This is a genomic window from Pseudomonas inefficax, assembly GCF_900277125.1.
Taxonomy (GTDB): Bacteria; Pseudomonadota; Gammaproteobacteria; order Pseudomonadales; family Pseudomonadaceae; genus Aquipseudomonas; species Aquipseudomonas inefficax.
Window position 1 is genome coordinate 115,344 of record NZ_OPYN01000207.1, and the last position, 56,273, is coordinate 171,616.

The 56,273-nt window shown below is 62.8% G+C and carries 54 protein-coding genes and 1 tRNA gene (2 of these 55 cut by a window edge); 25 read left to right on the forward strand and 30 right to left on the reverse strand.

Annotation, left to right across the window (positions count from 1 at the left end):
* The 7 genes from JV551A3_RS25530 to cmoB all read left to right on the forward strand — a co-directional run.
* A protein-coding gene (locus JV551A3_RS25530) for a TonB-dependent receptor (protein ID WP_133975030.1) crosses the window boundary here: on the forward strand, positions 1–396 show its final stretch. It extends 1,650 nt beyond the left edge of the window; the window shows 396 of its 2,046 coding nt (coding positions 1,651–2,046); the start codon falls outside the window, past its left edge; the stop codon is at positions 394–396.
* Between the two features lie 300 nt (positions 397–696).
* Positions 697–2,031, forward strand: coding sequence for a carbohydrate porin (locus tag JV551A3_RS25535; protein WP_133975032.1), 1,335 nt, complete (start codon positions 697–699; stop codon positions 2,029–2,031).
* Positions 2,032–2,060: 29 nt separating this feature from the next.
* A complete protein-coding gene (locus JV551A3_RS25540) occupies positions 2,061–4,472 on the forward strand; it encodes a glucose/quinate/shikimate family membrane-bound PQQ-dependent dehydrogenase (protein WP_133975034.1) in 2,412 nt (803 codons plus the stop codon).
* A 217-nt stretch (positions 4,473–4,689) separates the two neighbouring features.
* Positions 4,690–7,110 carry an endopeptidase La gene (gene lon / locus JV551A3_RS25545; protein ID WP_112250563.1) on the forward strand — a complete coding sequence of 807 codons (2,421 nt, stop codon included), beginning with the start codon at positions 4,690–4,692 and terminating at the stop codon, positions 7,108–7,110.
* Positions 7,111–7,281: 171 nt separating this feature from the next.
* Positions 7,282–7,671 carry a protease inhibitor I42 family protein gene (locus JV551A3_RS25550; RefSeq protein WP_133975036.1) on the forward strand — a complete coding sequence of 130 codons (390 nt, stop codon included), beginning with the start codon at positions 7,282–7,284 and terminating at the stop codon, positions 7,669–7,671.
* A gap of 107 nt (positions 7,672–7,778) precedes the next feature.
* Positions 7,779–8,522 (forward strand): carboxy-S-adenosyl-L-methionine synthase CmoA, encoded by a 744-nt coding sequence (cmoA, locus tag JV551A3_RS25555; protein ID WP_133975038.1) that lies wholly within the window; start codon positions 7,779–7,781, stop codon positions 8,520–8,522.
* Positions 8,519–9,475 (forward strand): tRNA 5-methoxyuridine(34)/uridine 5-oxyacetic acid(34) synthase CmoB, encoded by a 957-nt coding sequence (gene cmoB / locus JV551A3_RS25560; protein ID WP_133975040.1) that lies wholly within the window; start codon positions 8,519–8,521, stop codon positions 9,473–9,475. The genes cmoA and cmoB overlap by 4 nt, the downstream gene beginning before the upstream one ends.
* Positions 9,476–9,545: 70 nt before the next feature.
* Here cmoB and JV551A3_RS25565 read toward each other — a convergent pair whose 3' ends face one another.
* Positions 9,546–9,749 carry a hypothetical protein gene (locus JV551A3_RS25565; protein WP_133975042.1) on the reverse strand — a complete coding sequence of 68 codons (204 nt, stop codon included), beginning with the start codon at positions 9,747–9,749 and terminating at the stop codon, positions 9,546–9,548.
* A 349-nt stretch (positions 9,750–10,098) separates the two neighbouring features.
* Between JV551A3_RS25565 and JV551A3_RS25570 the strand changes: the two genes are divergently transcribed.
* A complete protein-coding gene (locus JV551A3_RS25570; RefSeq protein WP_133975044.1) occupies positions 10,099–10,773 on the forward strand; it encodes a heavy metal response regulator transcription factor in 675 nt (224 codons plus the stop codon).
* Positions 10,770–12,152 carry a heavy metal sensor histidine kinase gene (locus JV551A3_RS25575; protein WP_133975046.1) on the forward strand — a complete coding sequence of 461 codons (1,383 nt, stop codon included), beginning with the start codon at positions 10,770–10,772 and terminating at the stop codon, positions 12,150–12,152. The genes JV551A3_RS25570 and JV551A3_RS25575 overlap by 4 nt, the downstream gene beginning before the upstream one ends.
* A 126-nt stretch (positions 12,153–12,278) precedes the next feature.
* Here JV551A3_RS25575 and pdxJ read toward each other — a convergent pair whose 3' ends face one another.
* From pdxJ to lepA, 6 genes are all read right to left on the reverse strand, one after another.
* The gene (gene pdxJ / locus JV551A3_RS25580; RefSeq protein WP_243432208.1) at positions 12,279–13,001 is read right to left on the reverse strand and encodes a pyridoxine 5'-phosphate synthase; all 723 of its coding nucleotides are present in this window, start codon (positions 12,999–13,001) and stop codon (positions 12,279–12,281) included.
* 61 nt (positions 13,002–13,062) lie between these two features.
* Entirely contained in the window at positions 13,063–13,746 is a 684-nt protein-coding gene (recO, locus tag JV551A3_RS25585; protein WP_133975048.1) for a DNA repair protein RecO, read from the reverse strand.
* Between the two features lie 124 nt (positions 13,747–13,870).
* Complete coding sequence (gene era, locus JV551A3_RS25590) at positions 13,871–14,773, reverse strand: GTPase Era (RefSeq protein WP_015271595.1); 903 nt, start codon at positions 14,771–14,773, stop codon at positions 13,871–13,873.
* Positions 14,766–15,455 carry a ribonuclease III gene (gene rnc, locus JV551A3_RS25595; RefSeq protein ID WP_112250542.1) on the reverse strand — a complete coding sequence of 230 codons (690 nt, stop codon included), beginning with the start codon at positions 15,453–15,455 and terminating at the stop codon, positions 14,766–14,768. The genes era and rnc overlap by 8 nt, the downstream gene beginning before the upstream one ends.
* 161 nt (positions 15,456–15,616) lie before the next feature.
* The gene (lepB, locus tag JV551A3_RS25600) at positions 15,617–16,471 is read right to left on the reverse strand and encodes a signal peptidase I (RefSeq protein ID WP_003258486.1); all 855 of its coding nucleotides are present in this window, start codon (positions 16,469–16,471) and stop codon (positions 15,617–15,619) included.
* A gap of 5 nt (positions 16,472–16,476) precedes the next feature.
* Complete coding sequence (lepA, locus tag JV551A3_RS25605; RefSeq protein ID WP_133975049.1) at positions 16,477–18,276, reverse strand: translation elongation factor 4; 1,800 nt, start codon at positions 18,274–18,276, stop codon at positions 16,477–16,479.
* 202 nt (positions 18,277–18,478) lie between these two features.
* Between lepA and JV551A3_RS25610 the strand changes: the two genes are divergently transcribed.
* Positions 18,479–19,672: a hypothetical protein gene (locus JV551A3_RS25610; protein ID WP_133975051.1), complete on the forward strand. Its 1,194-nt coding sequence runs from the start codon at positions 18,479–18,481 to the stop codon at positions 19,670–19,672.
* A gap of 80 nt (positions 19,673–19,752) precedes the next feature.
* Here JV551A3_RS25610 and JV551A3_RS25615 read toward each other — a convergent pair whose 3' ends face one another.
* From JV551A3_RS25615 to rpoE, 4 genes are all read right to left on the reverse strand, one after another.
* Positions 19,753–21,153 carry a DegQ family serine endoprotease gene (locus tag JV551A3_RS25615; protein ID WP_372239059.1) on the reverse strand — a complete coding sequence of 467 codons (1,401 nt, stop codon included), beginning with the start codon at positions 21,151–21,153 and terminating at the stop codon, positions 19,753–19,755.
* 210 nt (positions 21,154–21,363) lie between these two features.
* On the reverse strand, positions 21,364–22,326 hold the full coding sequence (locus JV551A3_RS25620; protein WP_133975056.1) for a MucB/RseB C-terminal domain-containing protein: 963 nt from the start codon (positions 22,324–22,326) through the stop codon (positions 21,364–21,366).
* A 12-nt stretch (positions 22,327–22,338) separates the two neighbouring features.
* Positions 22,339–22,929 carry a sigma-E factor negative regulatory protein gene (locus JV551A3_RS25625; protein ID WP_133975058.1) on the reverse strand — a complete coding sequence of 197 codons (591 nt, stop codon included), beginning with the start codon at positions 22,927–22,929 and terminating at the stop codon, positions 22,339–22,341.
* Between the two features lie 31 nt (positions 22,930–22,960).
* Positions 22,961–23,542, reverse strand: coding sequence for an RNA polymerase sigma factor RpoE (gene rpoE, locus JV551A3_RS25630; protein ID WP_003252049.1), 582 nt, complete (start codon positions 23,540–23,542; stop codon positions 22,961–22,963).
* A gap of 434 nt (positions 23,543–23,976) precedes the next feature.
* Here rpoE and nadB point away from each other — a divergent pair, with 434 nt between their 5' ends.
* On the forward strand, positions 23,977–25,581 hold the full coding sequence (gene nadB / locus JV551A3_RS25635) for an L-aspartate oxidase (protein WP_133975060.1): 1,605 nt from the start codon (positions 23,977–23,979) through the stop codon (positions 25,579–25,581).
* Positions 25,582–25,699: 118 nt separating this feature from the next.
* Here the strand turns inward: nadB and JV551A3_RS25640 are convergent, their stop codons facing one another.
* Positions 25,700–26,158 (reverse strand): protein YgfX, encoded by a 459-nt coding sequence (locus JV551A3_RS25640; protein ID WP_133975062.1) that lies wholly within the window; start codon positions 26,156–26,158, stop codon positions 25,700–25,702.
* The gene (locus tag JV551A3_RS25645; RefSeq protein ID WP_003252043.1) at positions 26,142–26,396 is read right to left on the reverse strand and encodes an FAD assembly factor SdhE; all 255 of its coding nucleotides are present in this window, start codon (positions 26,394–26,396) and stop codon (positions 26,142–26,144) included. The genes JV551A3_RS25640 and JV551A3_RS25645 overlap by 17 nt, the downstream gene beginning before the upstream one ends.
* A gap of 133 nt (positions 26,397–26,529) precedes the next feature.
* Between JV551A3_RS25645 and ygfZ the strand changes: the two genes are divergently transcribed.
* Positions 26,530–27,471 carry a CAF17-like 4Fe-4S cluster assembly/insertion protein YgfZ gene (ygfZ, locus tag JV551A3_RS25650; RefSeq protein WP_133975064.1) on the forward strand — a complete coding sequence of 314 codons (942 nt, stop codon included), beginning with the start codon at positions 26,530–26,532 and terminating at the stop codon, positions 27,469–27,471.
* A gap of 55 nt (positions 27,472–27,526) precedes the next feature.
* Positions 27,527–28,333, forward strand: a complete 807-nt coding sequence (locus JV551A3_RS25655) for an HDOD domain-containing protein (protein ID WP_015271603.1) — start codon at positions 27,527–27,529, stop codon at positions 28,331–28,333.
* Positions 28,334–28,460: 127 nt separating this feature from the next.
* Here JV551A3_RS25655 and JV551A3_RS25665 read toward each other — a convergent pair whose 3' ends face one another.
* Together JV551A3_RS25665 and JV551A3_RS25670 are read right to left on the reverse strand one after the other, a co-directional pair.
* Positions 28,461–29,840 carry a sensor histidine kinase gene (locus tag JV551A3_RS25665; protein ID WP_112250526.1) on the reverse strand — a complete coding sequence of 460 codons (1,380 nt, stop codon included), beginning with the start codon at positions 29,838–29,840 and terminating at the stop codon, positions 28,461–28,463.
* The gene (locus tag JV551A3_RS25670; RefSeq protein WP_112250524.1) at positions 29,833–30,504 is read right to left on the reverse strand and encodes a response regulator; all 672 of its coding nucleotides are present in this window, start codon (positions 30,502–30,504) and stop codon (positions 29,833–29,835) included. Before JV551A3_RS25670 ends, JV551A3_RS25665 begins: the two co-directional genes overlap by 8 nt.
* 199 nt (positions 30,505–30,703) lie before the next feature.
* Between JV551A3_RS25670 and JV551A3_RS25675 the strand changes: the two genes are divergently transcribed.
* From JV551A3_RS25675 to JV551A3_RS25695, 5 genes are all read left to right on the forward strand, one after another.
* On the forward strand, positions 30,704–31,993 hold the full coding sequence (locus JV551A3_RS25675; RefSeq protein WP_133975066.1) for an OprD family porin: 1,290 nt from the start codon (positions 30,704–30,706) through the stop codon (positions 31,991–31,993).
* A gap of 46 nt (positions 31,994–32,039) precedes the next feature.
* Positions 32,040–33,020: a Bug family tripartite tricarboxylate transporter substrate binding protein gene (locus JV551A3_RS25680; RefSeq protein ID WP_133975068.1), complete on the forward strand. Its 981-nt coding sequence runs from the start codon at positions 32,040–32,042 to the stop codon at positions 33,018–33,020.
* Positions 33,021–33,220: 200 nt separating this feature from the next.
* Entirely contained in the window at positions 33,221–33,679 is a 459-nt protein-coding gene (locus JV551A3_RS25685) for a tripartite tricarboxylate transporter TctB family protein (protein WP_133975070.1), read from the forward strand.
* A gap of 3 nt (positions 33,680–33,682) precedes the next feature.
* Entirely contained in the window at positions 33,683–35,197 is a 1,515-nt protein-coding gene (locus tag JV551A3_RS25690) for a tripartite tricarboxylate transporter permease (RefSeq protein WP_133975072.1), read from the forward strand.
* Complete coding sequence (locus JV551A3_RS25695; RefSeq protein ID WP_133975074.1) at positions 35,190–36,221, forward strand: AbrB family transcriptional regulator; 1,032 nt, start codon at positions 35,190–35,192, stop codon at positions 36,219–36,221. Before JV551A3_RS25690 ends, JV551A3_RS25695 begins: the two co-directional genes overlap by 8 nt.
* Before the next feature lie 120 nt (positions 36,222–36,341).
* Here JV551A3_RS25695 and ung read toward each other — a convergent pair whose 3' ends face one another.
* Entirely contained in the window at positions 36,342–37,034 is a 693-nt protein-coding gene (gene ung, locus JV551A3_RS25700) for a uracil-DNA glycosylase (protein WP_044047153.1), read from the reverse strand.
* A 126-nt stretch (positions 37,035–37,160) separates the two neighbouring features.
* Between ung and JV551A3_RS25705 the strand changes: the two genes are divergently transcribed.
* Positions 37,161–38,267 carry an enoyl-CoA hydratase/isomerase family protein gene (locus tag JV551A3_RS25705; protein ID WP_133975076.1) on the forward strand — a complete coding sequence of 369 codons (1,107 nt, stop codon included), beginning with the start codon at positions 37,161–37,163 and terminating at the stop codon, positions 38,265–38,267.
* 138 nt (positions 38,268–38,405) lie between these two features.
* Here the strand turns inward: JV551A3_RS25705 and JV551A3_RS25710 are convergent, their stop codons facing one another.
* On the reverse strand, positions 38,406–38,855 hold the full coding sequence (locus tag JV551A3_RS25710) for a hypothetical protein (RefSeq protein WP_133975078.1): 450 nt from the start codon (positions 38,853–38,855) through the stop codon (positions 38,406–38,408).
* Positions 38,856–38,998: 143 nt separating this feature from the next.
* On the opposite strand from JV551A3_RS25710, the gene JV551A3_RS25715 reads away from it, so the two are divergent.
* From JV551A3_RS25715 to JV551A3_RS25730, 4 genes are all read left to right on the forward strand, one after another.
* Positions 38,999–39,211, forward strand: a complete 213-nt coding sequence (locus tag JV551A3_RS25715) for a cysteine-rich CWC family protein (RefSeq protein WP_133975080.1) — start codon at positions 38,999–39,001, stop codon at positions 39,209–39,211.
* Positions 39,212–39,220: 9 nt separating this feature from the next.
* A complete protein-coding gene (locus tag JV551A3_RS25720) occupies positions 39,221–39,913 on the forward strand; it encodes a pseudouridine synthase (RefSeq protein ID WP_133975082.1) in 693 nt (230 codons plus the stop codon).
* Positions 39,914–40,361: 448 nt separating this feature from the next.
* Positions 40,362–41,249, forward strand: a complete 888-nt coding sequence (phaG, locus tag JV551A3_RS25725; protein WP_133975083.1) for a (R)-3-hydroxydecanoyl-ACP:CoA transacylase — start codon at positions 40,362–40,364, stop codon at positions 41,247–41,249.
* Between the two features lie 111 nt (positions 41,250–41,360).
* Positions 41,361–41,434, forward strand: a tRNA-Gly gene (locus JV551A3_RS25730).
* Positions 41,435–41,474: 40 nt separating this feature from the next.
* Here the strand turns inward: JV551A3_RS25730 and JV551A3_RS31230 are convergent.
* The gene (locus JV551A3_RS31230; protein WP_256660828.1) at positions 41,475–41,600 is read right to left on the reverse strand and encodes a hypothetical protein; all 126 of its coding nucleotides are present in this window, start codon (positions 41,598–41,600) and stop codon (positions 41,475–41,477) included.
* Between JV551A3_RS31230 and JV551A3_RS25735 the strand changes: the two genes are divergently transcribed.
* Complete coding sequence (locus tag JV551A3_RS25735) at positions 41,599–43,305, forward strand: SulP family inorganic anion transporter (protein ID WP_133975085.1); 1,707 nt, start codon at positions 41,599–41,601, stop codon at positions 43,303–43,305. The genes JV551A3_RS31230 and JV551A3_RS25735 overlap by 2 nt on opposite strands.
* A 215-nt stretch (positions 43,306–43,520) precedes the next feature.
* Positions 43,521–44,528, forward strand: a complete 1,008-nt coding sequence (locus JV551A3_RS25740) for a DUF4917 family protein (protein ID WP_133975091.1) — start codon at positions 43,521–43,523, stop codon at positions 44,526–44,528.
* 165 nt (positions 44,529–44,693) lie between these two features.
* Here the strand turns inward: JV551A3_RS25740 and JV551A3_RS25745 are convergent, their stop codons facing one another.
* The 12 genes from JV551A3_RS25745 to JV551A3_RS25800 form a co-directional block, all read right to left on the reverse strand.
* On the reverse strand, positions 44,694–45,737 hold the full coding sequence (locus tag JV551A3_RS25745; RefSeq protein WP_133975093.1) for a tetratricopeptide repeat protein: 1,044 nt from the start codon (positions 45,735–45,737) through the stop codon (positions 44,694–44,696).
* 1 nt (position 45,738) lies between these two features.
* Positions 45,739–46,707, reverse strand: a complete 969-nt coding sequence (locus JV551A3_RS25750) for a type II secretion system F family protein (protein ID WP_133975095.1) — start codon at positions 46,705–46,707, stop codon at positions 45,739–45,741.
* A 26-nt stretch (positions 46,708–46,733) separates the two neighbouring features.
* A complete protein-coding gene (locus JV551A3_RS25755; RefSeq protein WP_133975216.1) occupies positions 46,734–47,720 on the reverse strand; it encodes a type II secretion system F family protein in 987 nt (328 codons plus the stop codon).
* Positions 47,717–49,159 carry a CpaF family protein gene (locus JV551A3_RS25760; protein WP_133975097.1) on the reverse strand — a complete coding sequence of 481 codons (1,443 nt, stop codon included), beginning with the start codon at positions 49,157–49,159 and terminating at the stop codon, positions 47,717–47,719. The genes JV551A3_RS25755 and JV551A3_RS25760 overlap by 4 nt, the downstream gene beginning before the upstream one ends.
* Before the next feature lie 3 nt (positions 49,160–49,162).
* Positions 49,163–50,380 (reverse strand): AAA family ATPase, encoded by a 1,218-nt coding sequence (locus JV551A3_RS25765; protein ID WP_133975099.1) that lies wholly within the window; start codon positions 50,378–50,380, stop codon positions 49,163–49,165.
* Entirely contained in the window at positions 50,374–50,877 is a 504-nt protein-coding gene (locus JV551A3_RS25770; RefSeq protein WP_133975101.1) for a TadE/TadG family type IV pilus assembly protein, read from the reverse strand. The genes JV551A3_RS25765 and JV551A3_RS25770 overlap by 7 nt, the downstream gene beginning before the upstream one ends.
* Positions 50,877–51,347, reverse strand: coding sequence for a TadE/TadG family type IV pilus assembly protein (locus JV551A3_RS25775; RefSeq protein WP_133975103.1), 471 nt, complete (start codon positions 51,345–51,347; stop codon positions 50,877–50,879). The genes JV551A3_RS25770 and JV551A3_RS25775 overlap by 1 nt, the downstream gene beginning before the upstream one ends.
* Before the next feature lie 9 nt (positions 51,348–51,356).
* Entirely contained in the window at positions 51,357–52,700 is a 1,344-nt protein-coding gene (locus JV551A3_RS25780) for a TadE/TadG family type IV pilus assembly protein (protein ID WP_133975218.1), read from the reverse strand.
* An 11-nt stretch (positions 52,701–52,711) separates the two neighbouring features.
* Positions 52,712–52,993: a hypothetical protein gene (locus JV551A3_RS25785; protein WP_133975105.1), complete on the reverse strand. Its 282-nt coding sequence runs from the start codon at positions 52,991–52,993 to the stop codon at positions 52,712–52,714.
* A gap of 15 nt (positions 52,994–53,008) precedes the next feature.
* Complete coding sequence (locus tag JV551A3_RS25790) at positions 53,009–54,520, reverse strand: type II and III secretion system protein family protein (RefSeq protein ID WP_235874643.1); 1,512 nt, start codon at positions 54,518–54,520, stop codon at positions 53,009–53,011.
* 63 nt (positions 54,521–54,583) lie between these two features.
* Positions 54,584–55,396 carry a Flp pilus assembly protein CpaB gene (cpaB, locus tag JV551A3_RS25795; protein ID WP_133975107.1) on the reverse strand — a complete coding sequence of 271 codons (813 nt, stop codon included), beginning with the start codon at positions 55,394–55,396 and terminating at the stop codon, positions 54,584–54,586.
* Between the two features lie 12 nt (positions 55,397–55,408).
* Positions 55,409–56,273 carry the 3' portion of an ATP-binding protein gene (locus JV551A3_RS25800; RefSeq protein ID WP_133975109.1) on the reverse strand. Its footprint extends 470 nt past the window's final position, so the window shows 865 of its 1,335 coding nt (coding positions 471–1,335); its start codon lies off the right edge, out of view; it ends in the stop codon at positions 55,409–55,411.

Below are 56,273 nucleotides of genomic sequence, written 5' to 3' on the forward strand. Positions count from 1 at the left end.
CTGGTCGAGAACCGTTATGGCAGCTTCGCCCTGGAGCTCTCCGGCGATTACACCCGGGCGAAGAACCTCGACAGTGGCGAGCCGCTGCCACGCATCGCCCCGCTGCGCCTGAACAGCGGCCTGGTCTGGGAGCTGGACCGCTGGCAGGTGCGGGTCGATGTGCAGCATGCCGCGTCGCAGCATCGCAAACCGGCCAACGAAACCAGCACCGACGGCTACACCACGCTGGGGGCCAGCGTTGGCTACCGCTTCGAAGTTGGCCAGAGCCAGTGGCTGGCGTTTGTACGCGGCGAGAACCTGACTGACCAGACCGTGCGCTATGCCAGCTCGATCCTGCGCGATATCGCCCCGGCGCCGGGGCGCAGCGTGGAAGTGGGCCTGCGTACCACCTTCTAACCTGACGCGATCCCTGTGGGAGCGGGTTTACCCGCGAATGCGATGCCAGGGCCACCGCCGCATTCGCGGGTGAACCCGCTCCCACAAGGTCCCTCCTTTATCGTCCCATCATCTGTACTGTTACCAGACAAGCAACAATCCACTGCGACAATTTGTCTTTTTTTCTTACAATTTCCTCTATATCCTCCCCGCCGCAAGCTGAATCGCTTCATCGAAACCATCTTGTTGCCATATCCATTGAAGGGCGCTCCCTTCGATGCGCTTGCCGTTTATTCAATAATCAGAAGATAGCGCTATCTCATGCTCCAACTGCCCAAAACCTGTTACATCGGCCTTGCCCTCAGTGCCCTGGCGGCTCCCACCGGCGCCAGCGAGATGTTCGCCAGCGGCTCCCCATGGATGCTCGGCGACTGGGGTGGTACCCGCAGCGAACTGCTGGAAAAAGGCTACGACTTCACCCTCGGCTACACCGGCGAGATGGGCAGCAACCTGCAGGGTGGCTACGACCACGACCGCACCGCGCGCTACAGCGACCAGTTCACCTTCGGTAGCCACCTGGACCTGGAGAAGATCCTCGGCTGGCACGACACCGAATTCCAGCTGACCATCACCGAGCGTCACGGCGACAACATCAGCAACGACCGCATCAACGACCCACGTGTCGGCGGCTTCACCTCGGCCCAGGAGGTCTGGGGCCGCGGTGAAACCTGGCGGCTGACGCAGATGTGGATCAAGCAGAAGTACTTCGATGGCGCACTGGATGTGAAATTCGGCCGTTTCGGCGAGGGCGAAGACTTCAACAGCTTCCCGTGCGACTTCCAGAACCTGGCCTTCTGCGGCTCGCAGGTAGGCAACTGGGTGGGTGGCATCTGGTACAACTGGCCGGTCAGCCAGTGGGCTTTGCGCGTGCGCTACAACCTCAACGATGCGCTCTACGCCCAAGTCGGCGTGTACGAGCAGAACCCCTCCAACCTGGAATCGGGCAACGGCTTCAAGCTCAGCGGCAGTGGCACCCAGGGCGCGGTAATGCCGATAGAACTGGTATGGAGCCCACGGGTCAATGGTCTGAAAGGGGAATATCGCGCCGGCTACTACTACAGTAATGCCAAGGCACAGGATGTTCTCAAGGACAGCAACGGCCAGCCGGCAGCCCTCAGCGGCGCGGCCTACCGCAGCAGTTCGAGCAAGCACGGGTTGTGGCTCGGCGCCCAGCAGCAGGTGACTTCGCTGGCGTCCGACCAGTCGCGTGGCCTGAGCCTGTTCGCCAACGCCACAGTGCACGACAAGAAGACCAATGCCATCGACAACTATGTTCAGGCAGGACTGGTATACAAAGGGCCCTTCGATGCCCGCGCCAAGGACGACATCGGTTTCGCCCTCGCCCGCGTGCATGTCAACCCTGCATATCGCAAGAACGCGCGCCTGGCCAACCAGGCCGCCGGCCTCTACGACTACGACAACCCCGGCTTCCTGCCGGTGCAGGACACCGAGTACAGCGCCGAGCTGTACTACGGCATCCACCTGGCCGACTGGCTCACGGTACGCCCCAACCTGCAGTACATCCGCCACCCGGGCGGGGTGTCGCAAGTCGATGGCGCCCTGATCGGCGGCCTGAAGATCCAGAGCAGTTTCTAACCCCTTTTTGACCTGACGGAGAACCTACGATGAGCACTGAAGGTGCCAACAATGGAAGCCGCTGGCTACCGCGCCTGATCGGCGCGCTGCTATTGCTGATGGGCCTGGCCCTGCTGGCCGGCGGCATCAAGCTGAGCCAGCTGGGCGGATCGCTTTATTACCTGATCGCCGGTATCGGCTTCGCCCTGTCGGGCATCCTGCTGCTGGCCCAGCGCCGCATCGCCCTGGGCCTCTACGGCCTGGTACTGCTGGGCAGCACCGTGTGGGCCCTGCTCGAAGTGGGCCTGGACTGGTGGCAACTGGTGCCTCGCCTGGCCATATGGTTTGCCATCGGCGTGGTCCTGCTGCTGCCCTGGGCGCGTCGCCCGCTGATCGGCCCGGCCAGCAAAGCCAATACTGCGCTGCTCGGCGTTGCGGTGGTCGCTTCGGGCGCTTGCGCCCTGGGCAGCCAGTTCACCCACCCCGGTGAAGTGTTCGGCGAACTGGGCCGCGACAGCAGCGAAATGGCCAGCGCTGCCCCGGCCATGCCCGACGGTGAATGGCAGGCCTACGGGCGTACCGAGCACGGTGACCGCTATTCGCCACTGCGCCAGATCACCCCGCAGAACGCCTACCGCCTGGAAGAAGCATGGCGCATCCGCACCGGTGACCTGCCAACCGAAAACGACCCGGTGGAGCTGACCAACCAGAACACCCCGCTGAAGGTCAACGGCATGCTCTATGCCTGCACCGCGCACAGCCGCCTGCTGGCTCTGGACCCGGACACCGGAGCGGAAATCTGGCGCTACGACCCTCAGGTCAAGAGCCCGGTCGGCACGTTCAAGGGCTTTGCCCACATGACCTGCCGTGGCGTTTCGTACTATGACGAAAACCGCTACGTCAGCCGCGACGGCAGCCCGGTACCGAAAATTACCGACGCCGGCCAGGCCGTGGCCCAGGCCTGCCCTCGCCGCCTCTACCTGCCGACTGCGGACGCCCGCCTGATCGCCATCAACGCCGACAACGGCAAGGTCTGCGAAGGCTTCGCCAACCAGGGCGTGATCGACCTTACCACCGGCATCGGCCCGTTCACCGCTGGCGGCTACTACTCCACCTCGCCAGCCGCGGTTACCCGTGACCTGGTGATCATCGGTGGCCATGTCACCGACAACGAGTCGACCAACGAGCCATCCGGCGTGATCCGCGCCTACGACGTGCATGACGGCCACCTGGTGTGGAACTGGGACAGCAACAACCCGGACGACACCCAGCCACTGGCGCCCGGCAAGATGTACAGCCGCAACTCGGCCAACATGTGGTCGATCGCCAGCGTCGACGAAGACCTCGGCATGATCTACCTGCCACTGGGCAACCAGACCCCGGACCAGTGGGGCGCGAACCGCACCCCGGGTGCCGAGAAGTACAGCGCCGGCGTTGTCGCCCTCGACCTTGCCACCGGCAAGGCTCGCTGGAACTACCAGTTCACCCACCACGACCTGTGGGACATGGACGTCGGCAGCCAGCCGACCCTGGTCCACCTGAAGACCGACGATGGCGTGAAGCCGGCAATCATCGTGCCGACCAAGCAAGGCAGCCTGTACGTGCTCGACCGCCGCGACGGTACGCCGATCGTGCCGATCCGCGAAATCCCCACCCCGCAAGGTGCGGTGAAGGGCGATCACACCTCGCCGACCCAGGCCCGCTCCGACCTCAACCTGCTTGGCCCCGAGCTGACCGAACAGGCCATGTGGGGCGCCACGCCGTTCGACCAGATGCTGTGCCGCATCCAGTTCCGCGAGCTGCGTTACGAGGGCCAGTACACTCCACCATCCGAGCAAGGCTCTCTGGTCTACCCGGGCAACGTCGGTGTGTTCAACTGGGGTAGCGTGTCGGTCGACCCGGTGCGCCAACTGCTGTTCACCTCGCCCAACTACATGGCTTTCGTGTCGAAGATGATCCCGCGTGAGCAAGTTGCCGAGGGCAGCAAGCGCGAAAGCGAGACCAGCGGCGTGCAGCCGAACACCGGCGCGCCGTACGCAGTGACCATGCACCCGTTCATGTCGCCACTGGGCGTACCGTGCCAGGCCCCGGCCTGGGGCTATGTCGCGGCCATCGACCTGTTCACCAACAAGGTGGTGTGGAAGCACAAGAACGGCACCACCCGCGACAGCACCCCGGTGCCGATCGGCCTGCCGGTTGGCGTGCCGAGCATGGGCGGCTCGATTGTCACCGCTGGTGGCGTCGGCTTCCTCAGCGGCACACTGGACCAGTACCTGCGCGCCTATGACGTGAACAACGGCAAGGAACTGTGGAAAGCCCGCCTGCCAGCGGGTGGCCAGGCCACGCCGATGACCTACAGCGGCAAGGATGGCAAGCAGTACGTGCTGGTGACTGCCGGCGGGCATGGCTCGCTGGGCACCAGGATGGGCGACTACATCATCGCCTACAAACTGGCTGAGTAATCCAGAGATGCGGCAGTGGACCTGCTGCCGCATTCGCGGGTAAACCCGCTCCCACAGGTAAGGCGCTGCCCCTAAGGTCGGCGCCGTACCTGTGGGAGCGGGTTTACCCGCGAAGAGGCCGGTACAGGTATCACTTCTCTCTGCACCCTTCGTCTACCATTGAAACCCATCCCCCCGCGCCCCATCTAAGCACCATAGTCATTCACGCAGGTGCCCCATGAGCGACCAGCAGGATTTCCCGGAACATCCCGACGAACACAGCGAAGTCGAACACACCACTCCCCAGGCCGAAACCGGCCACGCCCTCGCCCTGCCCGGCCAGCAGCTGCCGGACAAGGTCTACGTGATCCCGATCCACAACCGTCCGTTCTTCCCGGCCCAGGTGCTGCCGGTCATCGTCAATGAAGACCCTTGGGCAGAAACCCTCGACCTGGTAGCCAAGACACCAGACCACAGCCTGGCCCTGTTCTTCATGGATACTCCGCCAGAAGACCACCGCCATTTCGACACCTCGGCGCTGCCCCAGTACGGCACGCTGGTGAAGGTGCACCACGCCAGCCGCGAGAACGGCAAGCTGCAGTTCGTCGCCCAGGGCCTGACCCGGGTACGCATCCGTACCTGGCTCAAGCACCACCGCCCGCCGTACCTGGTAGAGGTCGAATACCCGCGCCAGCCCGCCGAGCCGACCGACGAGGTCAAGGCCTACGGCATGGCGCTGATCAACGCGATCAAGGAGCTGCTGCCGCTCAACCCGCTGTACAGCGAAGAGCTGAAGAACTACCTCAACCGCTTCAGCCCCAACGACCCGTCGCCACTCACCGACTTCGCCGCCGCCCTCACCTCGGCTACCGGCAGCCAGTTGCAGGAAGTGCTCGACTGCGTGCCCATGCTCAAGCGCATGGAAAAGGTCCTGCCGATGCTGCGCAAGGAAGTCGAGGTCGCGCGCCTGCAGAACGAGATCTCGGCCGAGGTCAACCGGCAGATCGGCGAGCACCAGCGCGAGTTCTTCCTCAAGGAACAGCTCAAGGTCATCCAGCAGGAACTGGGCCTGACCAAGGACGACCGCAGCGCCGACCTCGAGCAGTTCGAGCAGCGCCTCGAAGGCAAGACCCTGCCGGACCAGGCGCGCAAGCGCATCGACGAAGAGATGGGCAAGCTGGCCATCCTCGAAACCGGCTCGCCCGAATACGCTGTCACCCGCAACTACCTGGACTGGGCAACCGCCCTGCCCTGGGGCGTGTACGGCAAGGACAAGCTCGACCTCAACCACGCGCGCAAGGTCCTAGACCAGCACCACGCCGGCCTCGATGACATCAAGGAGCGCATTCTCGAATTCCTCGCCGTGGGCGCCTGGAAAGGCGAGATCAGCGGCTCGATCGTGCTGCTGGTTGGCCCGCCCGGGGTCGGCAAGACCAGCATCGGCAAGTCCATCGCCGAATCGCTCGGCCGGCCGTTCTACCGCTTCAGTGTCGGCGGCATGCGTGACGAGGCCGAGATCAAGGGCCACCGCCGCACCTACATCGGCGCCCAGCCCGGCAAGTTGGTGCAGGCCCTGAAGGACGTTGAAGTGATGAACCCGGTGATCATGCTCGACGAGATCGACAAGATGGGCCAGAGCTACCAGGGCGACCCGGCTTCAGCACTGCTGGAAACCCTCGACCCGGAGCAGAACGTCGACTTCCTCGACCACTACCTCGACCTGCGTCTGGACCTGTCCAAGGTACTGTTCGTGTGCACCGCCAACACCCTGGACTCGATCCCCGGGCCATTGCTCGACCGCATGGAAGTGATCCGCCTGTCCGGCTACATCACCGAAGAGAAGCTGGCCATCGCCAAGCGCCACCTGTGGCCCAAGCAGCTGGAAAAGGCCGGCGTGGCCAAGACCAGCCTCGGCATCAGCGACAGTGCGCTGCGCGCGGTGATCGAAGGCTATGCCCGAGAAGCCGGGGTGCGCCAGCTGGAGAAACAACTGGGCAAGCTGGTGCGCAAGGCAGTGGTCAAGCTGCTGGATAACCCCGAGGCCAAGCTGAAGATAGGCACCAAGGACCTGGAAGCCGCGCTTGGCATGCCCGTGTTCCGCAGCGAGCAAGTGCTGGCCGGCAAAGGCGTGATCACCGGCCTGGCCTGGACCAGCATGGGCGGCGCCACGCTGCCGATCGAAGCCACCCGTATCCACACCCTCAACCGGGGCTTCAAGCTGACCGGCAAGCTGGGTGATGTGATGAAAGAGTCGGCCGAAATCGCCTACAGCTACGTCAGCTCCAACCTCAAGCAGTTCGGTGGTGACCCGGGTTTCTTCAACGAAGCGTTCATTCACCTGCACGTGCCCGAAGGCGCCACGCCAAAGGACGGCCCGAGTGCCGGCATCACCATGGCCAGCGCCCTGTTGTCGCTGGCCCGTGACCAGGCGCCCAAGAAAGGCGTGGCCATGACTGGCGAGCTGACGCTGACCGGGCAGGTGCTGCCGATTGGCGGTGTGCGCGAGAAGGTGATTGCGGCGCGGCGGCAGAAGATCTTCGAGCTGATCTTGCCGGAGCCTAACCGTGGGGACTATGAAGAGCTGCCGGACTACCTGCGCGAAGGCCTGACCGTGCATTTTGCCAAGCGCTTTGCCGATGTGGCGAAAGTCCTGTTCTAGCCAGCACCGGCCGCTTCGCGGGTAAACCCGCTCCCACAGGGATAGCGCAGGGCTTTAGCCCAGTGAGGTCCCCTGTGGGAGCGGGTTTACCCGCGAAAGGGCCGGCACAGGCAACACAAATCTCCTCGATCATCGGTTATCCTCAGGCCATCACCAGCCTACGGAGCCAACATGACCGCCCCTCGTCTGCTCGTTCCCCTGAGCTTCGCCCTGCTTTCTGCCTGCGCCCATCAGCCCACCCAGCCGGTTGCACTCGATGCCGAAAGCGAATGCCCGACGCGCCTGCAGGTTGGCCAGACGCTGACCCTGACACTGCCAAGCAACCCGTCCACCGGTTACCGCTGGCGGGTCGAAAACCCAGCCGCGAACGTGCTGCAAAGCCTCGGCCCGGAGGTGTACAGCGGCCCGGAAGAAGATGTGGTCGGCAGCGCCGGTGTCTCGACCTGGCGCTACCAGGCCAGCGGCGCCGGCGATGGCCAGTTGGTGCTGATCTACCAGCAGCCGTGGGCTGCAGATGTTGCCCCGGTACAGACTTTCGATTGCAGGATCGTCGTCCGCTGACCGCAGCGGTTGCGCCATGAACACCCTGAGGCTGAAGCGCTGCCATGGCAAGAATCGCGGCCTTTGGCTAAAATGCGCCTCCGTTTCACCCTGTATCGAGCCCTCCCGTGAGCAAACAACCCGACCGCCTTTTCGCCCAGCCCCTGGAGCAGGTGCCCGACTTCGTCTTCAACGAAGATGTGGTGCGTGTGTTCCCGGACATGATCAAGCGCTCGGTACCGGGCTACCCGACCATCGTCGAGAACCTCGGCGTGCTGGCTGCGCGCTTCGCCCAGCCGCACACCGCGCTATACGACCTGGGTGCTTCGCTGGGCGCCGTTACCCAGTCGCTGCGCCGTCATGTGCGCAGCGACGGCTGCCGAGTTGTTGCCGTGGACAACTCCGCGGCAATGGTCGAGCGTTGCCGCCAATACCTCACTGCCCAGGACTCGATGTTCCAGGAACTGCTGCCGGTGCAAGTGCTGGAAGCCGACATCCTGGCCCTGCCCTTCGAGCCCGCCTCGGTGGTGGCGATGAACTTCACCCTGCAGTTCATCGCACCCGACCAGCGCCTGGAACTGCTCGGTCGCATCCGCCAGGCGCTGTTGCCCGGTGGTGCGCTGATCCTCTCGGAAAAACTGCGCTTCGCCGATGCTGAACAGCAGGACTTGCTCAACGAACTGCACCTGGACTTCAAACGTGCCAATGGCTACAGCGAACTGGAGATTGCCCAGAAGCGCAGCGCCATCGAGAACGTGATGAGGCCCGATACCCTCGAAGCCCACCAGGCACGCCTGCGCGCAGCCGGTTTCTCGAAGGTGGTGCCCTGGTTCCAATGCCTTAACTTCGCCTCTTTGATTGCCCTGCCATGATCGATCTGTCCCCCCTCGTCCGCCGCCTGGCGGGCACCCCCCTGGCTTCCTGGTCGCAAGGCCTGCAAGCGCAACTGGAAGCCAAGCTGGAGAAGGGCCACGGCGATCTCGACCGCTGGCGAGGAGCGCTTGAAGCGCTGCCCGCCCTGCAGCCGAGCGAAATCGACCTGGTCAACGGGCTGCGCCTGGACTGCGATTGCGACGACGCGACCCGCGCGCAGATGCGTCAGGCATTGATGGGCCTGTCGCCTTGGCGCAAAGGGCCGTTCGACCTGTTCGGGGTACATGTGGACACCGAGTGGCGTTCGGACTGGAAATGGTCCCGGGTTGGTCCGCACCTGGACCTCAAGGGCAAGCGTGTGCTCGATGTGGGCTGCGGCAACGGCTACTACCAGTGGCGCATGCTCGGTGCCGGTGCCGACATGGTTGTTGGCGTCGACCCGAACTGGCTGTTCTTCTGCCAGTTCCAGGCCGTCCAACAATACCTGCCAGAGTTGCCCGCATGGCACCTGCCGTTCGCCCTCGAAGACCTGCCGGCCAACCTCGAAGGTTTCGATACGGTGTTTTCCATGGGTGTGTTCTATCACCGCCGCTCGCCTATCGAGCACCTGCTGGCGCTCAAGGACTGCCTGGTCAAAGGTGGCGAACTGGTGCTGGAAACCCTGGTGATCGAAGGTGACGAAAACCAGGTTCTGGTACCTGAGGACCGCTATGCACAGATGCGCAACGTCTGGTATCTGCCATCGGTACCAGCCCTGGAGCGCTGGTTGCGCCGGGCCGGCTTCAGCGATGTGCGGTGCGTCGACGTAAGCGTGACCAGCGTTGAGGAACAGCGCAGCACCGAGTGGATGCGCTACCAGTCACTGGTCGACTTCCTTGACCCGAACGACCACAGCAAGACCATCGAAGGCCTGCCGGCTCCACGTCGCGCCACCCTGCTGGCGCGCAAATAAAAAAAGACGCCCGGATGGGCGTCTGAATACATCTGCGCCGAGGAGCTGGCGCGGCGCAGGTGCTGTAACTTCAGTCCTTGGCCAACTTGCTGGCCCTCTCCTGCGCCTTGCGCTCACGTTCGGCAACGGCCTGTTGCTTGTCGCCGTGCAGGCGCTGCTGGTCTTCGCGGAATGCTTGCCAGAATTGTTTCGAACGCTCCGCACCGCCCTCGGCGTAAACACTGGCGCTGCCCAGGGCAAGGGTGGCCAACAGCAGGTATTTGGTCAGGTTCATCGTGGTTGCCTCGTGATAACCGATCAGACACGGCCATCCTAGCTAGGGCTAGCTAACGGCAAGGTGAGGCGGGGATTACAGTCTTGCAATGTGGCCCTGTGTTGTCAGTGCTGGCCTCTTCGCGGGTAAACCCGCTCCCACAGGAACTGCAAGGATTTCAGCGTCTGTGAAGACCTTGTGGGAGCGGGTTTACCCGCGAAAGGGCCGCAACAGACAGCCAGATAACACCAGCATTACAAATCCGTTATCTGCGCCGCGCGCCCTTACTCATGCCGTAACATCCTGCCCCTTGACCCTGATGCCACTACAGGGTCGAGAATCGCCCCCTTTTCATCACACCGAGCCTCCCATGCGTCTACTGATCATCGAGGACGAACTGCGCACCGCCGATTACCTGCAGCAGGGCCTGCGCGAGAACGGCTACGTGGTCGACTGCGCCCACACCGGCACCGATGGCCTGCACCTGGCCCGCCAGCAGCCCTACGACCTGGTCATTCTCGACGTCAACCTGCCCGAACTCGATGGCTGGACCGTGCTGCAGCGGCTACGTGCCGAATCGGCCACGCGCATCATGATGCTCACCGCCCACGGCCGCCTGGCCGACCGGGTCAAGGGCCTGGACCTGGGAGCCGACGACTACCTGCTCAAACCCTTCGAGTTTCCGGAACTGCTGGCCCGCATCCGCAGCTTGCTGCGCCGTAACGACCAGCAACTGCAGCCCAGCACCCTGCGCGTCGCCGATCTGGAGCTGGACCCCGCCCGCCACCGGGCTTACCGTGCCGGGCAGCGTATCGACCTGACCGCCAAGGAATTCGCCCTGCTGCATCTGCTGATGCGCCAGACTGGCGAAGTGCTGTCGCGCACCCAGATCATCTCGCTGGTGTGGGACATGAACTTCGACTGCGACACCAATGTGGTCGAGGTTTCGATCCGGCGCCTGCGGGCAAAGATCGACGACCCGTTCGACGACAAACTGATCCATACCCTGCGTGGCGTCGGCTACGTGCTCGAGGCACGCTTTTGAACAACGCCAGCCTGTCACTGCGCCTGGGCCTGAGCGTGACGCTGATGGGCGCCGCACTGGTGCTGCTGCTGGCCTGCCTGGCCGTGTTCGCCCTTGATCACGAACTGGACAACCGCGCACGCAAGGACCTGGCGCGCAAGATGCTGCAGGTCGAGCACAACCTGCGCGTCGACCTGCGTAGCGAAGACCTGGGCAGCCGCGCCCATCCCTTGCTCGACCTGGTGATGGGGCACGACAACCTCAGCCTCAGTGTGCTGGCCCTGGAAGGCCGCCACCCGCACCTGCTCAGCCTGGGGCCAGCGCTTGAATCGCAGGTAGGCGAGCTGCGCACCGATGCCAGCCTGGCCTTTCATGCCTGGCACGACAGCAAAGGTAACCAGATACTTACCGCGACCCGGCTGATGCGCCTGCGCGACGACACCCCAGTCAGGGTGATGATGTCGCTCAACCGCGCCGACGACAACGCCCTGCTACAGGCTTACCTGCATTCCACCTTGCTGGCGTTGCCGCTGCTGTTGCTGTTGATCGGCGCCGGCGCCAGGTGGCTGACCCGGCGCGGCCTGAAGCCCTTGCGCCACTTCCGCCGCATTGCCGGGCAGGTGTCGGCGCAAGATTTGCGACATCGCCTGCCAGCGAGCGGCCTGCCGCTGGAACTGGCAGAGCTGGCCAGCAGCATCAATGTGATGCTCGATCGGCTCGATCAGGGGGTCAGCCAGCTGTCGCAGTTTTCCGACGATCTCGCCCACGAGCTGCGTACCCCCTTGAGCAACCTGATGGGCAGGGCCCAGGTGACCCTGGCCCGTGAACGGGACAACGCCAATTACCGCGAAGTGCTGGAAGACAGTATCGAAGAGCTGACCCGGCTCAACCGCATCATCAACGACATGCTGTTTCTTGCCCAGGTCAGCCAGCCTCAAGCCCAGGTGATGCTGAAACCCATGGCATTGGCCGACGAAACTGCTCGGGTTGTCGAACTTTTCGCGTTCAGTGCCGAACTGAAAGACGTTGAGCTGCGTGTTCAGGGCTGGGGGACGGCATTGGGGGATCGGCTGATGTTTCAACGGGCATTGTCGAATCTGTTGAGCAATGCCATTCGGCACTGCCCCGATGGCAAGCCCGTAGAGTTGCGCGTCGAGCGCCTGGGTAGTGAAATTCGACTTTCGGTAGAGAACCAGGGGCCTGGTATTGCTGAAGAGCACCACTCGCGCTTGTTCGAGCGGTTTTACCGGGTGGGCTCGGGGCGCTCGCGGCTGGAAGGCGGGACCGGGTTGGGGCTGGCGATCGTCAAGTCGATCATGCAGCTGCATGGCGGGCGGGTCGAGGTCAGCAGCAGCCCATTGGGGCCTACCCGCTTCACTTTGGTGTTTCCTGCCGATTGATCTTTCGCCTGTGCCGGCCTCTTCGCGGGTAAACCCGCTCCCACAGGTACCCTACAGGGCTGGGGCTTGTGCGACCCCTGTGGGAGCGGGTTTACCCGCGAAAGGGCCGGTACAGGCGACCGACGATCAGCGCGAAGCCGCCACGATCAGCGCCTTCATCTCGGCCACGGCGGCCTTGAAGCCCACGAACAAGGCATGCGCCACCAGCGCATGGCCGATGTTCAGTTCATTGATGCCCTTGATCGCGGCAACCGCCTCGACGTTGTGGTAATGCAGGCCATGCCCGGCATTGACGATCAGCCCCTGCCCCACCCCGAACGCCACACCATCGACGATACGCTTGAGCTCCTCAGCCACATCAGTCGGGGTTTCGGCGTCGGCGTAACGCCCGGTGTGCAGTTCGATGGCTGGCGCTCCAACACGACGCGATGCCTCGATCTGCCGCTCGTCGGCATCGATGAACAGCGACACTTCGGCACCGGTACGCGACAGGCGCTCAACCGCAGCCTTGATCCGTGCCTCCTGGCCCGCCACGTCCAGGCCGCCTTCGGTGGTCAGTTCCTGACGGGTTTCGGGTACCAGGCAGATGTGCGCCGGGCGAATCTTCTCGGCAAAGGCCATCATCTCTTCGGTGACGCCCATCTCGAAGTTCATGCGGGTCTGCAGCACGTCCTTGAGCAGCACCACATCACGCTCCTGGATGTGCCGGCGGTCTTCACGCAGGTGCACGGTGATGCCATCGGCGCCTGCTTCCTCGGCATCCAGGGCAGCCTTGACCGGATCAGGATAACGCGTGCCCCGGGCCTGACGCAGGGTCGCCACGTGGTCGATGTTTACGCCGAGAAGCATGCGGTTGCTGTGAGTCACGAAAGGCTCTCCTGATGATTGAGCCCCACAGCATACGTCCTGATCAGCGCTTGCGAAACAGTTCCCGGCTGACCAGCGGTTTTCCCCCCAGGTGAACCGCCAGTGCCTGGCGCATCAGGCGCTTGGCGGCGAGCAAGGCGCCTGGTGCATTCCAGTCGGCTTCAGCCAGGGCCACCAGTTCGGTGCCGCGGAACAGCCCGGGTTGCGCCAGTTCCACCCGCTCCAGGCCGGCATCCACACGCAAGCGGTACAGGCCGTCGAGCGCGATCGGCTGGTCATTGACGTCGTGGTGCAACGAAAACGCGTAACCGAGCTCGTCCAGCATCCGCCATTCGAACGAGCGCAGCAGCGGCTCCAGCGGGCGACCGGCGGCCAAGGCCTGCAAGGTCAGGGTGTAGTGCTCGAACAGCGCCGGGAAAGGCGCTTCGGCGGGCAGCAGGCGCATGAGCAGTTCGTTGAGGTACAACCCACTGAACAGGGCATCGCCGTGCAGCCAAGTGGCGATGCCGGCGCTGTCCATGCGGCCTACATTCTTCAGCTCGCCACGCCCACGCAGCTCAAGCTCCAGCGGCACGAACGGCCGCACCAGGCTGCCACCCTTGCCACGCGCACGGCGCAACACGGCGCGCATGCGGCCCTGCGGGGTGAAAAAGTCCACCAGCGCGCTGGTTTCCTTGTAGGCACGGCTGTGCAGCACGTAAGCTGGCTGGCCAACAGGTTGTTCCATAAACGCTCTCTAAAAGCCCCAGACAACTGTGGGAGCGGGTTTACCCGCGAATGCGATGGTGAACCCACTGACGCATTCGCGGGTAAACCCGCTCCCACAGAGTAACCTGAGCCGTCAGGCGAATTTACAGGTCGCCGTAGCCCAGCGAACGCAGGGCGCGCTCGTCGTCGGACCAGCCGCCTTTCACCTTGACCCACAGGTTGAGCATGACCTTGGAGTCGAACAGCACCTCCATGTCCTTGCGCGCCTCGGAACCGATGCGCTTGATGCGCTCGCCCTTGTCGCCAATGATGATTTTCTTCTGGCCGTCGCGCTCGACCAGAATCAGCGCGTGAATGTGCAGCACATGGCCCTGCTGCTTGAATTCTTCGATCTCCACGGTGATCTGGTACGGCAATTCCGCACCCAGCTGGCGCATGATCTTCTCGCGCACCAGTTCGGCGGCCAGGAAGCGGCTGCTGCGATCGGTGATCTGGTCTTCGGGGAAGAAGTGCTCGTTCTCGGGCAGGTGCTTGGCGATCTGTGCCTCCAGCGCCTGGAGGTTGTGCCCCTGCTGCGCGGAAATAGGCATCACTTCAGCATTCGGCAACTGCTCCTGCAGCCATTGCAGGTGCGGGATCAGTTCGGCCTTCTCTTCCATGCGATCGGTCTTGTTGACCGCGATGATCAGTGGGCCCGTCACATACTGCACGCGCTCCAGCACCAGTTGGTCCTCGTCGGTCCATTTGGTGCGGTCGACCACGAAGATCACCACGTCGACGTCTTTAAGGGCCGCCGAGGCATTGCGGTTCATGTAGCGGTTCAAGGCCTTGTCGTTGGCCTTGTGCATACCTGGGGTATCGACGTAGATCGCCTGCACGTCACCCTCGGTCTTGATGCCGAGCATGTTGTGACGGGTGGTCTGCGGCTTGCGCGAAGTGATCGCCAGTTTCTGGCCGAGGATGTGGTTGAGCAGGGTCGACTTGCCCACGTTCGGGCGGCCGACAATGGCCACGTAGCCGCAGCGGGTCGGGTTGCTATCAGTCATTGCCATTCTCCACGCCCAGGGCGATCAATGCAGACGCGGCAGCGACTTGCTCGGCAATACGCCGGCTGACGCCCTGACCACGGCTCTTGTTGTTCAGCAGCACTACCTCGCATTCGACGAAGAAGGTACGGCAATGCGGTTCGCCCTGGATATCCACCACTTCGTAACGTGGCAGCTCACAGCTGCGCGACTGCAGAAACTCCTGCAGGCGGGTTTTCGGGTCCTTGTTGGTATCGACCAGGGTCAGCCCCTCGAACTCGTCGGCCAGCCAGGCCAGCACGCGCTCCCGGGCAGTTTCCATGTCGGCGTCCAGGTAGATGGCGCCAATCAGCGCCTCCAGAGCATCGGCCAGGATCGACTCGCGGCGGAAGCCACCGCTCTTGAGTTCCCCCGAGCCCAGGCGCAGATAGTCACCCAGGTCGAAACCACGGGCCAGACGGGCCAGGGTCTCACCCTTGACCAGGCGCGCACGCAGGCGCGACAGCTGGCCTTCGCGGGCCTGCGGAAAGCGCTCGAACAGCGCCTCGCCGGCGACGAAGTTGAGAATGGCGTCACCGAGAAACTCCAGGCGCTCGTTGTTGCGCCCGGCGTAGCTGCGATGGGTCAGGGCCAGAAGCATCTGGTCCTGGTTCTTGAAGGTATAGCCGAGCTTTCGCTCCAGACGGGCAAGGGAAGCAGTCATGCGGCCACCCGTTCGTTGTTCAACGCGTTGTTCAAATCAACATCCTGAAAGACTGTTTGGCTGTGGCCCGCCGCGATGTGCGGCGAATCTCCCGATCCCTGAGAACACAGCCTATGTCAGAAATGCATTCGGCGCTGCCTGCTGGCCAGCGCCGATGGGTATCAATGGATCAGACCGACCCGCGACAGGTTGGGCAGGTGGCTGAGTTTGGGCTCTGGCCAGCTCATCCACACCGCGAAGGCCTTGCCGACGATGTTCCGGTCCGGAACCATGCCGTGCAGCTCCTTCGGGATGTTCGGGTCATCCCAGTAACGGCTGTCGTTGGAGTTGTCGCGGTTGTCGCCCATCATGAAGTAATGGCCTGCCGGCACGGTCCATTGCTGGTCCGGCGGCATGCGGTAACGGCTCATTTCCTTGCGGATCAGGTGTTCGGCCTCGCCGAGCTTTTCCTTGTACAGCTCGGCGCTGCCCAGGGTGCCCGGTTCGGTGCCCACCAGTTGTTCGGCAATTGGCTGGCCGTTGACGAACAACCGCTTGTCGCTGGTGTAGCGCACCTGGTCGCCCGGCAAGCCAACCACTCGTTTGATGTAGTTGACGTTCGGGTCGCTCGGGTAGCGGAACACCATCACATCACCGCGTTGCGGGTCACCCACTTCGATGACCTTCTTGTCGATCACCGGCAGGCGAATGCCATACGAGAACTTGTTCACCAGGATGAAATCGCCCACTTCCAGGGTCGGTTTCATCGACCCCGACGGAATCTGGAACGGCTCGACCAGGAACGAACGCAGCACCAGCACGATGAACAGCACCGGGAAGAACGACTTGCCGTATTCAACCAGCAATGGCTCCTTGCCCAGGCGCTCGACCACCGCCATCTCGGGCTGGCTGACGCTGCCCTGGTAGTTGGCGATTGCCGCACGCCGGCGCGGGGCCAGGAACAGCAGGTCGATCAAGCCCAGCAGGCCGCAGACGAAGACGGCGATGACTAGCAACAGCGGGAAATTTAGCGACATAGGACCTAGCTATCCAACCTGAGCACGGCGAGGAAGGCTTCCTGTGGAATCTCCACGTTACCCACCTGTTTCATGCGTTTCTTACCGGCCTTCTGCTTCTCCAGCAGCTTCTTCTTACGGCTGACGTCACCACCGTAGCACTTGGCCAGTACGTTCTTTCTGAGCGCCTTGACGGTTGTCCGCGCGATGATCTGGCCGCCAATAGCTGCCTGGATCGCCACATCGAACATCTGCCGAGGGATCAGTTCCTTCATCTTTTCGGTCAACGCACGGCCCTTGTAGGCCGCGTTGTCGCGGTGCACGATCAATGCCAGGGCATCGACCTTGTCGCCGTTGATCAGTACGTCCAGCTTGACCAGGTTGGCCGACTGGTAGCGATCGAAATGATAGTCCAGCGAAGCATAGCCGCGGCTGGTGGACTTGAGCCGGTCGAAGAAGTCCAGCACCACTTCGTTCATCGGCAGGTCGTAGCGCACCTGCACCTGGCTGCCGAGGAACTGCATGTCGCGCTGCACGCCACGCTTCTCGATGCACAGGGTGATGACGTTGCCCAGGTGCTCTTGCGGCACCAGGATGGTGGCGGTGACGATCGGCTCGCGGAAATCGGCGACAGCCGAAACGTCTGGCAGCTTCGACGGGTTGTCGACGGTGATGGTTTCACCGGTTTTCAGTTCCAGCTCGTAGATCACGCTTGGCGCGGTGGTAATCAGGTCCAGGTCGTATTCGCGCTCCAGGCGCTCCTGGATGATTTCCATGTGCAGCATGCCGAGGAAACCGCAACGGAAGCCGAAGCCCAGGGCGTCGGAGCTTTCCGGCATGTATTGCAGCGACGAGTCGTTCAGGGTCAGCTTCTGCAGCGCATCGCGGAAGTCCTCGAAGTCGTCGGAGCTGACCGGGAACAGGCCGGCATAGACCTGCGGCTGGATCTTCTTGAAGCCTGGCAGCACTTCGACCTCAGGGGTCGAGGACAGGGTCAGGGTGTCACCGACCGGGGCACCATGGATGTCCTTGATGCTGGCGATGATGAAGCCCACTTCGCCGGCCTTCAGGTCGGCGGTCTGGGTGTGTTTCGGAGTGAACACACCGACGCTGTCGACCAGGTGCACCTTGCCGGTGGACTTGACCAGAATCTTGTCGCCTTTCTTGACGCGGCCCTGGCGCACGCGAACCAGCGAGACCACGCCCAGATAGTTGTCGAACCAGGAGTCGATGATCAGCGCCTGCAGAGGGGCGTCGATCTCTCCTTCAGGCGCCGGGATGGTATGCACCAGGCGCTCGAGCACCTCGTCCACGCCCATGCCGCTCTTGGCGCTGCAGGCCACGGCGTCGGTGGCGTCGATGCCGATGATCTTCTCGATCTCGTCCTTGACGCGATCCGGGTCGGCCTGGGGCAGGTCCATCTTGTTCAGAACCGGCATGACTTCCAGGCCCTGCTCGATGGCGGTATAGCAGTTGGCCACGGACTGGGCCTCGACGCCCTGACCGGCGTCCACGACCAGCAACGCGCCTTCACAGGCTGCCAGGGAACGCGAGACTTCGTAGGTGAAGTCGACATGGCCGGGGGTGTCGATGAAGTTCAGCTGGTAGGTCTTGCCGTCCTGCGCCTTGTAGTGAAGCGTGACGCTGTGGGCTTTGATGGTGATACCGCGCTCACGCTCCAGGTCCATGGAGTCGAGCACCTGGGCTTCCATTTCGCGTGCCGACAGGCCACCGCACATCTGGATGAAACGGTCGGCCAGCGTCGACTTGCCATGGTCGATGTGGGCGATGATGGAGAAATTGCGGATATGACTCAAATCACTCACGGGTCAACACTCGAAAAGGCTGCGAGCCGGACGCCCGCCGAAAAATAGCCGGGAATTGTACCTTAAGCCGGAGCTTGCCGCCACGCCATCCAGCCGCTGGTAAACGGGGTTGCCTGACAGAAACGCTACCTGACATTTCTGCCAGTACTCAGCGCACCGGGAATCGTCCACCCTTGCAAACCTCCCGACCGAGGTGACCAACATGCGTTCACAACATGTAATACCGGGGGATTTCGACCCCGCTTTCGGTGAAAATGGCAGAGCGGAACTCCCTCCGTTCCACAGCCCGTTCATCGGCCGAAACCTGACAGGCATGGCGCTACAGGAACGCAACCTGCTCATCAGCGCGCTCGCCTTCGACGACAATGGCGGGCGACATTTTGCCCTGGCCCGCTACACGACCAACGGTTCCGTTGACCTGAGCTTTGCCCAGGATGGCGTTATCGTTGGCCGTTATGCCCTTGATGAACACGCTTCGACTGAAGCGTTGGCCCTGCTTCCCGACCAACACTTCGCCGTGCTGGGGTGGAGTGCTAACGCCGCAAACCTGCTGGCAGAACCCCGGCTCACCTGCTACGACCACGACGGCAATTGCGCTGTAACCCGTACCCTGAGCATACCGCCGGCCATGGGCATGGTGATTGGCAGTGGCCGCCTTGCGAGCGATGGGCCATACCTCATGGTCTCCCTCAACCTGCACAGGGCTCAAAGCGCGCCTTCGGAAATGGCCAGGGTGTATCTACTGCAACACAATGGCCAGCCAGCAGCAGGGCTTGGCGAATTCATCGACATTCTGCCAGGCTCCGGTCAGATCGAAGTCACTGGAATCGTCCAGCTGGCTGACAGCTTCGTGGTCAGCGGAACCCGCTGGCGGCAGGGGTTGGCCGCCGAGGGCTTTCTCGCGCGTTACCGTCACGATGGAGCGCTGGATGCATCCTTCGGAGACGGCGGCACAGTGGTTTTCCAGGCTGCGGGCTTCGCTACGGAAGTCGGCACGCTGCTACCCAGGCCGGAAGGACAATTGCTGATAGGCGGCAAAGCGACAAGCGGCGAAGGCATATCCCGGGCATTGCTTTGGCAATTTGATGCCCACGGCGCGACGGATCCGGCATTCAATGGCGGCGAGCCCGTACTGGACACCTCAGGGATGACCGCCTGGCATGCAGTGTCCGCCGACGAGCAACATCGGCTGTTTGCCTTCGGCCTGGGCAGAACCCTGGAAAGCCGTCGTTATCTTCCCGATGGCAACCCTGATACCAGCTTTCAACCCATCAGGGAGCTTGCCGGCATCAGCGATGGCATGGTTTGCCTGAGCGATGGGACGCGCACGGTGATCGGCTTCAACTCGGCCGGCGCCGGGGGATACATCGGCACGCTGATGTCCATATTCAACTGACCTTCCAGAATGAACAAAGCCCGGTGCTCACGCACCGGGCTTGTCAGGCTGGACAATGCCCGCGAGGGCAGAATTACAGCTTATTCAGCCAGCTTGAAGGTGATGAAGCTGGCACGGCCCTGACGCAGCACGCGCATCGACACCGAACGGTTCTTCGGCAGTTCCTTGGCGATTTCGGTGAATTCCTTCGCCGAACCGATGGCCTGGTTGTTCAGGTGGCTGATGACATCACCTGGGCGCAGGCCGATCATCGCTGCCGGGCCATCCTGGACTTCCTTGATGACCACGCCGCCCTTGAGTTCCAGGGCTTTCTTCTGCTCGGCGGTCAGGTCGGCCACCGAGACGCCCAAGCGGTTGCTGCTGCGCTCTGCGCTGCCTTCGGCACCGGTACCGATGTCGGCATCTTCGTCCGGCAATGCGCCAACGCTGATATCGAGGTTCTGGCGCTTGCCGTTGCGGATGATCTCCAGCTTGGCCTTTTCGCCATCCTTGAGGCTGCCGACCAGATGCGGCAGGTCGGCCGACATGACGATCGGCTGGCCGTTCATGCTCAGGATCACGTCACCCACCTGCAGGCCGCCCTTGGCTGCCGGGCCGTTTTCCAGCACCTGGGCCACCAGGGCACCGGCCGGTTTGTCCAGACCGAACGATTCAGCCAGGTCCTTGTTGACCTCCTGGATCACCACGCCCAGCCAGCCGCGGCTGACCTTGCCGTCTTTCTTCAGCTGATTGGAGACATCGATCGCCACATCGATCGGGATCGCGAACGAAAGGCCCATGAAACCGCCGGAACGGGTGAAGATTTGCGAGTTGATACCCACCACTTCGCCATTCATGTTGAACAGCGGGCCGCCGGAGTTGCCCGGGTTGATGGCCACATCGGTCTGGATGAACGGTACGTAGGTGTCGTTGGGCAGCGTACGGCCCTTGGCACTGACGATACCTTTGGTCACCGAATGGTCGAAGCCGAACGGCGAACCGATGGCCAGTACCCACTCGCCCACCTTGAGCTTCTCGGAGTCACCCAGCTTGACGGTCGGCAGGTTCTTGCCCTCGACCTTGAGCAGGGCCACGTCGGTGCGCGGGTCGGTGCCGACCAGCTTGGCCTGCAGCTCGCTGCGGTCCGACAGGCGGACGATGATCTCGTCGGCATCGGCTACCACGTGGTTGTTGGTCAGCACGTAGCCATCGCTGGAAATGATGAAGCCCGAACCCAGCGACTGGGCTTCGCGCTGGCGGTCGCCACGCGGCGAGCGTGGCTGCTGCGGCATGTTGCGCTCGAAGAACTCGCGGAACATCGGCGGCAGGCCTTCCAGGTCGGGCATCTGCCCGGCGGCCATGCGGCGGTCCGGCAGTTTCTGCTTGGTACTGATGTTGACCACGGCCGGCGAGGCCTGCTCGACCAGGGTAGTGAAGTCCGGCAGGGCTTCCTCGGCCTGGGCGCTGAGCACCTGGCCGAGCATCAGCACGGCGGCGAACATCGATAGGTAGGATTTCAAGCGTGGTATTGACATACGGCTCCCGTCACAACGAGCGGTAGTTTAGAAAGGCCCCTGCACAAAGCAGGAAAGGCCAGGCTCCTAGAAGCCTGACCTATAGAAAATTTGCCGATGGATTGCAAATGACAATGCTTTAATTTCATTTCAGCGGCATGCCCGCGTGACTTGCGTCAGGCCCGCAAAAGCGCGCCATCACTGGCGCGCCTGGCCATCCTGTGGACGCATGGACAGCGCCACACGCTCTGCAGTACCCAGCGGAATTTCGCCGACCACGGTAACCATTACCTTACCCTTGGGGGTGTTGAGGCGACGGGAAACCGCCGAAGTCGGGCCTAGCTGGGTGCGCATGTCGGTCCCGCCCTCATCCTTTACCGGCTCGAGGAACACCGAGAAACGTGCCAGGCCATCGTCATACATCAGGCTACTGACCGTGCTGTCCTGCTTCGGATCGCGGCGTACCGAGCTGTTGACCAGTTCGAAGCCAGGCGGCAGCCAGTCCGAACGCCAGCCGGCGACCGTGTCATTGGCGCTAGCGGCCACATGCTGCACCGGCTTGCACGCCGTGCTGGCGCGCAGCTGGTCATCGCTGGGCGCTGCAGTATCGAGACGAGTCATCTGGAAGCGCTCCAGCAACTGCCCCTTGTCGTTGACCATCAACGAGCGCAGCGGCAGACCGGTAGCACGGTCCAGGTGCAATTCGAAGGCATAGCGGTGCTGGTCGCGCGGGGTGAGCGTCACGATCACGGCATCGCGCCCGGCGACCCGTGACTTGCCCGCCACGCTCAAGTCATACCAGCCCATCAGTTTCAGTGGATCAAGTACACGCTGCGCGGTGTCCGGGGGCGCCGTCACACCGCTGGCCAAGGCCCCGCTGACGCACTCTACCTTGCCATCCACGCGCACGATCTCCTGGGCGGCACCATCGAGCTGCAACAGCCGCTCGCTGACCTTGCCGTCGTCGACCCTGTGCCAGATCTCGTGGGAAGAGAAACTGCCGTTGCGTTCGTAGACAAAAGAGCCTTGGTAGCTCTGCTTTTGCTCGGCCTGTGCCAGCTTGCTCAGCCACTCGCTCGCCTCGGGCGAAGAATTGGCTGCCAACGCTGGCACCGTCATGCAGCTGCCAATCAGCAGCGACAGGAGAGGTAGCGCGCGCATGATCCTCCTTACTTAACGGTTTTCCAGGCTGGCGGCGCGGGCATACGGCAATGCGGTTTCAGTGCCCTTGAGCGCAGATTCCTGAGCATGCTGGCGCAGGTAGCCCGGCAGACGCTGATCCCAGCCGGCCTGGTTCTGCAGCACGCCGTTGGCCATCGGCCCGGTCGGTTGCTCACTGCTCTCACTATAGCCTGCCAAAACGGCGGGGCCTTGTGCTTGTGGCACACTCAGGCCTTGCTGGGCAGGTTGCTGGGCAGCAAGCTCGGCGCCAGTGATCTCGTCCTGGTTGTACATGCGCACACCGGCCAGCACCGCTACGGTGACCGAGGCAGCTACCGCCAGGCGGCCAATGCTGCGCCATGGCCCTTTCTTGGCCTTGGCCGGCACGGCTTCGTCAGCCAGCGCTGCAGACACCGCCGAGGCGATATCCAGTTCAGGCAGCAGCAGCTCCTTGTGCATGGCTGCGCGGGCAACCTGGTAACGCGACCAGGTGGCTCGGGTTTCAGCATCGTCTACGGCGTTCAACACACGACGCAGTTCAAGCTCGTCCGCTTCGTTATCCATCACCGCGGACAGCGATTCCTGCAAAGCTTCACGACTCATGGCGGTTCCTCTCTTGGCTGTCGCCGCTGTCTCAGGTTTCCTGCAGCAAAGGTTGCAGGGCTTTGTCTATTGCCTCCCGAGCGCGGAAGATTCGAGAGCGCACGGTACCCACCGGACATTGCATGACACTCGCAATGTCTTCGTAACTCAGCCCGTCGAACTCGCGCAGGGTCAGCGCCGTACGCAGGTCTTCGGGCAGTTGCTGGATGGTGCGATGGACAGTGCCTTCGATTTCATCCCGCAACAACGAGCGCTCTGGGGACTCGAGATCCTTGAGACCATGATCGCCGTCGTAAAACTCCGCATCCTCGGAGCTCACATCACTATCTGGTGGCCGTCTTCCACGGGACACCAGGTAATTCTTCGCCGTGTTGATGGCGATGCGGTACAGCCACGTATAGAACGCACTGTCGCCGCGGAAGTTGCCAAGCGCACGGTAGGCCTTGATGAAGGCTTCCTGTGCTACATCCTGGGCCTCGTGGGTATCGTGAACGAACCGCACGATCAACCCGAGAATCTTGTGCTGATACTTCAGCACCAACAGATCGAACGCTCGCCTGTCACCGCGCTGAACGCGCTCGACAAGCTGCTGATCCTCTTCCTGGGTTAGCATGAACACTCCTCAGTGAACTCGAAGGAGCGTTGCATCAGCCATCGTTCAGGCTTGCAACCATAGACTCGGGCTTTGCGCAAAAGTTCTCCCCTCCAAGCAAGTTTCCTGCAGCCCTTGGTCGGCTTGCACGAAAGACGCGGCACGGTCACGGCCGGCTACGTCGATAATCAGGTTTCGAGTACGCAGGGACAGCCCGGACAGGCCTGCCGCCCTGCGTCGCCGCGGCAAGTTGTGGCGCGTGGGCAGCCTTCATAGGATTTGCGGCCATGCCGGAAAGTTCCCACAAAGGTTGTCGCGACCCGGCAAGTGGCATGGAAATTGGCCACCGGGGGCTGCTATAAAGGCAACCCGGCCAGCTTTAACGATAGTTTCACAATGCCATCGGCGCGTGACTATTGTGCCGCGCCCCCTCCAAAGAATACTAGTGTCCCGACATGAGCCAACAATTCCAACATGATGTCCTGGTGATCGGCAGCGGTGCCGCCGGTCTCAGCCTGGCACTGAACCTCCCCAGCCACCTGCGAGTCGCCGTACTCAGCAAGGGCGACCTGGCCAACGGCTCGACCTTCTGGGCCCAGGGCGGTGTCGCGGCAGTGCTGGACAATACCGATACCGTCCAGTCGCATGTCGAGGACACCCTCAATGCCGGCGGCGGCCTTTGCCATGAAGAGGCAGTACGCTTTACCGTCGAACACAGCCGCGAAGCCATCGAGTGGCTGATCGAGCAAGGTGTGCCCTTTACCCGTGACGAGCACTACAGCGTCGACGACGGCGGCTTCGAGTTCCACCTGACCCGCGAAGGCGGCCACAGCCACCGGCGCATCATCCACGCTGCCGATGCCACCGGCGCCGCTATCTTCACCACGCTGCTGGGGCAGGCCCGCCTGCGCCCGAACATCCAGTTGCTGGAGCAGCGCGTGGCGGTCGACCTGATCACCGAGCGTCGCCTCGGCCTGCCTGGCGAACGCTGCCTGGGTGCCTACGTGCTCGACCGCAACACCGGCGAGGTGGATACCTTCGGCGCGCGTTTCACCGTGCTCGCCACTGGCGGCGCGGCCAAGGTCTACCTGTATACCAGCAACCCCGATGGTGCCTGCGGCGACGGCATCGCCATGGCCTGGCGGGCCGGTTGCCGGGTGGCGAACCTGGAGTTCAACCAGTTCCACCCGACCTGCCTGTATCACCCACAGGCCAAGAGTTTCCTGGTCACCGAAGCCCTGCGCGGCGAAGGAGCCCTGCTGCGCCTGCCCAATGGCGAGCGTTTCATGCCACGCTTCGACCCCCGCGAAGAACTGGCCCCGCGCGACATCGTGGCCCGCGCCATCGACCACGAGATGAAGCGCCTGGGCGTGGACTGCGTGTACCTGGACATCACCCACAAACCGGCCGACTTCATAAAGAGCCACTTCCCCACCGTGTACGAGCGCTGCCTGGCCTTCGGCATCGATATCACCCGCCAACCGATCCCGGTGGTACCGGCAGCGCACTATACCTGCGGCGGGGTGATGGTCGACGATCGCGGCCACACCGATGTGCCGGGCCTGTATGCCATCGGCGAAACCAGCTTCACCGGCCTGCATGGTGCCAACCGCATGGCCAGCAACTCGCTGCTGGAATGCTTCGTCTATGGCCGTGCCGCCGCGGCCGACATCCAGGCGCACCTGGATGAAGTGACCATGCCCAAGGCCCTGCCCGGCTGGGACGCCAGCCAGGTCACCGACTCGGACGAGGACGTGATCATTGCGCACAACTGGGACGAACTGCGGCGTTTCATGTGGGACTACGTCGGCATCGTGCGTACCAGCAAGCGCCTGCAACGGGCGCAGCACCGCATTCGCCTGCTACTTGACGAAATCGACGAGTTCTACAGCAACTACAAGGTCAGCCGCGACCTGATCGAATTGCGCAACCTGGCGCAGGTGGCCGAATTGATGATCCTGTCGGCCATGCAACGCAAGGAAAGCCGCGGGCTGCATTACACCCTGGATTACCCGGGAATGCTCGACGAGGCCAAGGACACAGTGCTCAGCCCGCTCTGAAATCGGCGTCGCCTTCTTCGCGGGCTTGCCCGCTCCCACAGGTACTGCACCAAGCCTGATGCCAGTGCAATACCTGTGGGAGCGGGCAAGCCCGCGAAGAAGGCGACACGGTGTCGATCTATGCCCGGCTCACTGCTGCCCACCGACGGCGGCTGAATTTGAGCCTCACCCGCAAACGCCGGTGCTCATCATCGCCCATTGCATCCCCCGGTACGCACTGGCTTTGCCCCATCCATCGCCCCGCCCGTACAAAGCGCAACACAACCAGCCCCGGCAACGCCACACTGTCCCGGCACAAGCGCACCGGCTGCCAGCCACGGGCACGGCTGAACACCTGCCAGCCGCGCACATCACGGCGCAGGCCGACAACGGCATGCCGATGCGTCAGCAGAATACGTCGGGGAATGGCCCAGCCAGCGTGGGCAATACAGGCGGTGACAACAGCAAGGGCCGGCCACCCGGGCAGCGGGCTCGCCAATACGGCGAGCCAAGCCAGTACCTGGCAACCCAGGTAGGCCGCCAGCAGCAGGCGCGAGCCTTGCCAGCGGCACTCGAAGCACTCACTTGGGCTGGACACGGTCCAGGATGATGCGGACCATGCGCTGCAACTCCGGGTCTTCGGACTCGGTGCGCTCCATGAACCAGCCGAACATGTCCTGATCCTCGCAGCTCAACAGGCGCACGTAGAGCTCACGGTCGGTCTCGTTGAGAGTGGGGTAGACTTCCTGGGTGAAAGGCACCAGCAGTACGTCCAGTTCCAGCATGCCGCGGCGGCTGTGCCAGAAAAGCCGGTTGAGTTCAGTTTGTTCGACCATGGGGCCCTCCTCGAATGGCCCGCCAGTATACAGCCAGGCGAGCGAAGCGGCACCGGGCGTTGGTCTAGTCAACTACCTATTTTGTTACCGGCGTTCTATGATGGCCGCCAGTCTTTAGCCACCGCGATGACCCATGGCCGATTCCGCTTTCTTCTGCCCCCTGTCCCACGAGGGCATCCTCGCCGTCCGCGGCTCCGATGCAGGCAAGTTCCTGCAAGGCCAGCTGACCTGCAACATCAACTACCTCAGCCCGGAACACGCCAGCCTTGGCGCCCGCTGCATGGTCAAGGGCCGCATGCAGTCGAGTTTCCGCATCCTGCCCGAAGGCAACGGCTATCTGCTGGCCATGGCCAGCGAGCTGCTCGACGCCCAGTTGGCCGACCTCAAGAAGTACGCCGTGTTCTCCAAGGCCACGCTGACCGATGAAAGCGCTGCCTGGGTACGCTTCGGCCTGCAAGGCGGCGATACAGCGCTGCAGGCCCTGGGGCTCGATGTGCCTGCGGCAGCCGGCAGCACTGTGCGCCACGACGGCTTGATCGCCATTGCCGTGTCCGCCGGCCGCGTGGAGCTGTGGGTACCAGCGCAGAACGCCGACAGCGTTCGCCAGGCGCTGGCCGCCGCACTGCCCGAAGGCAGCCTCAACAACTGGTTGCTGGGGCAGATTCGCGCCGGTATCGGCCAGGTCATGGGGCCGACCCGCGAGTTGTTCATCCCGCAGATGATCAACCTGCAGGCCGTCGACGGCGTCAGCTTCAAGAAAGGCTGCTACACCGGTCAGGAAATCGTTGCCCGCATGCAATACCTGGGCAAGCTCAAGCGCCGCCAGTACCGCCTGGCCCTGGACCAGCAGGCCATTCCGGCCCCGGGCGCCGAGATCTTCTCGCCCACCCATGGTTCGTCGGTCGGTGAAGTGGTCATTGCTGCCAGCAACGGCACAGGCTGCGAACTGCTGGCGGTGCTCAGCGCCGAAGCGGTGGAAGACGACAACCTGCATCTGGGCAGCCTGGAAGGCCCGCGCCTGCAGGTGCTGACCCTGCCCTACGAACTGGACCGCGACCGGGAAATCCAGCGCTGACCAGCCTGCCCCGCCTACGTGGCGGGGCCGCACCACCACTGCGGTAGACACGCCCATGAACAAGCTGGCCGAGATGGTTCAAGCACAGTTGCTCGATGCCATCGAAAAGGATGACCTGGTCCTGCCCACCCTGCCCGAGGTTGCCTTGAGCATCCGCGAGGCAGCTGAAGACAGCGAGATCAGCGTAGCGGCCCTGAGCAAGGTGATCGGTCGCGACGCGGCCCTTTCAGCGCGCCTGATCAAGGTCGTCAACAGCCCGCTGCTGCGCGCGGCGGTCGAGGTCACCGACCTGCACACCGCCATCACGCGGCTGGGCATCAACTACAGCTGCAACCTGGCCATCGGCCTGGTGATCGAGCAGATTTTCCACGCCCGGGCGCCGGCGGTGGAGCAGAAGTTACGTGATATCTGGGCCAACAGCCTTGATGTGGCGGGCATCAGCTACGAAATATGCCGCCGCTTTACCCAGCTCAAGCCCGACCAGGCTACCCTCGGCGGGCTGGTCAACCAGATTGGCGCGCTGCCAGTGCTGATCTATGCCGAAGAGCACAACGAACTGCTGTCGGACCCTGTGTGCCTGCATTATGTGATCGAACAGATCCAGCCGGTGCTGGGCGACAAGATCCTCAAGGCGTGGGAGTTTCCGGAGCAACTGGTCAACCTGCCGAGCCAGGTGCAGGACCTGGACCGGCAGACCGACAAGATCGACTACATCGACATCGTGCAGATCGCCCGCTGCATCAGCCAGCGCGGCCGCCACCGGCCGCTGGCGGCATTACCGGCATACCGCCACCTGGGCTTGCCGTACGGCACCGAGCTGGAAGTGGGTGAACTGATCGAGGCGCGGAGCATGTTGCGCTGAGCGGTGTCAGCCTGTGACGGCCTCTTCGCGGGTAAACCCGCTCCCACAGGAATAGCGCAGCCCTCCAAGCCAGTGAGATTCCTGTGGGAGCGGGTTTACCCGCGAAAGGGCCGGTACAGGCAACACATCAATCCGCGATAAAGCTCACCCGCACCCGCAACCCGCCATTCGCGCCGTCATGCAGACTCACCTGCGCCAGGTGCGCCCGGCAGATCTCGCCGACAATCGCCAAGCCAAGCCCACTTCCCTGCGCACTGCGCCGGTAGAAGCGCTCGAACACCCGCTCACGCTCGGCCTCGGGAATCCCCGGCCCGTCATCCTCCACCTCCAGCACCGCTGGCGCCATCACCCGCAAGATCACGTTGCCGCCCGCTGGCGTATGGGCCAGTGCATTGTCCACCAGGTTGCTCAACAGCTCGTTGAGCAGCGTCGGCTCCCCCTTCAGCCACACTGGCGCCTCGGCTTCCAGGGCCAGTGCCACCCCGCGCTTGTGCGCCAGCGGTGCCATGGCCATGCCCAACTCACGAGCCAACTGGCTCAAGTCCAGGCGCTGCGCCCCGCCTTCGGCAATCGCCCGCGCACCGTTCTCGACCCGTGCCAGCGACAGCAACTGGTTGGCCAGGTGAGTCAGCCGATCAGTGCCCTGGGCCGCGGACTCCAGCGTCTGCCGCCACTCCTGCGGCTCGGCTGAACGCAAGCCCAGCTCGACACGCGCCTTCAGCGCGGCCAGTGGCGTGCGCAACTCGTGGGCGGCATCGGCGATGAACTGCGCCTGGCGCTCGAACTGGCCGCGCAAACGCTCGGTGAAATGGTTCAAGGCCCGCACCAGCGGGCTCAGCTCACGCTGCACCTGTACCACCGGCAACGCCCGCAGGTCGTCCGGCTGGCGCTCTTCCACCGCCGTGCGCAGGCGCTCCAGCGGCCGCAATGCGGCACTCACGGCAAACCACACCATCACCAGCGCGCCCAGCGCCAGCATGCCCAGGCGCAGCAGCGTGTCGGTCATCAGGTCACGGGCCATGCGCACCCGCGCTTCCTCGGTCTCGGCCACACGGATTTCCGCCATGCCGTTCATGTTCGGTTCGCTGACCGCCTTCAGCAGGCTGACCACACGTACATCCTGGCCCTGGTAGGTGCCGTTGTAGAAGCGGGCCAGCGCCGGGTAATCGTCGGTACGCGGCGTGCCTGGCGGCGGCGGCGGAAGGTTTTCATAACCGGAAATCAGCCGCTGCTGGATATCCAGTACCTGGTAGTAGATGCGCCCGGCACTGTCGTAGGCGAAGGTGTCCAGGGCCACATAGGGCACATCCGCACTCAGCGAACCGTCGCGCTGGGACAGGCCTGCGGCAATGGTCCGCGCCGAGGCCAGCAAGGTCCGGTCATAGGCGGTGTCGGCGGCCTCGCGACCGTTCCAGTAGGCGCTCAGGCCGCTGGCCAGCATCAACACCACCAGCAGCAAGGCCAGGTTGCCGAGCAAGCGCCCACGCAGGCTGCCATTGTCACGCATCGCGGTGCTCGAGCAGGTAGCCCAGGCCACGGAAGGTGACAATGGCCACCGGGTGGCCGTCGAGCTTCTTGCGCAGGCGGTGGATGTAGATTTCGATGGCGTCAGGGCTGGCTTCTTCGGCCAGGCCGAACACCTGGGCGGCCAGTTGCTCCTTGCTCATCACCCGGCCCGGGCGGGCGATCAGCGCTTCCAGTACGCTTTGTTCGCGCGAGGTCAGGGTCAGGTTGTCGCCACCCAGGGTGAAGCGCCGAGTGTCCAGGTCGTACACCAGCGGCCCGCAGCGTTGCTGGCGCTCGCCACCGAGCACGCTACGCCGCAGCAGAGCCTTGACCCGTGCTTCCAGTTCGGTAAGCTCGAACGGCTTGGCCAGGTAGTCGTCGGCGCCCAGGTTCAGGCCGTGGACCCGGTCCTTGACGTCGCTGCGCGCGGTCAGCATTAGCACCGGCAGGGTCTTGCCACGGCCGCGCAGGCGCGCCAGCACCTCGAAGCCGTCCATGCGCGGCAAGCCGACATCCAGCACGGCCACGGCGTATTCCTCGCTGGCCAGGGCCAGGTCGGCGGCCACGCCATCATGCAGCACATCCACGGTAAGGCCATGGCTTTTCAAGGCCTGGGCCACGCTTTCGGCCAGTTGCAGGTGGTCTTCGACCAGCAGCACACGCATCGGATTCTCCCTGCTCGGGTGGGACGGTGGCGCGGAGTGTACCGCTGTCGGCAGGCCTGTGAAGCCCTGTCGACAAACCTTTCACGCTGAAAGGTTAGCGAAAGGTTGGTTACCTAGCATCGCACTACGGCTGCCCTTCGCGCCGAAAAAAGCACCAGCAAGGTGCAACGAATAAGAACAATAAACGGAGCCATCAGTGATGCTGTCATCGCAACCGCAGGCGTTCGCGCCTACCCGTTCCTTTGCCGCACGCCCCTCCGCCATCGCCAGCGCCTTTGCGCTTGCCGGTGTCGCCCCGATGAGCCAGGCCGCCTTCTTCGAAGACAGCACGGCCACCTTCGAAACCCGCAACATGTACTTCAACCGCGATTTCCGCGACGGCACCAGTGCGCAGCAATCCAAGCGCGACGAGTGGGCGCAGGGCTTCATCCTCAATTTCGAGTCTGGCTACACCGATGGCACCGTAGGCTTCGGCCTGGATGCGCTGGGCATGCTCGGCATCAAGCTCGACTCCAGCCCCGACCGGACAGACACCGGCCTGCTGCCGACCCACGATGACGGCAAGGCTGCCGATGAGTATTCCAAGCTTGGCCTGACCGGCAAGGTGAAGATTTCGCAAACCGAACTGAAAATCGGCACGCTGATCCCTGAGTTACCGACCCTGCAGCCAAACGATGGGCGCATCTTGCCGCAAACCTTCGAGGGGGGCCTGCTCACCTCGAAGGAAATCAAAGGCCTGACCTTCACCGGCGGGCGCCTGGACAAGGCCAAGGACCGCAACGACACCAACTGGGAAGACCTGGCCCTGAACAACAAGAACGGCCGCTTCGGTGGCTCGTTCAGCGCTGACAACCTGACCCTGGGCGGCCTTGACTACCAGTTCACCGATCGCATCACCGGCAGCTACCACTTTGCCCAGCTAGACGACATCTACCGCCAGCACTTCATCGGCATGGTCGCCACCCAGCCATGGGGCCCGGGCACCTTCGGCGCAGACCTGCGCCTGGCCGTGAGTGACGACGCCGGTGCCGCCAAGGCCGGCAACATCGACAACACCACCGTCAACGGCATGCTCAGCTACGCCCTGGGCGGGCACAAGGTCAGCGGCGCCTGGCAGCAGCTGTCTGGCGACAGCGCCTTCCCGTACGTCGATGGTGCCGACCCGTATCTGGTCAACTTCGTCCAGATCAACGACTTCGCCGGTGCCGACGAACGCTCCTGGCAGGCGCGCTACGACTACAACTTCGCCGCGCTCGGCGTGCCCGGCCTGACCTTCATGACCCGCTACATCAGCGGCGACAACGTCAGCCGCGCCGCCGGTGGCGAGGGCAAGGAGTGGGAACGCGATACCGAACTGAAGTACGTGGTACAAAGCGGCCCGTTGAAGAACGTCGCCGTGCGTTTGCGCAACGCCACCTTCCGCTCCAACTTCGCCCGCGATGCCGACGAAGTGCGGCTGCTGGTGAGCTACAGCGTGGCCCTTTGGTAAGCCAACAGCAGTAACCCGATAACAACAACACTCACGGAGATTGACGATGACCTTTTCACTGCGCCGCCTCGTCCTCGCTACCGGCTGCCTGCTGTTGGCCGGCAATGCCCTCGCTGCCGAACCGAAACGCCCCGAATGCATTGCCCCCGCCTCGCCAGGCGGCGGCTTCGACCTGACCTGCAAACTGGTGCAGAGCGCCCTGGTGCAGGAAAAGATCCTCACCAAGCCGATGCGCGTCACCTACATGCCCGGCGGTGTCGGCGCAGTGGCCTACAACGCCGTGGTCGCCCAGCGCCCGGCCGATGCCGGCACCCTGGTGGCCTGGTCCAGCGGCTCGCTGCTGAACCTGGCCCAGGGCAAGTTCGGCCGCTTCGACGAGAACGCAGTGAAATGGCTGGCCGCCGTCGGCACCAGCTACGGCGCCATCGCGGTGAAAAGCGACTCGCCCTACAAGACCCTCGACGATCTGGTCGCGGCGTTGAAGAAAGACCCGAGCAAAGTAGTGATCGGCTCCGGCGGTACCGTCGGCAGCCAGGACTGGATGCAGACCGCCCTGATCGCCAAGGCCGCCGGCATCAACCCGCGTGACCTGCGCTACGTGGCCCTGGAAGGCGGCGGCGAAATCGCCACGGCGTTGCTGGGCGGGCATATCCAGGTAGGCTCGACCGACATCTCCGACTCCATGCCGCACATTCAGAGCGGCAACATGCGCATCCTCGCGGTGTTCTCGGAAAACCGCCTGGACGAGCCCGAGATGAAAGACATTCCCACCGCCAAGGAACAGGGCTACGACATTGTCTGGCCAGTGGTACGCGGCTTCTACCTGGGGCCAAAGGTGAGCGACGAGGACTACGCCTGGTGGAAACAGTCGTTCGACAAGATGCTGGCCTCGGAAGACTTCGCCCAGCTGCGTGACCAGCGCGAGCTGTTCCCGTTCGCCATGACCGGCGCCGAACTGGACGTCTATGTGAAGAAGCAAGTGGCTGACTACAAGGCACTGGCCAAGGAATTTGGCCTGATCCAGTAACACTGGCCGGAGTTACCACAATCCCTGTGGGAGCGGCCTTGTGTCGCGATGGGCCGCACAGCGGCCCCTGTCTCAGCCGATGCGATGCTTCAGACAGATCGCAGTGGCAGGTTTTGCGGCCGCTTCGCGCCCGATCGCGACGCAAGGCCGCTCCCACAGGATTTGCATCTCGCTTGAGCGATCCCAACGAGGATTCCTTCATGATCCTGCAACGCATCTTCGCCCTGGCCCTGCTGGCGGTGTGCGCCGCCCTGGCCGTCATGGCCTGGCCTTACCAAGCGGCGTTTTCCTATGAACCGGTGGGCCCGCGCGCCTACCCGTTGTTGATGCTCAGCCTGCTGGGCCTGGGCCTGCTGTACCTGGTGTTCCGCCCCACGCCCATCGTGCGCAAGGACGACGAACCGGAACTGGACCGCGAAACCCTGATCAAGATCGCCGCCTGCGTCGGCCTGCTGATCGTTTTCGCCAGCACCTTCGAAGCACTGGGCTTCATCCTCAGCGCCATCCTGGTCGGCGTACCCATGGCCCGCCTGTACGGCGGCCGCTGGCTGCACAGCGCCATCGTGGTGATTGGCATGAGCCTGTTCCTCTACTGGCTGTTCGACCGCGTGATGGACGTGCCCCTGCCCCTTGGCCTGCTGAGCGTACTGGAGAACTGACACATGGATACCTTGAGCTACCTGGGCCAGGGCTTCGGCGTCGCCCTGTCCCCCTACAACCTGGTCACCGCCCTTTCCGGCACGCTGATCGGTACCGTGGTCGGCCTGCTGCCGGGCTTGGGCCCGATCAACGGCGTGGCCTTGCTGATCCCCATTGCCTTCGCCCTCGGCCTGCCGCCGGAATCGGCGCTGATCCTGCTGGCGGCGGTGTATCTGGGCTGCGAATACGGTGGGCGCATCAGTTCGATCCTGCTGAACATTCCCGGCGAAGCCTCGACCGTAATGACCACCCTCGATGGCTACCCGATGGCCCGCAACGGCCTGGCTGGCGTGGCGCTGTCGCTGTCGGCCTGGAGCTCGTTCATCGGTGCGCTGATCGCCACCTGCGGCATGGTGCTGTTCGCCCCGCTGCTGGCGAAATGGGCAATCGCCTTCGGCCCGGCGGAGTACTTCGTGCTGATGGTGTTCGCCATCGTCGCTCTCGGTGGCATGGCCGGCGACAAGCCGCTGAAAACCTTCATTGCCGCACTGATCGGCCTGTTCCTGTCGGCAGTCGGCATCGATGCCAACAGTGGCGTGTACCGCTTCACCGGCGACAGCGTGCACCTGGCCGATGGCATCCAGTTCGTGGTGCTGGTGCTGGGCCTGTTCTCCATCAGTGAAATCCTCCTGCTGCTGGAAAAGACCCACCATGGCCACCAGGCGATCAAGGCCACCGGGCGCATGCTGTTCAACTTCAAGGAAGCGGCCTCGGTGTTCGTGGTCAACATCCGCTGCGGCCTGCTGGGCTTCATCATGGGCGTGCTGCCCGGCGCCGGTGCAACACTGGCTAGCGCCGTGGCCTACATGACCGAAAAACGCCTGGCAGGTGAAAAGGGCAAGTTCGGCAAGGGCGACGCCCGCGGCCTGGCCGCCCCGGAAACCGCCATCGGTGCATCCTGCTGTGGCGCCCTGGTGCCGATGCTGACTCTGGGTGTACCCGGCTCGGGCACCACTGCGGTGATGATCGGCGCCCTGACCTTGTACAACATCACCCCGGGCCCACTGTTGTTCGAACAGCAGCCAGACATCGTCTGGGGCCTGATCGCCTCGTTGTTCGTCGCCAACATCATGCTGGTGATCCTCAACATCCCGATGATCCGCATCTTCACCCGCATCCTCGCCGTGCCGAACTGGGCGCTGGTACCGGTGATCGCCATCATCACCGCGATCGGCGTGTACGCCGTGCATGCCACCACCTTCGACCTGTTCCTGATGGTCGGCATCGGCATCATGGGCTATATCCTGCGCAAGCTGGACTTCCCGCTGTCGCCGATCCTGCTCGGCTTCATCCTCGGTGGGTTGATGGAGCAGAACCTGCGCCGGGCGCTGTCGATCTCCAACGGCGAACTGGGCATCCTCTGGTCGAGCCCGATCAGCATGTCGGTATGGGTACTGACCATTTGCATGCTGACCCTGCCGCTGCTGCGCATCTGGCGCAAACGCAGCCAGCAGCGCCGGGCGATGGCCGATGCCTGATCGCTCGTTGCCGTTGTTTGTCGCGACCGGGCTGGTCGGCCTCGCTGGCGGTTTTGCCGCCAGCAAGGTCGGCTGGCCTTTGCCGTGGATGGTCGGCTCGTTGCTGGCGATCATCCTGGTGCGCTGCCTTACACCCTGGCAGCTGCCGGAAATCCCCAATGGCCGCAAATGCGGGCAGTGGATCATCGGCATCGGCATCGGCTTGCACTTCACCCCGGCTGTTATCGAACAAGTGGCCAGCCATTTTGCGCTGATCTTCTTCGGCGCGCTGTTCACTACCCTGTCCAGCGTGATCAGCGTATGGCTACTGCGACGCACCGGGGAAGACCGTGCCACGGCATTCTTCGCCAGCATGCCAGGCGGTTCGGGAGAGATGGTCAACCTTGGCGCGCGCAATGGCGCAGTGCTCAGCCAGGTGGCGGCGGCGCAGAGCCTGCGCGTACTGGCGGTGGTACTGTGCGTGCCGGCGCTGTTCAAGTTCCTGCTGGGTGACGGGGTACCGCTGAATCATACCGGCAGTGTGAGTTGGGGCTGGCTGGCGCTGATTGCCCCGCTGGGCGTTGCCGTTGCCCTGCTCTGGCAGCGCTTGCGCCAGCCCAACCCGTGGTTGTTCGGGCCATTGTTGGTGGCAGCCACCGTGAGCCTGGCGGGCAACTTGCAGATAGCACTGCCCAATGGCGCCAGCCAGATCGGCCAGTGGTTGATCGGCAGTGGCCTGGCCTGCCACTTCAACCGCGCGTTCTTCCGCCGCGCACCGTCGTTTCTGGGGCGTACCCTGGTGGCCACGGCGTTGTGCATGGCGATTGCCGGCAGCGCGGCGTGGGCATTGAGCCTGATGACCGCGCTGGATCTGCGTTCGCTGACATTGGGGATGATGCCGGGCGGCATTGCCGAGATGAGCCTGACGGCAGAGACCTTGCAGTTGTCAGTGCCGCTGGTGACGGCGCTGCAGGTGATGCGCTTGTTGTTCGTGCTGTTTCTGGCAGAGCCGTTGTTCCGGGTGTGGAATGCCAACTCGCAATGATCGCGTCGCCTGCTTCGCGGGCTTGCCCGCTCCCACAGGTATTGCGCAAGGCCCGAGGGCAACGCAGTACCTGTGGGAGCGGGCAAGCCCGCGAAGAAGGCAACGCGGTAATTCAGGCCATCACAACGGTGGCAACGCCCAGTTGATCGGCGCCAGCCCACGCTGCTCGAGGAAACTGTTGGCCCGGCTGAAATGCCCGCACCCCAGGAACCCACGGTAAGCCGACAACGGCGACGGATGCACCGATTTCAGCACCAGGTGCTTGGTCCCGTCGATCAGCTTCTGCTTGCTTTGCGCATGCGAGCCCCACAGCAGGAACACCACGTTCGGGCACTGCTCGCTGACCACCTGGATGATCCGGTCGGTAAAGAACTCCCAGCCCTTCTTGGCATGCGACGCGGCATTGGCGCGCTCCACGGTCATGGTCGTGTTGAGCAACAGCACGCCCTGCTCGGCCCAGCTCTGCAGGTAGCCGTGACTGGCAATCGGGATATTCAGGTCGCGCTGCAGCTCCTTGTAGATGTTGACCAGCGACGGTGGCGTTGCCACGCCCGGCTGCACCGAGAAGCACAGGCCATGCGCCTGGCCCGGCCCGTGGTAAGGGTCCTGGCCAAGGATGACCACCTTCACCTGGTCCAGCGGCGTCGAGTTGAGCGCATTGAAGATCAACGGCCCTGGCGGGTAGATCTCTTTGCCGGCGGCGTACTCGCTGCGCAGGAACTCGCGCAACTGATGCATGTAGGGCTGGTCGAATTCGGCGCGCAACGCGGCCTTCCAGCTGGGTTCGAGTTTGATGCGATCGTCGTCAGTCATGGGGCCTTCCATAAACAATGGCGCGACACTAGGTAAGCCCTTCCCGCTTGTCAAACGATCCGACCGACGACCGGCATGTTCGGCCAGGCAAGCCATACTTGTGCGATGACTTGCGCGAGGTAGTCCATGGCCATTCACTGCGAGGTACTCACCGGCGCCGATGGCGCCCGCATCGGCATCGCCACCCTGAATGCGCCCAAGGCGCTCAACGCCCTGAGCCTGCCGATGATCGAGGTATTGGGCGAACAGTTGCACGCCTGGGGGCGCGACCCGGGAATCGTCTGCGTACTGCTGCGCGGCAACGGTGCCAAGGCCTTCTGCGCCGGCGGCGATGTACGTGCGCTGGTGCAAGCCTGCCGCGACCACCCCGGCAGCGTCCCCCCGCTGGCCGCCACCTTTTTCGCCGCCGAATACCGCCTGGACTTTGCCCTGCATACCTATCCCAAGCCGCTGCTGTGCTGGGGCCACGGGCATGTGCTGGGCGGTGGCATGGGCCTGCTGCAGGGCGCCAATGTGCGTATCGTCACACCCAGCAGTCGGCTGGCCATGCCGGAAATCAGCATCGGTCTGTATCCGGACGTGGGCGCCAGCTGGTTTCTTGCCCGGCTACCGGGCAAGCTGGGGTTGTTCCTCGGCCTGACAGGCGCGCCGATCAATGCCCGCGATGCCCTTGACCTGGGCCTGGCCGACCGCTTTCTGGGTGAGCACCAGCAAGAGGCGTTGATCGAGGAACTGCTGCAACTGAACTGGCAGGAACAGACCGCTCTGCAACTGAATAGCCTGCTCAAGGCCGAACAGCACCGCGCCTGCGCCGAGTTGCCCGAGGCCCAGTGGCTGCCACGGCGACAGGTGATCGATCAGTTGCTCGACGTGGCCGACGCAGCCGCCGCCTGGCGTGCGCTGGAGGGGCTCAAGCACCACGGCGACCCGCTACTGGCCGCTGCTGGTCAACGGTTGCATGAGGGTTGCCCGCTGACCGCACACCTGGTGTGGGAGCAGATCCGCCGGGCACGGCACCTGTCGTTGGCGCAGGTGTTCCAGATGGAATACAGCATGAGCCTGAACTGCTGCCGCCACCCGGAGTTCAGCGAAGGCGTACGTGCGCGCTTGCTGGACAAGGACAACCAGCCGCACTGGCACTGGCCCGATGTGGCGCAAGTGCCGGCGGCAGTGGTCGAGGCGCATTTTGCCAAGGTGTGGGAGGGGCGGCATCCGTTGGCAGATCTGGGTTAGCTTCGAGAAGTTGGGGCTGCCTTGCAGCCCATCGCGACACAAGGCCGCTCCCACAGGTACAGCGATGGTTCGCATTGCTCCTGTGGGAGCGGCCTTGCGTCGCGAAAGGGGCGCAAAGCGCCCCGGTTTTCAGTTCACCTACCGCTGCCAACTCCTCCCTTGGCCGTGCCCGCGCCGCCCGTCTCCACGCCGGTCACCATCCCCCCGCCCATTGGAATGCCAACGGTCATTCTGATAACGCTGGCTACCACCGCGATAATCATGACGATCACGATCGCGCCCATAGTCATACCGCTGACGGTTGCCATAGTCATTGCGCGGGTTGCCATACCACTGCTTCATCCCCGGCTGCGGATGAGACCGGTAGTGAGGCGCAGGCGCCGAGCGGTAGTAGTAGCGCGGCGCCGGCTGGTAGTAATAGCGCGGTTGCGGTGTTACGTAGTAGCGGTCATAGCGGTAATAATCAGGTGACACATAACGGTCGGAGTAGTAGTGGTCCGATCGGTAGTAGCCCCCGCTCTCGTAATACGGAACGCAGGCGGAAGTCATCAGCCCCAGCAGGGCGATCAACAGGATTCGATAGGACATGGCGGCCTCCTGGACCGCTGGAGTGCCCGAACAGCGGCGCTGGCGAGCGTCGACGCGAAATGCGATCATCGACATTGAATAAGACAGTGCCGCCAAGGTGCAGTGCCATTTCCGCAATAATTTGATACAGGTGAGCGGCAGCCATGCCCGACAACCAGCACTGCCCTGCTTGCGGCGCCCTCAACCAGTGCAGCCTGGCCGACCCGCGTCGGGCTACGCAGGAATGCTGGTGTTACAGCGTGACCATCGACCCTGCCGTGCTCAAGGCCCTGCCCGCCGAACTGCGCGATAAAGCCTGCCTGTGCCCTCGCTGCGCCGCCGTCGAACAACAACTTGGCTCCCCCGCTTCCCACTGACCGTCTGTCATGCGCCTCGACCGTTTCCTCGCCAACCTGCCCAGCCACAACCGTCAGCAAGTCCGGCTCATGCTCGCGCAACGCCGTGTGCGGGTGGATGGCCAGGTTGTCAGCGACCCACTGGCCGAAGTGCGCGAATTCAGCCGCGTGGAGCTGGACGACCAGCTGCTGCAGGCAGGCCGCCCGGCGCGCTACCTGATGTTGCACAAGCCCGCAGGCTGCGTCAGCGCCACTCAGGACCCGCAACACCGCACCGTGCTCGACTTGCTGCCAGCCGCGTTGCGTGAGGGCCTGCACATTGCCGGGCGGCTGGACTTCAACACCACCGGCCTGATGATCCTGACCAACGATGGCCAATGGTCACGGCGGCTTACCCAGCCAGCCACCAAGCTGCCCAAGCACTATCTGGTGGAAACCGAGGACGAGATTGGCGAGCACTATGTGGCCAGGTTCCTCGAAGGTTTCTACTTCGCCTTCGAAGACCTCACCACCCTGCCCGCCCAGCTGGACATCCTCGGGCCGCGCCAGGCGCGGCTGGCGATCGTCGAAGGGCGCTATCACCAGGTGAAGCGTATGTTCGGCCATTTCAACAACAAAGTGGTGGGGTTGCATCGGGAGAGCATGGGGGCGATCCGGCTGGACCCGGGGTTGGCACCGGGGGCGTTTCGTGAGCTGACGGCGGATGAAATAGCGACAGTCTAGTCAGACTGTTCCGGCCTCTTCGCGGGTAAACCCGCTCCCACAGGTGCTCCATTGCCCTTGCAAGCGGCACGGTCCCTGTGGGAGCGGGTTTACCCGCGAAGAGGCCGGAACAGACATTTCAGGGTCGTCATACGACCGCTCAGCGACAAAAGTCACATTTTCCCCCGAACGGCACTTGCGGGATACCCGACCCACTGCTTGAATCCAAATCGTCAGTCCGCATGTGACTACCAAGTCACGATTGCGCTCGAAGACACTTTTTGCCGGCCACCCAGGGCCTCGATGCCTTGGGGCACGGCAAATTGCCCGCCAAAAACAATACCGTCGACGCAAGCGCCAAGGATCGACACAGGGCCCACCGGTTTCTCTTCAGGCAAATGCCTACCTGTCATAAAGAACGTGCACCCTAGGTGACGCGAATACCCTTTTTGCGCCAGGAGTCGATGACATGAGGCCAGAAATCGCTGTACTTGATATCCAAGGTCAGTATCGGGTTTACACGGAGTTCTATCGCGCGGATGCGGCCGAGAATACGATCATCCTGATCAACGGCTCGCTGGCCACCACGGCCTCGTTCGCCCAGACGGTACGTAACCTGCACCCGCAGTTCAACGTAGTGCTGTTCGACCAGCCATACGCCGGCAAATCCAAGCCGCACAATCGCCAGGAACGCTTTATCAGCAAGGAGACCGAAGCGCATATTCTCCTGGAGCTGATCGAGCACTTCCAGGCAGACCACGTGATGTCGTTCTCGTGGGGTGGCGCAAGTACGCTGCTGGCGCTGGCGCACCAGCCGCGGGGCGTGAAGAAGGCAGTGGTGAGTTCTTTCTCGCCGGTGATCAACGAACCGATGCGCGACTACCTGGACCGCGGTTGCCAGTACCTGGCCGCCTGCGACCGCTATCAGGTCGGCAACCTGGTCAACGACACCATCGGCAAGCACCTGCCGTCACTGTTCAAGCGTTTCAACTACCGCCACGTCAGCAGCCTGGACAGCCACGAGTACGCGCAGATGCACTTCCATATCAACGAGGTGCTGCAACATGACCTGGAGCGGGCGCTGAATGGTGCACGCAATATCGACATCCCGGTGCTGTTCATCAACGGCGACCGCGACGAGTACACCACGGCCGAGGATGCGCGGCAGTTCAGCAAGCATGTGGGCCGCAGCCACTTCAGCGTGATCCGCGATGCAGGCCACTTCCTTGACATGGAGAACAAGACCGCTTGCGAGGACACCCGCAGCGTCATGCTGGGGTTCCTGAAGCCAACCGTGCGTGAGCCTCGTCAACGTTACCAGCACGTACAACAGGGGCAGCATGCATTGGCCATCTGAGCAGCTCGGCGTCCTGTGGCTGAACCCCGCAAGCCATTGGGCGCCGACAAGCTTTTTTATAACTTGGGCTTCTAATTCGTTGAAGGTTCTGGTAAAAAGTGCTGCGCAAACGCGGGTATAGTTTAGTGGCAAAACGAAAGCTTCCCAAGCTTTAGTTGAGGGTTCGATTCCCTCTACCCGCTCCACATCGCATTCCCGCATGGCGTTCCCGTAACGTCATCGCTGTCAAAAGGAGCCCAGGCTCCTTTTTTCGTTTCTCCCCTTCCCTTTGACCTGCCCCATGGCCATTTGCCTGCCGATCCGCTTCAATGCCTGGATGGATTCGTGAAGCATTTCGAAAGGACGACGCATGTTTCTCTCCCGCTGGCTACCGGGCCTTGCCAACCTGTTGCATTACCGCCGCGAGTGGTTCCACGCCGACCTGCAGGCCGGCCTTTCGGTGGCGGCGATCCAGATCCCCATTGCCATCGCCTACGCGCAGATCGTCGGCCTGCCGCCGCAGTACGGCCTGTACGCCTGTGTGCTGCCGATGATGGTCTACGCCCTGATCGGCAGCTCGCGCCAGCTGATGGTCGGCCCAGACGCCGCCACCTGCGCGATGATCGCCGGCGCCGTGGCGCCGTTGGCCCTGGGCGAGCCGCACCGGATTGCCGAACTGTCGGTAATCGTCACCTTGCTGGTCGGGGTAATGCTGATCGCGGCCGGTGTGGCCCGGGCCGGGTTCATCGCCAGCTTCTTCTCGCGGCCGATCCTGATCGGCTATCTCAACGGTATCGGCCTGAGCCTGATCGCCGGGCAGTTGTCCAAGGTAGTGGGGTTCAAGATCGAGGGTGACGGCTTCATCCTCAGCCTGATCAACTTCTTCCAGCGCCTGGGCGAAATCCACTGGGTGACGCTGCTCATCGGCCTCGCCGCACTGGGCCTGCTGATCTGGCTGCCACGGCGCTACCCGCGCCTGCCTGCGGCACTAACGGTAGTGGCGCTGTTCATGCTGCTGGTCGGTCTGTTCGGCCTCGACCGCTTCGGCGTCGCCATTCTCGGTCCGGTACCTGCCGGCATCCCGCAGCTGGCCTGGCCACACAGTAACCTGGCAGAAATGAAAAGCCTGCTGCGCGACGCCCTGGGTATCGCCACCGTCAGTTTCTGCAGCGCCATGCTTACCGCACGCAGCTTTGCCGCCCGGCACGGCTATGCGATCAACGCCAACCACGAGTTCGTCGCCCTGGGCGTAAGCAACCTGGCTGCCGGAGTTTCCCAGGGCTTTGCCATCAGCGGCGCAGATTCGCGCACTGCGGTCAACGACATGGTCGGTGGCAAGAGCCAGCTGGTAGGCATCATCGCCGCGCTGGTCATCGCCCTGATCCTGCTGTTCTTCACCGCGCCGATGGCGTGGATCCCGCAGGCCGCGCTGGGCGCCGTGCTGTTGATGGCCGGCTGGGGGCTGATCGACATCAAGTCGCTGGGGCACATTCGCCGCCTGAGCCGCTTCGAGTTCTGGCTGTGCCTGCTGACCACGGTCGCCGTGCTGAGCCTGGGCGTGCTGCCCGGCATCGTGTTTGCCGTGACCCTGGCGATCCTGCGCCTGCTGTACAGCATCTATCAGCCCACCGACGCGGTGCTGGGCTGGCTACCGGGCACAGAAGGCCAGGTGGACATTCGCAAACACAAGGATGCCCGCACCGTGCCAGGTCTGGTGGTGTACCGCTTCGATGACGCGATCCTGTTCTTCAACGCCGACTACTTCAAGATGCGCCTACTCGAAGCCGTGCAGAGCCAGGATCAACCCAAGGCGGTGCTGTTCGATGCCGAAGCGGTAACCAGCATCGACGTCAGCGGCATCGCCGCCCTGCGCGAAGTGCGCGACACCCTGGCGGCCCAAGGTATCAACTTCTCCATCGCCCGCGCCCGCGGTACCTTTCTGCGCATGCTGGTGCGCTCGGGGATGGCCCGGGAGATGGAAGACAAACTGCTGTTCGGCTCGGTACGGGCGGGCATCCGTGCGTATCGGGTGTGGCGTAACAGGAGTCGCAGCGCGAAGGTAGCTGGGGAAGGTTGAAGAGGTGCATTGTTGCCGCTGGCCCTATCGCCGGCAAGCCAGCTCCCACAGGTATTGCACTGCCCTCAAGACCTGCGGTGAACTTGTGGGAGCTGGCTTGCCGGCGATAGGATCAGTACAGGCTTCACCAAGCAGTTGCCTGGATACAACCCTCGAACACCTTGCATGACATGCTAAAGTCGCCCCCGTTCCCGCTCCACCCAACGGACCCCAGCATGCCCGCATTAGACGCCACCCTCACCCCTTGGCCAGAACTCGCCGCCTGCCACCCTTGCGACGCGCTGCTGCTGGGCAACGGCGCCAGCCGCGCGCTGTGGAAGCCGTTCGGCTACTTCTCGCTGTTCGAGGAAGCGCAACGTGCCGGTCGCAAGAAAGGCCTGGCCGTCAGCGACCAGGCACTGTTCAAGTCGCTGGGCACGGAGCTGTTCGAGCCGGTGCTCAGCGCCCTCAACACCACCGTGCGCAGCAACGCCGCGCTGGCCATCAACTCCACCGCGCCGCTGAACCGCTACTACTCGATCAAGGAAGCGCTGATACACGCCATACGTACGGTGCACCTGCCGTGGCGCCTCATGCCGGCCGTCACCCTGGCAACCCTCAACCAGGCCCTGCGCGGCTACCGCAGCGTCTACACCAGCAACTACGACCTGCTGCTACCGTGGGCCGTGCAACACGCTCCGCACGGCTTCGCCGAACTGTTCGACGAGCAAGGTTTCTTCGACGTGCGCCGCACCAGTGCCGAAGGCACCCGGGTGCTGCACCTGCATGGCGGCCTGCACCTGCTCAAGCTGCCCGACGGCACCACCCGCCAACGCAGCGCCGACAGCGCCGAACTGCTCGATGGTTTTGCCGTGAACATCCCGGGTGAAGTGCCGCTGTTCGTCAACGAAGACCGCAGCGACGAGAAACTGCGCGCCATCCGCAACTCGGATTACCTGGGCTGGTGCCTGGGGCAGCTGGCGCAGGAAAGCCAGGGGCTATGCCTGTTCGGGCAGCACCTGGACAGCAGTGACCAGCACCTGCTCGAAGCCATCCGACAGGCCCGGCCGAAGCATCTGTCGATTGCCATCAGGCCGTTGAGCGAGGCATCGGTGATCAACCAGAAGCAGCATTTTGTCGATAGGTTCGGGGATATGCCGGGGACGGTACTGCACTTCTTTGATGCCAGTACGCATCCGTTGGGGCAAGCAGCGTTGGCTATTGAGGTGCCAACTCGCACCTGACCGAATAACGCGGTCAGCTGTAGGAGCGGCCTTGTGTCGCGAAAGGGCTGCGAAGCAGCCCCAGGACCCCAGCGCAGATGCACAAATTGTTGGGGCTGCTTCGCAGCCCTTTCGCGACACAAGGCCGCTCCTACAAGAGCCAGCCCGTTGAACCAACCGTATGCATCAAGGCGCCGATGCCGTTGTCACCTGCACGGCCGGGCCAACTGCAACCGGCTCGGGCATCGCTACATCGCCACCCAGCTGGCGGATTTGCCGAATCTGCTGGACCCTGTTCAGGTTTTCCCAGGCGACGGGATAGTGCCCCGGCGACAACTCGATCGCGCTGCGGAAAAACTGCTCAGCCACATCCAGCTTGCCCTCCACCAGGCAGACATAGCCAACATCATTGCTGGCCTCGGCACGCTTTTCGACCTGTTCGAAGGCAGACACCGCCTCCTCATAGCGCCCCATGCGAGCCAGCAGCAACCCATAGTTGCGCCAAAGCGGTTTGTAGGTGCCGTCGTAGCTCACGCCACGCTTGTACCGGAGCTCGGCATCGGCCCATTGCCCGGCCATGTAGTAGGAATACCCCAGGCTGTTCTGCACCAACGCCGAACGTGGGTCGATGAGCTCGGCCAGGCGGTAGTAGGTCTGTGCCTCGGCGAAGTTGTCGGCCAGGTCTGCAAGCACACCCAGCCCGTTGTAAGCCTTGAGCGGGGACTTGCTGTCGACCCTGAGCCCAGCCGCCCCTGTCTGGGTATTGGCCGGTTCCTTGACGAAGCGTTTCTGATCCACGGCAACTGCCTTCAACAGCATCACCTTGGCCTGCTCATGTTTACGCATGGACAGGTTCAGCAGGCCCATTTCGGTCAGCGCATCGGGGTTTTCCGGCGCCTTGCCCAGTACCTCGGTGAAGGCCATCTCGGCAAGTTGGTTGTTGCCGCGTTCGCGGTGGATACGGCCAACCCAGACCAGGGCCTCATAACGTTCGGGCGCCAGTTCAAGGACGCGCAAGTACTGGTACAGCGCCTGGTCCAGGTCACCGGCCTGGTAGGCCATCGCCGCCATCTGCATCGCCTGGTCGGGCGAGCTGCTCTGCGACTGCACCTGGTAGAGCACCGAATTGCCAGCGGAGTAGACAGAACGCACCCCATTCAAGTCTGGCCCCGTGCTCTGGCAACCCGAGAGCACGGCCATCATGGACAACAGCAAGCTGATCCTTTTCATGTCACGGACTCCCAAACGTTTTAAGTATCCCGATGATCACCGGGCCGATGGCTACCAGAAAAAAGCTTGGCCACAGACAGAAAATTAGCGGAAAGACCAGCTTGGTTCCGATTTTCGCGCCCATTTCCTCGGCAGCCTGCATGCGCCGGTCACGAAACTCTTCGGCATAGATACGCAAGGTAGCCCCTACGCTGGTGCCGAAGCGGATACTCTGCGCCAGCAGGCTGACCAAGCCCTGGATATCTTCCAGGCCGGTGCGGTCCGCCAGTTGCCTGAGCGCTTCGGTACTGGAAATGCCGGCGCGGATCTGCGCATTGACCAATGCCAGTTCCTCGGCCAGCTCGGCCTGGCTGACCGCCATCTCTTCGGCCACCCGCTCGATAGCCTGGGGCAACGCCAAGCCCGATTCCACGCAAACCACCATCAGGTCCAGGGCATCAGGAAAGGCCGCACGCAACCGCCTCTGCCGAGCCTTCTTGCGCTTGTCGACATACACTGCCGGCAGTAGCCAGCCGACGGCAGCCCCCATCAGCGCCATACCAATGATCATGGTCGGGGAAAGGTTGGGAACCAGTGGCAGTGTCAACAGCAAGATACCCATCAGCATCAACGGCAGCAGCAAACGCACAGCCCAGTACACCTGTACCGCTGATGCCGAGCCGTAACCCGCGTGGGTCAACAGGATTCGGGTGGCCGACACCTGCTCCTCCGCAGAGGGAGTAACGCGCCGACCGACCCGTTCCAGTAACAGCTGCAGGTTGCCGGGCGCCTCGCGCCCGGCCGCAGCGCTGGAGTGGTCACGCTTGATCAATGCAAGACGGCGTTGCAGAGGGTTCTGCAGGCCCAGCACCAGTAACGTCACGGTGATCACTGCAATGACCGTGCTCATCCCGATCGCACCAACGATCAGCAGGCGTGCCAGTGCCTCACTGTCCGTCACTCTATTCAACAAACCGAGCAAATAGTCCATGACCGACGCCCCCCTGCGAGAACTGCCTAAATCTGGATGCGGATGATTTTCCGAATCCAGAAAATCCCCATCAACATGGAGCCAAAAGCCCCCATGACCAACTTGTGCCCAGTAGGATCCTTGATCAGCAACGTCAAATACTCCGGGGTCGTGACAATGATCGCCGCCGCCAACACGAAGGGTACGGCCACCAGAATCCAGGCCGACATTCGCCCTTCGGCCGACATTGTCTTGACCTTGCGCTGAAAGCGAAAACGCCCGCGTATCAGGCGGCTCAGGCGCTCCAGCACTTCGGTCAGGTTGCCGCCTGTCTCGCGATGAATGAGGATCGAGGTCACCATCATCATCACGGTCATGCTCGGCACCCGTTCGAGCAAGCCAAGCATGGCCCTGCGCACATCATTACCGTAGTTGATATCGGCGAACGTCAGGCCAAACTCGTGCGCCACCGGCCCCTTGTGTTCATCGGCCACCAGGCGCAAGGTTTCATTGAAGGGGTGCCCCGCGCGCAACGCCCGGCACATGGATTCCAGCGCATCCGGCAAGTCCTCCTCGAACCTGGCAAAACGCTTGCCACGATCAGCGGAGATTTTCAGCAGCGGCAGCCAGAACGCCACGAACGCTGCCGCCAGCGCCAACCACCAGTAGGGAAAGAACATCCAGGCCAGCATCCCGGCAGCCGCTGCCAGAACGACTCCCATCAGCAACACCCGATAGGCCCGGTACTCATGCCCGGCCTGCTCGATCATTTGCGTCAGCGACGCCATGAAGGGTAACTGCTCGAGCCGCGCCTCCAGCGGAGACAAGCGGGTCAGGTACTTCTGCCGCAGCACGGTCTGCATGTTCGGCAGATGGCTTGCCCGCTCCAGAATAACCAGCCGGCTGCGGATACGTTTGCGTACCTTGCCCGCTTCGCCGAACACTGGCACCACCAACCCTTGGCTGAGGAGAAACACCGCAACGAACACCATGCCAAGAAAAATCAGGATGAATTCAACAGGTATCTGGCTCATGGTTGACGAGCCTCCATCCATTCCGGCCTGAACATCGTCAGCGGCAACTCGATCCCGCGCTTGGCCAAGGCATCGCGAAAGGCCGGGACCATGCCACTAGGCCGGAAGTCTCCAAGCACCTGGCCTTGCTCGCCCACACCATTGCGAACAAAGGAGAAGATCTCGGTCATGGTGATGATTTCACCCTCCATGCCGTTGATCTCCTGCACGCTTACCAACCGCCGCTTGCCGTCTTCCTGCCGCTCCAGCTGGATCACAACATCGATGGCGGAGGCGATCTGCTGACGCATGGCCTTGATCGGGAACGTGGCGCCAGACATCAACACCATGTTCTCGACCCGGCCCAGCGCATCGCGCGCGGTGTTGGCGTGGATGGTAGTCAGTGAACCATCGTGGCCGGTGTTCATCGCCGTCAGCATGTCCAGCGCCTCGGCGCCACGCACCTCACCGATCACGATACGGTCCGGGCGCATCCGCAGGCTGTTGCGCACCAGCTCACGCTGGCCCACCTCACCGCGCCCCTCGATGTTCGCCGGCCGTGTTTCCAGGCGCACCACATGTGGCTGCTGCAGTTGCAGCTCGGCCGAGTCCTCGATGGTGACGATGCGCTCGTTATGCGGAATGAAACTGGACAGCACATTGAGCATGGTGGTCTTGCCACAGCCAGTGCCGCCGGAGATCAGCACGTTCAGCCGGCCTCGCACGATCGCCTTGAGCAGCAGCGCGATGGCCGGCGTCAGGGCGCCCGCCTGGATCAGGCTGTCAGTGTTGAGCAGGTCCACCGCAAAGCGGCGGATCGAAATACTCGGCCCATCGATTGCCAGCGGCGGGATGATCGCATTGACCCGCGAACCATCCTTGAGCCGGGCATCAACCAACGGCGAAGACTCGTCGATACGCCGACCGAGGCTGGAGACGATGCGGTCGATGATGTTCAGCAGGTGCTGATCATCGCGAAAACGCACATCGGTGCGCTGCAGCTTGCCGAACCGCTCGACGTACACCGAGTCATGCCCGTTGACCAGGATGTCGGACACCGTGTGATCGGCCAGCAGTGGCTCCAGCGGGCCAAGGCCAAGCACTTCGTCGGTGATCTGCTTGATGATCAACTGGCGGCTGGCAGAGCTCACCGGAGCTGAATGCTCGTCGAGCAGACGCTGGCAGATATCGCGGATCTGCCGCACGGCCTCGGCCTGCTCGAGCGAGTCGAGCAGGGAGAGGTCCATGACCTTGAGTAGTTGCTGATAGGTTTTTTCCCGCCACTCGGCTTCCACCGAGGTGACCTGGCTTTTCGTTTCAAACAGAATATCAGGCGCTGAATGCTCCCACGCCATCAGCGCCTCTGCCGGGTCCTTCGCGCCTGCACCCTGCTTCGACGGTGTCGATGCCTCGGCGGTGACTGCCTGTTTGCGCAAACGGTTACGAAAATCGCTAAGCATGGTTCACCCCCGAAAAACACGCTTGAAGGCGCGTTTGAACAGTCCACTGTCAGTGTCCACCTGCTTGCCAACCAATTCCTCGGCCAGCCCACGCAGCGCCTGGGTGATCGCGGAGCGAGGTGCTTGCAGGCCCAGTGGCACGCCCGTGTTCTGGCTCTGGTTGATGACGCTGAAGTCATTGGGCAGCTTCACGATGTTGGTGCAGCGCAATGCCTCGCCAATGTCCTTGAGGCTGACCGGTGCCGCCTTGTCGTAGCGGTTGACCACCACCTCCAGCTGATTGCCACGCACGCCCAGGTCATCGCGCAGGATGCGCGCCAGGGAACTGGCGTCGCGCAGGTGGTTGACGCTCTGCTGCACCACGACGTACACCCGGTCGGCCTGCTCCAGTACCGAAGCGGTGATGTGATCGATCTGCCGCGGCAAGTCCGCCACCACCCAGTCATAGTTGGCCCGCGCAAGCTGCAGCAGCGCATCGAGCTGTTCGGCCTGGACATCCTGCGGCAGGCACAGCTCATTGGCGCGGCTGCCAAGCACATGCAAGGACGGGCTGAAATGGCTGCAGAAGCCGCGCAGTGCGACACCATCCATTTCTTTTACCTGCTGCAACACGTCCAGCTGGCTGTGCGACTGCGCCACATCCAGATGATGCGACACGCTGCCAAACTGCAGGTCCAGGTCCAGCAACAGGGCGTTGCCTTTGAGGCTGAGTTGATGAGCCAGGTTGCAGGCCAGTACCGTGCCGCCGGAGCCTCCCTTGGCATTCATCACCGCGATCAGCTTGCCTGTTGCCGTGCTGTTGGTCTGGGTTTCCACGACCATACGGTTCAAGGCTGCAATAAGCTCCGTGGCAACGATAGGCTCTGGCAGAAAATCGCGCGCACCGGCCTGCATCGCCAGGCGCATGCCTTCCCGATCGTCCAGCAGGCCACACACCAACAGCGGCGGGCGCTCATGGGCCGGGCGTTGCATCAGCGCTGCCAGTTCCTCACGCCACAGCTGGCCAACGCGCAGCAGCAAGAAATCGGGCATCCGGTCCAAACCGTACAGAGGGTCGCAATGCCCATTGCTCACCTGGCGAACATTCACCTCAAGGCCTGAGATGCGCTGACAGATTTCTTGCAGCTGACGCAAGGCCAAGGCGTCCGAACTGCTGATCAACAGACGCATCCCGGGCTTGATGGAGGTAGCGGATACGGAAGATTCCCTAAGATTCAGCATGGCGTGATCTCCGGTACGACATCCGCCTCGGTATGACGCCCGAGGCTCTCGCGAGGTAAGGTCGCCTTGAATACTGGCAAGGTAATGGAAACGCCAAAACCTGGAATAAACAGGCTGAACTGGAAGTTCTGCAGTGTCAGTTGCACATAGCGGACAGCGGCAAACCCGGTGGCACTCACCAGGTCACCGGGATTGGCGACCTGTGCACCGTTCTTGTCCAGGTAACGCAGGGTCAAGTCCGAAGTGTCCAGGTCGGCCAGCAGGCTGCTGGCACCGCTATCACCCGCGCTGTTGAATATCGCCCGGCGCAGCACCACCGGGTCGCTGATATTGCATACCGCTGCCAGCCGTGCACCACGCCGAACGGACTCGTTCAGCACGTTCGCGGTGTAGTACAACCGGCCAATTTCCAGCACTCCGAACAGCAACGTGAACATCAACGCACTGACGATGGCGAACTCCACCACGTAGACGCCTTGCATGCCTCTGCGCTTCATCACAGTGCCCTCATCACAGTGGTGGCGACCAACGGGAAGTTCAGCGCCGTGCTGCCTCCGATAAAGGCCGGAATGCCGTTGGCTACCACCGGGGAAAAGACCGAGCTGATGGTCACCTGCACGTGATCGTTGGTGCCCGCCACCTTGGCCACCTGCACGGTGGTGTTGGCCGGCATCCCGGTCAGACTGCAAGGCGGCGTGGACGGTGCTCCGTACACCGCCACGTACTTGGTCATGCACTCGAGATCGGCACCCACCTCGACCTTGCCAAGGGTCGAGTTCCAGGCCTGGCTGGCGACGAAACGCGCGGCATCCCGGCTGCCCTGCAGCAAGCTGTTGTACTGGTAAAGCATGCGGCCAAATTCGCCGAGAGCCAGCAAGGTCAGGAGCAACAGCGGCAGGGTGATCGTGAACTCGACGATTGCCACCCCTTGCTGATGCTGCGCACGCTTGAGCCGATGAATTTTCATGACACGCTCCTAGGAGTCGGTGCTCGGTGTGCCACTGCCACTGATAAAGGTTTTGTACAGCTGGATGATCTGTGGGCCGGAATCGTCTTGCGGCGTTGGCCCAGGCACACCGTCACCTTCGCATTGCTTGACGAACTGGCCGAAGATCTGCGAATCCCCACCTGAGTTGTCAGCTGGCTGCACTACATAGAAGCAACCGAAACCGATGACAGGAATCGACGTTGCACCCGAATTCTTGCCAGAGCAGTCGCCAACCACGATCTTCAGCATCCGCCGCTCGAAAACCCCACCCGACTGGCAACCGGTGCCGCCTGCGACACATGCGGCTGTCTGCGCGGAATAATCGTTGTAGTCGAACAGCGGCGTGCCGCCAGCAGACAGGTTGCCATTGCTCGAAGTGACGACCTGGCCCTGCTGCTCTACACGGGGAGGCGTGGCCGCATCGTTGTATGTCATCACCGGGTTGCTATAGTTCGTCACCAGGTCCGGCGGATAGTCCGAATTATTGAGCGACCCGGTGTACTGGCCAAAGCGCGTGTTCAGGCCTTTGACGGAAGGGCCAACTGTGTTGCCAGGCTTGGTGGTGACGTTTTCACCGACATTGCGGCAAACCGAGGCGCCGCCGGCCATGAGTTCGCCAACCTCCTTGCCACCCGAGCCAAAATCGAGCAGCTGAAAATTGCCCGGGCCGATCGGGTCGCTGTTCTTGGAGGCTGATTTCAAGACCTCCAGGTCACCAAAGCGATAGCCCCAGAACATGCCAGTATCCGGGTTGTATTGGGTCGAGTCGCCACACACCAGCAGCGGTGCAAGATCACATGGACTGGTCGGGCTCGGCCCGGCGGTGGCAATCGCCGCCACGCTCTTGGTCCCCACGGTTCCCGTACCGATTGACTGGGCGAAGCTCCAGAAAAAGCCCGCCAGCGAGTAATTCGATACCGAGACCCGCACATAGGTGGCATTGGCCGGCCCGGGGAAGGAGAAAGGCCCATAGACACTGTCTGCCAACTCCACCACAGCGAATGCTCCAGGGTTGCCGCCGATTGCCGTCGCCAGCTCATTGTTGCCCGCGGCCTTGGCATTTTCGTTCAGGGTAAAAAGCGCGGCACTGCGTGCGGTAGTGGCGGCATTGCCTGAGCCCATCACCTGGCTCAGGGTCTTGGCGCCACTGAGGGCGGCGGCATCCACGGCATTCTGCAGTCGGGTCTTGTTCAACAACATGTGACCACCATCGAGCACCAACGCGGCCATCATCAGTATCGCCAACAGGGCGATCACGATGATGATAGTTACTGCGCCCCGCTGTTGGCCTGGCGGCGCGGTGAACATCCGTTGGGCTCGATGAGTCATGATCACGCCCTCAATCAGCGAGTTGAATCAGTGACCTGGATCTGGATCGGCTGACCGACCTGCTGCGCATCGCCAGTCACCCCCCTATAACCATTTATCACCTTCTCCAGCAGCGGCCCATCGACGCCAGCGGCAGGCAGTTCAGTACCTGGGTTGGCAGCTGCCTGCTTGTCGGCAATCTGCTGGTAGGTGGTCTGGTAGACGCTGTACCCCAGCGGGCCAACGCGCCCTTCGTCGTACGACATGCAACCGGACAACCCCGACAGCAGCGCGCAACACACGATCATGCTTCTCATGCTGGTTCTCTCCGATCAATTCAGATCATGGCCAAAGTTGCCACCGCTGACCCCGAGGCTGACGGGCACTGCGCGCCCCGGCTCGCTGCCCTTGGTCTTGCCGAGCAGGTAGAAGTCCAGGTCGCTGGGCTCGACGAACTTCTCGGTGGGCAGGCGCACCGCCTTGGCATCCACAGGCTTGGCCAGGTGCGGCGTCACCAGGATCACCAGTTCGGTTTCACCGTTGATGAACGACTGGCTGCGGAACAGGTGCCCGAGTATCGGCAGGTCCCCCAACCCCGGGAAACGGCTGACGAAATCGCGGGTGTTTTCACTGATCAAGCCGGCGATGGCGATGGTCTGGCCATTGCCAAGTTCGACCGTGGACTCGGCGCTGCGCTTGGTCAGCGATGGAATGACCTGGGTAACACCGTCGCCCAGAATGCTGTTCAGGCCTGTGTCGAGTACCAGCGAGTTGACGTTGGAAAGCTCGCTCACCGAGACATTCAGGTTGAGGTTGATGCGCCCGGAGTCGAGCACCACCGGCAGGAACTTCACGCCGACCCCGAATTCCTTGTACTCGATGGTGATGCCATCATCCTCGGTGATAGGGATCGGGAACTCGCCACCGGAAATGAATTCCGCCTGCTGCCCGGTCAGGGTGGTGAGGGTGGGTTCCGCCAGGACTTTGGCCGAACCATTGTCCTTGGACGCCTCCAGCACCACGTTGAAGAGGAAATCGTCGGACAGGAACTGGGCGAACAAGCCTTTGCCGCCACCAATCAGCGAACCTGGCGAAAGGATCGAGCCGCCGCCTGGAGTCAGGCCCAGCCCTTGACCATTGTTGAACCCGCCACCGCTCCAGTTGCCGGATGAGCCAAGGGCATTGAAGCGCACGTTGAGGTTCTTGATCAGGCTTCGCTGCATCTCGGCCACTTTCACTTCCAGCATCACCTGCTGACTGCCACCGACACTGAGCAGGTTGATCACCTCCAGCGACTGGGCCGGGGCTGCCTCGGCAGCTTCACCTTTGCCTTGCACCACACTCGAGGTCTGCGCGGCATAGGTCTTGGCCACTTTCATCGCCGTGTCCATGGCGCCGGCGCTGCGCACCTGGCCACGCAGCACCAGCGCGCCCTGGGCACTGAACACCTCGATGTTTTCCTCGGGCAACAACTGATGCAGTTTGGTCTTGAGCCCGGTGAGGTCATGCACGACCTCCACATCCAGGGTCTCGATCAAGCGGTTGTTGTTGTCCCACAGCAATACGTTGGTAGCGCCCAGAGAACGGCCAAGCAGGTAGAGCTGGGTCGGGCTGGTGATCAGGATATCGGCGATATCCGGGTTGCCTACCGAGATTTTCCTGACCGGTGTACGAGTGCTGATCGTCCGCGACTTGTAGATGGGTACCTGGACGATGTTGGTGTTGGCCGCCGGCATGGCGCTGTAGCCCGCCCCCGGTTCTGCAGCCTGCGCCACGCCAGCGAACAACAGCTGCGTACCCAGCCCACACAACAGGTACAGCCCTAGTCTCTGCAAAGTATTCATTGACTACTCCCTGCAAGGTGATCTTGTTGCTGCCGAAAGTTAGCTATCGGGACGTCTTCTGCCTTAGAACCTGGCTTTTGCGACCTCGATTTCGGTCCCGCGGATGATGGTGACCGCGCCACCGTCGTTACTGCGATTTACCACCGGTTTTGGTTGGGGTTTGACTGCTGGCGATACGGCCTTCACCGGCTCGGCAGCAGCAACGGTTGGCGCCGGCTTCTGAGCATCCAGCGGATTACGCAGGGCCAGTTGCAACTTCCCTTCCGATTGCGCCTTGACCAGGATTTCTGCCTCTTTCGCCGACATTTCCAGGGTCACCGCCCGCACTACCACCGGTTGGGTCTTGTCCGTCCCTGCCGTCTGATCCACGGCCAATACCCGCAGGTCCTGGAGGATAGTTCTGGACTCTGCGTCATTACTGCTGCCGTCACTTTGCCTGGTCGCCAGTACATCGACCCGGTTACCCGGCAAGAGGAACCCACCCACCCCGACCACGTCGTCCACTCGCACCGAAATGGCACGTTTGTCGGGGGCGATCAACGAAGCCAGGGTGCTGCCACCCAAGTGCTCGGCCAGGCGGGCGCTGCGCAGCACGTCGCCGCGCAACAGGGCGAAGGTGGCGATCTTGCCCAGCACCTTTTCGTTACTGTCGAAGGCATCGTCTGGTACCGCGTCCTTGGGCATACGCACGATGGCGACCTGCTGGGCCTCGATCATCTGCCCGAACGGGATCTCCACCGTGGCGACCACCACGTTCTTCATGTTGTCGTCCGGGACGGTGTTGAGCCGACCATCGAGCCAGTTGTTGGCCATCCAGGCGGCGCCGAGCCCCAACGTGAGGGATACGGCAATCAGGATCAGCGTACGGGCGCTCATATCTGCATCTCCTTATCCAAGGAAGTCGATCTGCACGAAGTAGCTTTGCCAGGCCCATTTCAGTTCCTGCTCCGACAACGGCCCATCGCCGCCCAGGTAACGCTGGCGGTCAAGTGCCATGTTCAGCAGGTCACGAGGGTGGCAGGGCACGAGTGGCACGCCTTCGGCCTCGTACAGCGCCTGTAGCGCGTAACGCAACAGCAGCGGGTCGTAAGCCAGGCCCAGGCGTTCGCATTCCTGGCGCCAGATGCGTTCGTACTCATCGACTTTCAGATAGCTGAACTGCAGCTTGTAGCCGATACGTCGCAAGAAGGCTTCGTCGGCCAGCTCCAGCGGGTTGAGGTTGGTGGAGAACACCAACACCAGATCGAACGGCAGCTCGCAATGGCGCCCGCCGCCCAGGTTGAGGAAGTCGCGCTTCTCTTCCATCGGCACGATCCAGCGGTTGAGCAATTCGGCCGGGGCCATGCGCTGGCGCCCCATATCGTCGATGATGAACAGGCCATTGCTGGCCTTGAGCTGCAAGGAGGCCTGGTACTGGCGGGTATTCGGATCGAAGCGGACATCCAGTTGCTCCATGCCCAGTTCGCCGCCCGTGATCACCACCGGGCGCTTACAGCGCACCAGCCGGCGATCGATGCCTTCGTTGAGCAACAGGCTGGTGGCTTGGCCCTCCTCCTCCAGGCGCTGATGCACCTGAGGGTCATACACTTCGATGACCGACTCATTGATCTCTATGGCATGCGGTACCCAGATGGCTTCGGCGAACAGACGAATCAACCGGCTGCTGACGTATGTCTTGCCGGTACCTGCAGGGCCATAAATCATGATGGTGCGCCCGGAGTTCAGCGCTACGCCCAGCTGATCGAGCATGCTG

Bases quoted from the DNA above. Each gene is read 5' to 3' on its own strand.
- JV551A3_RS25535 (WP_133975032.1), top strand. From the start codon at position 697: ATGCTCCAACTGCCCAAAACCTGTTACATCGGCCTTGCCCTCAGTGCC.
- JV551A3_RS25540 (WP_133975034.1), top strand. From the start codon at position 2,061: ATGAGCACTGAAGGTGCCAACAATGGAAGCCGCTGGCTACCGCGCCTG.
- lon (WP_112250563.1), top strand. From the start codon at position 4,690: ATGAGCGACCAGCAGGATTTCCCGGAACATCCCGACGAACACAGCGAA.
- JV551A3_RS25550 (WP_133975036.1), top strand. From the start codon at position 7,282: ATGACCGCCCCTCGTCTGCTCGTTCCCCTGAGCTTCGCCCTGCTTTCT.
- cmoB (WP_133975040.1), top strand. From the start codon at position 8,519: ATGATCGATCTGTCCCCCCTCGTCCGCCGCCTGGCGGGCACCCCCCTG.
- JV551A3_RS25565 (WP_133975042.1), bottom strand. From the start codon at position 9,749: ATGAACCTGACCAAATACCTGCTGTTGGCCACCCTTGCCCTGGGCAGC.
- JV551A3_RS25570 (WP_133975044.1), top strand. From the start codon at position 10,099: ATGCGTCTACTGATCATCGAGGACGAACTGCGCACCGCCGATTACCTG.
- pdxJ (WP_243432208.1), bottom strand. From the start codon at position 13,001: ATGCTTCTCGGCGTAAACATCGACCACGTGGCGACCCTGCGTCAGGCC.
- recO (WP_133975048.1), bottom strand. From the start codon at position 13,746: ATGGAACAACCTGTTGGCCAGCCAGCTTACGTGCTGCACAGCCGTGCC.
- era (WP_015271595.1), bottom strand. From the start codon at position 14,773: ATGACTGATAGCAACCCGACCCGCTGCGGCTACGTGGCCATTGTCGGC.
- rnc (WP_112250542.1), bottom strand. From the start codon at position 15,455: ATGACTGCTTCCCTTGCCCGTCTGGAGCGAAAGCTCGGCTATACCTTC.
- lepB (WP_003258486.1), bottom strand. From the start codon at position 16,471: ATGTCGCTAAATTTCCCGCTGTTGCTAGTCATCGCCGTCTTCGTCTGC.
- JV551A3_RS25610 (WP_133975051.1), top strand. From the start codon at position 18,479: ATGCGTTCACAACATGTAATACCGGGGGATTTCGACCCCGCTTTCGGT.
- JV551A3_RS25615 (WP_372239059.1), bottom strand. From the start codon at position 21,153: ATGTTCGCCGCCGTGCTGATGCTCGGCCAGGTGCTCAGCGCCCAGGCC.
- JV551A3_RS25620 (WP_133975056.1), bottom strand. From the start codon at position 22,326: ATGCGCGCGCTACCTCTCCTGTCGCTGCTGATTGGCAGCTGCATGACG.
- JV551A3_RS25625 (WP_133975058.1), bottom strand. From the start codon at position 22,929: ATGAGTCGTGAAGCTTTGCAGGAATCGCTGTCCGCGGTGATGGATAAC.
- rpoE (WP_003252049.1), bottom strand. From the start codon at position 23,542: ATGCTAACCCAGGAAGAGGATCAGCAGCTTGTCGAGCGCGTTCAGCGC.
- nadB (WP_133975060.1), top strand. From the start codon at position 23,977: ATGAGCCAACAATTCCAACATGATGTCCTGGTGATCGGCAGCGGTGCC.
- JV551A3_RS25645 (WP_003252043.1), bottom strand. From the start codon at position 26,396: ATGGTCGAACAAACTGAACTCAACCGGCTTTTCTGGCACAGCCGCCGC.
- ygfZ (WP_133975064.1), top strand. From the start codon at position 26,530: ATGGCCGATTCCGCTTTCTTCTGCCCCCTGTCCCACGAGGGCATCCTC.
- JV551A3_RS25655 (WP_015271603.1), top strand. From the start codon at position 27,527: ATGAACAAGCTGGCCGAGATGGTTCAAGCACAGTTGCTCGATGCCATC.
- JV551A3_RS25665 (WP_112250526.1), bottom strand. From the start codon at position 29,840: ATGCGTGACAATGGCAGCCTGCGTGGGCGCTTGCTCGGCAACCTGGCC.
- JV551A3_RS25670 (WP_112250524.1), bottom strand. From the start codon at position 30,504: ATGCGTGTGCTGCTGGTCGAAGACCACCTGCAACTGGCCGAAAGCGTG.
- JV551A3_RS25675 (WP_133975066.1), top strand. From the start codon at position 30,704: ATGCTGTCATCGCAACCGCAGGCGTTCGCGCCTACCCGTTCCTTTGCC.
- JV551A3_RS25680 (WP_133975068.1), top strand. From the start codon at position 32,040: ATGACCTTTTCACTGCGCCGCCTCGTCCTCGCTACCGGCTGCCTGCTG.
- JV551A3_RS25685 (WP_133975070.1), top strand. From the start codon at position 33,221: ATGATCCTGCAACGCATCTTCGCCCTGGCCCTGCTGGCGGTGTGCGCC.
- JV551A3_RS25690 (WP_133975072.1), top strand. From the start codon at position 33,683: ATGGATACCTTGAGCTACCTGGGCCAGGGCTTCGGCGTCGCCCTGTCC.
- JV551A3_RS25695 (WP_133975074.1), top strand. From the start codon at position 35,190: ATGCCTGATCGCTCGTTGCCGTTGTTTGTCGCGACCGGGCTGGTCGGC.
- ung (WP_044047153.1), bottom strand. From the start codon at position 37,034: ATGACTGACGACGATCGCATCAAACTCGAACCCAGCTGGAAGGCCGCG.
- JV551A3_RS25705 (WP_133975076.1), top strand. From the start codon at position 37,161: ATGGCCATTCACTGCGAGGTACTCACCGGCGCCGATGGCGCCCGCATC.
- JV551A3_RS25710 (WP_133975078.1), bottom strand. From the start codon at position 38,855: ATGTCCTATCGAATCCTGTTGATCGCCCTGCTGGGGCTGATGACTTCC.
- JV551A3_RS25715 (WP_133975080.1), top strand. From the start codon at position 38,999: ATGCCCGACAACCAGCACTGCCCTGCTTGCGGCGCCCTCAACCAGTGC.
- JV551A3_RS25720 (WP_133975082.1), top strand. From the start codon at position 39,221: ATGCGCCTCGACCGTTTCCTCGCCAACCTGCCCAGCCACAACCGTCAG.
- phaG (WP_133975083.1), top strand. From the start codon at position 40,362: ATGAGGCCAGAAATCGCTGTACTTGATATCCAAGGTCAGTATCGGGTT.
- JV551A3_RS25735 (WP_133975085.1), top strand. From the start codon at position 41,599: ATGTTTCTCTCCCGCTGGCTACCGGGCCTTGCCAACCTGTTGCATTAC.
- JV551A3_RS31230 (WP_256660828.1), bottom strand. From the start codon at position 41,600: ATGCGTCGTCCTTTCGAAATGCTTCACGAATCCATCCAGGCATTGAAG.
- JV551A3_RS25740 (WP_133975091.1), top strand. From the start codon at position 43,521: ATGCCCGCATTAGACGCCACCCTCACCCCTTGGCCAGAACTCGCCGCC.
- JV551A3_RS25745 (WP_133975093.1), bottom strand. From the start codon at position 45,737: ATGAAAAGGATCAGCTTGCTGTTGTCCATGATGGCCGTGCTCTCGGGT.
- JV551A3_RS25750 (WP_133975095.1), bottom strand. From the start codon at position 46,707: ATGGACTATTTGCTCGGTTTGTTGAATAGAGTGACGGACAGTGAGGCA.
- JV551A3_RS25755 (WP_133975216.1), bottom strand. From the start codon at position 47,720: ATGAGCCAGATACCTGTTGAATTCATCCTGATTTTTCTTGGCATGGTG.
- JV551A3_RS25760 (WP_133975097.1), bottom strand. From the start codon at position 49,159: ATGCTTAGCGATTTTCGTAACCGTTTGCGCAAACAGGCAGTCACCGCC.
- JV551A3_RS25765 (WP_133975099.1), bottom strand. From the start codon at position 50,380: ATGCTGAATCTTAGGGAATCTTCCGTATCCGCTACCTCCATCAAGCCC.
- JV551A3_RS25770 (WP_133975101.1), bottom strand. From the start codon at position 50,877: ATGAAGCGCAGAGGCATGCAAGGCGTCTACGTGGTGGAGTTCGCCATC.
- JV551A3_RS25775 (WP_133975103.1), bottom strand. From the start codon at position 51,347: ATGAAAATTCATCGGCTCAAGCGTGCGCAGCATCAGCAAGGGGTGGCA.
- JV551A3_RS25785 (WP_133975105.1), bottom strand. From the start codon at position 52,993: ATGAGAAGCATGATCGTGTGTTGCGCGCTGCTGTCGGGGTTGTCCGGT.
- JV551A3_RS25790 (WP_235874643.1), bottom strand. From the start codon at position 54,520: ATGAATACTTTGCAGAGACTAGGGCTGTACCTGTTGTGTGGGCTGGGT.
- cpaB (WP_133975107.1), bottom strand. From the start codon at position 55,396: ATGAGCGCCCGTACGCTGATCCTGATTGCCGTATCCCTCACGTTGGGG.